The organism is Stenotrophomonas sp. YIM B13575 (assembly GCF_042787595.1).
GTDB lineage: Bacteria > Pseudomonadota > Gammaproteobacteria > Xanthomonadales > Xanthomonadaceae > Stenotrophomonas > Stenotrophomonas lactitubi_B.
Genome location: NZ_JBHZOP010000018.1, coordinates 1 through 51,233 on the forward strand (window position 1 = coordinate 1; position 51,233 = coordinate 51,233).

A 51,233-nucleotide genomic window follows, 5' to 3' on the forward strand; every position below is an offset into this window, starting at 1 on the left:
CTGCACCGACAGCTCGCGGACGCGCTGCAGGTTGTTGCCGATTTCGGTCAGCGAACCTTCGGCGACCTGGGCCAGCGAGATGCCGTCGTTGGCATTGCGGATGGCCACGTCGGTACCGCGGATCTGCGTGCCGAAGCGCTCGGAGATGGCCAGACCGGCCGCATCGTCCTTGGCACTGTTGATGCGCGAACCGGAGGACAGGCGCTGGATGGTGGTGGCCAGCGAGCTGCCGCTGGTGCTCAGGTTACGCTGAGCATTCAACGACATCGTGTTGGTGTTGATTACTTGTGCCATGAGGAGAGGTCCTTGAGCGGTTGCACGTGAGTTGGGTTAGACGCCCCCGACGTGCCCCGGGGGCGGCTCATGTCAGCGCTGCAACAGGCTGAGCACGTTCTGCGGTACCTGGTTGGCCTGGGCCAGCATGGCCGTACCGGCCTGCTGCAGGATCTGGGTGCGGGTCAGCTCGGCGGTTTCCTTGGCGAAGTCGGTATCGCGGATGCGGCTGCGCGATGCGGACAGGTTCTCCGAGGAGGTCTGCAGGTTGGCGACCACCGAGGTGAAGCGGTTCTGGATGGCGCCGAGGTCGGCGCGCACGCTGTTGACCGATTCGAGGGCCTTGTCGACGATCGACATCGCCTTCTGTGCGCCCTCGGCCGTGGTGACGTTCAGGTCCTTGACGAAGCTGGCCGTTGCGCCGGTCAGCGTGCCGCCGTTGGTGCTGGTCTCGGTCAGGCCCAGGCCGGCGATGGTGGCGGCGGTGACGCCGGCCGGCGGGGTGGCCGCGCTGACGCCCAGGGTGAAGGTCTGGCCGTCCTTGACCGACGCCAGGCTGACCACGCCGGCGTTGACGGAGGCAACCACGCCGGTTTCGCCCAGCTTGTTGTTGATCGCAGCAGCGGTGGCCGAGGTGATCGACTCGCCTGCCTTCACGGTGAAGTCGCTGACGGTGACCGTGGTGGCGGTGCCGCCCGGCGGGGTCACCGAGATCTGCAGACCGGAGTAGGTGGTATCGGCGGTGGCCTTGTCGACGGCCAGAGCGGTGCCGGTGTAGCCGTTGGCGAAGTTGGCCGCGCCCAGCGAATCGGCCTTGGCGTTGACCACGCTGTTGATGGCGATGGCCTGGCCGGCATTGGCGCCCACCTGGAACAGCTGGCTGGTGAACGAACCGTCCAGCAGCTTGGTGCCGTTGAAGTCGGCCTGCTTGGCGACGCGGTCGATCTCGCTGACCAGCTGGGTCACTTCAGCCTGCAGCGCCTTGCGGTCGCTGGCCGAGTTGGTGGCGTTGGAGGCCTGCACGCCCAGTTCGCGGATGCGCTGCAGGTTGTTGCCGACTTCGTTCAGCGAACCCTCGGCGACCTGCGCCAGCGAGATGCCGTCGTTGGCGTTGCGGATGGCCACGTCCAGACCACGGATCTGGGTGGTGAAGCGCTCGCTGATGGCCAGGCCGGCGGCGTCGTCCTTCGCGCTGTTGATGCGCAGGCCGGACGAGAGGCGCTGGATGGTGGTAGCGAGCGAGCTGCCGCTGGTGCTCAGGTTGCGCTGAGCGTTGAGCGACATCGTATTGGTGTTGATTACCTGTGCCATGGGGTCGTCTCCTCTTATGTGGAACCCGTTGGTGAATGAAACGAAGCGCCGCCTGATTTTTTTGTTTGGCTGTGTGCTTCGCCGTTGCCAAATGAATAACGGCGCTTTGTCAACAACCTTTAGCGGGGAATTTCGTTGCAGCCGAATTTCGTCGCTGAAAGCTGTTTTCCCGGGGATTTCCGCCGGCCCAGAGGGGCCGGGGTGAACCCTGGGAAGGGCGGCCTGTCATGCCTGCCCCACGCTGATGAAGGTATCGGCGGGGGCCGGCTGGGCTTGATGGGCGATATCGGAACATCCGCCGGGCATGGCCCGGCGCTACCAGGGCCAACCTTTGGGTAGCGCCGGGCGGTGCCCGGCGAGCGCAGCGGTACATGACCGCGGAAACGAAAAAGGCCGCGATGCAGGGCATCGCGGCCTTGGGCTCCAACGCGGGCGCGTGGAATCAGCGGATCTTGTTGAACAGCGACATCGACTGCATCTGCGAGAACAGTGTCTGTGCCGCCTGCAATGCGGTGCTTTCCAGCTGGTACTGGCTCAACGCGTCGGCGTAGTCCAGGTCGCGCATCTGCGACAGCGTGGTCTTCAGCGTCACGCCATTGGCCTCACGCATTTCCGCCGCATTGTCCAGCGCCTTCAGCTGCGCACCGCCGGCAGCACGCGAATCGATCATCCGTTCCGCAGCGCGGCCGACATCACGCAATGCGCTCTGCAGTTCGTTCTGCTGCGCGGCCATCTTCGCCGGCGTACCGGTATCGGCATCCAGCGCGGCGATCAGCTTGTCCATGGTGCCGAAGATGTCGCGGCTGCTGGTCGCCTGCACGTTGAAGCTGTCACCTGTCGCTGGCGCGCCCGCGATCTGCAGGCGAACGCCGTTGATCTCCAGTTCGCTGCCGGCCTTGTAGGTGCCGGTGCTGGTCACGTTGCCGGCACCGTCGAGCACTTCGTACTGGTCGGCGGCAGTGAAGCGCACACTGAACGACTGCCCGTTCCAGCTGTCGCTGCCATCGCGGGTGATGTTGGTCAGCACGCCGTTGCCGGTGTTGCCTGCCGCTGCACTGCCATCAACGAAGCCATCGCCGGTGGGAATGCGCAGGAAGATCTCACTGCCGGGCAGGGCATCGCGCACGTAGGTGTCCGGGCCGACTTCCACCTGGCGCTGGGTCTGGTCGCCGCGATAGACAACTTTGCCGTCAATCTTGGCGAACGGCGGATCGCTGTCGTTGGTACCACCGAACACGTAGCGGCCGGTGCCATCGCTGCTGTTGGCCAGCGATAGCAAGCCCTCGCGGATCTGGTTCAACTCGGTGATCAGGGTCTTCTTGTCAGGCGCACTCAAGGCGGGATTGCTGGCCTGGATGGTCAGATCGTTGACGCGTGCCATCAGGTCGTTGACCTGGGCGAGGGTGTTTTCCTGCACGCCCAGGCGGTTCTGCACGTTGTTGCCGTTGAGCTTCATGCGCTCCAGTGCGGCCAGGCTGCGGTCAAGGCCAACCGCAGCACCTGCGGCGACCGGATCGTCCTTGGCGCTGACGATCTTGCTGCCGGTGGCGATCTGCTGTTCCAGATGGCTGAGCTTGGCCTGCTTGGCCATCATCAGCGCGACCGACTGGCTGTACATCATCCCGGTGGAGATACGGTTGCTCATCGGCGCACGGCTCCCAGGATGGTCTGGAACATGGAGTCGGCAGTGGAAATCAGCTGCGAGGCGGCCTGGTAGGCCTGCTGCAGGCGCAGCATGTCGGCCGCTTCCTCATCGAGGTTGACGCCCGAGACTTCGTCACGCGCCGCCTGCGCCTGGTCGGCGATCACCTGCTGCGCCCCCAGCGAGTATTCCGCCGAACGCGCCGCCGCGCCGACCTGGGTGGTCAGCCCGCCCAATGCGCCGCCCAGTGTCACCGTGCCGGCGTTGAACGCCTTGGCCGATTCCACCTTGGACAGCTTGGTCGCGTTGCTGTTGTCCGACGAGCCGGCCGGGGTCGGGGTGATGTTGAAGGTGTCGCCATTCTTCGGCACGCCATCGAGCACGAAGCTCCAGCCGTTGGCGCTGATGGTCTGGCCGGGCGTGTAGGTCTGCGGCGGGCCACCATCGATGGTGTAGGTTGTGGCCGAGGTGAACACGATTGCAGCCGGGTTGCGCAGGTTGGCGTTGGCTGAGTCGGTCACGGTCACGCCGCTCAGCTTGCCGGTACCGGTGTTGGCCAGTGCTGCCGCACCCTTGATCGCGGCCGCCGCGGCAATGCGCGAGGGATCGGTGATCGCCATCTCCAGGCTGCCGGCCACGCCGGCTGTCGGTTGCAGCAGGAAGCGGTCGTTGGCTGCCGGGGTACCGCCGACCACCAGCTTCACGCCGTTGATGAGCAGCGGGTCAGCGGCAGTACCGGTGCCGGTCAGCGGCACGCTGGCGCCGGTGTCGGCGCGGCTGGCAGCCCAGTTGCTGCCATCGAACTTCAGCACGATGTTCTGCGCTTCCAGTTTGCCGAGATCGCCGTAGCTGGCGGTGATCGAGCCGGTGCCGGTGTTGCCGGCATTACCGGTGACACGCGGCGTGCCGATGTTGAAGAAGTCGCCGCCCATCTGGCCGTACAGGTCGACGCCTTGGCGGTGGGTGCTGTTGAACGTCTCGGCCAGGCCGACGGCCAGCTTGCCCAGTTCGGCCTGGGCCGGGGTCAGCACGGTGTCGCGGAACTCGAGCAGGCCACCGATCTGGCCGCCGACCGCCTTCGGGTCCAGGGTAATGGTGCCGCCCTGGGTCTGCAGCGCCAGCTGCAGGCGCTCGGGCTGGTACGGGTCGGCCACCGTAGTGACCTTCGATGCGGTGGTGCCCACCACCAGCGCCTGGCCGCCGGCGGTGTAGACGTTCATGATGCCGCCGTCCTGGACCACCGCGGTGCCGCCGGTGTAGCCCACCAGCTGCGAGATCAGTTGATCGCGGCGGTCCAGCAGGTCGGGCGCGGCGTTGGCGATGTTGGTGCCGATGGCACCGTTGATCTGCGCGATCTCCGACGCCAGCCGGTTGACCTCGGTGGCACCGGCCATCAACCCGTTGTTGACCTCGCCATTGAGGTTGTTCAGATGGGTGTTGAGCTGGCTGAAGCGGTTGGCCAGCGCCTTGCCACCATCCAGCATGTTCTGCCGGTCGGCGGTACCGGCCGCGTTGGAGGACAGACCGCTGACGGTGTCGAAGAAGTTCGACCAGACTCCGGCCACGTTGGTGGCCGCGTCGGAGAACAGCGCATTGACCCGGTCGGCCATGCCCGAAAGCTGCTTCAGGCGCGCCAGCTCACCGCTGCTGTCGAGCAGGCGCGAGATCGCCAGCTGGTCGGCCGCGCGGCGGATGTCGACGATGCGGGTGCCGTTGCCAACGTCGCCATAGCCGTAGTTCTGCGGGGTGGCGGTGGCGAAGTCGACCTTCTGCCGGCTGTAGCCGGGCGTGTTGAGGTTGGCCACGTTGTGGCTGGTGGTGGCCAACGCACGCTGGAAGGCGAGCAGGGCACTGGTACCGGTGGAAAGTACGCTGGACATGGGGTTCCTCAACGACGAGTGATACCCAGCGCCGCGGTTGCGGTGCTGGCGAAGGTCTGACCGATGCGTGAGCCGGCGTCGGCCACGGCGGCCACGGCGCGCTCGATGGTCGGGCCGCCGGCGATCGCGGCGATCTTGGCCGCGTAACGCGGGTCGGTGGCGTAGCCGGCACGTTGCAGGCCGCGCGCGAAGCCCTGCACATCGGTGCCGGCCTGCAGTGCCTGCTGGTAGCGCGGGCTGGTCTTCAGCAGGCGCACGTAGTCGGCAAAGCTCTCCGCGGGCGAGGTGTAGGCGCGGAAGCTGGCGGTCTCGTTGCGGCGCACGCCATCGACATACTCATGGGTACCGGCGGTGGCGCTCTGGCCCTTCCAGCCGGTGGCCTTGATGCCGAACAGGTTGTGCGAGGTGCTGCCGTCGGCATGCTTGATCTGGCGCTTGCCCCAGCCCGTTTCCAGCGCTGCCTGCGCCACCAGGGCGCGGGCGTCCACGCCCAGTTCCTTGGCCGCGCTCTGCGCGTGCTGCCAGATGCTGGCGACGAAGCCTTCCGGGGTGTGCGCGCCCAGCTGGGCGACGGCGGTGCGGGTGGCCAGCGCATCGGCCGGGGTGCCGCTGCTGCCGCGGTTGCTGGCGGTCGGCGCCCACTGGTCGCTGGCAGCGGCCCAATCGGCACCACCGATGGCGCCGGCATAGGGATCGTCGGTGCCCAGCGAACGGTGCATGCTGCTGCTTTCCCGGCCCGCGATCAGGTCCAGCGCCTGCTCCGTCGGTGCGACCGAAGACTGCGCGCCCTCCTGCACACCGGCCGCCATCTGCTGCAGCATGCGCACGGCCTGGCCGGCATCCTGCAGCGGCAGCGACGGCGCCGCCGGCGCATTGAGCTGGTAGGCGCGGCTGGCCTTGGCCGGATCCACGCGGGTATCCAGCGCCGGGCCATCAGCCTGCGCACCGGACAACTGGCGGGTGATCATGCTCGACAGGCCCAGCCCCTTGCCGCGGGTCATCGCCTCGGCGATCTTCTGGTCGTACATCTCCCGGAACATCTTGTTTTCACCCGGGAACAGCGAATCGCCAAAGCTGGCATCACGCATGCTCTTGACCAGCATCTGCGCGAACTGGCCTTCAAGCTGGCGCGCGACCTTGTCGATCTTGGCCGGGTCGTTCTGCTGTGCGGGGCTCAGTTCGAATGCGGGAGTGATGCGCATGTCAGATCACCTCGAGCTCGGCGCTCAGTGCGCCGGCCTGCTTCAGTGCTTCCAGGATCGCGATCAGGTCGCCTGGTGCCGCGCCAACGGCATTCACCGCATGCACGATCTCGTCCAGGGTGGTGCCGCCATTGAACTTGAACATGCGGCTGCCATCGTTGGTGGCAGTGATGGTCGACTGCGGCGTGGCCACGGTCTGGCCACCAGCGAAGGCGTTGGGCTGGCTGACGTTGGTGTTTTCCTGGATGGTCACCGTCAGCGAACCGTGCGAGATCGCGGCCGGGCCGACCCGGACCTGCTGGCCGATGACCACGGTGCCGGTACGCGAGTTGACCACCACCTTGGCCGGCGCAGCGCCCGGGGTCAGTTCCAGGTTTTCGATGCGTGCCAGCAGGCCGATGCGCGCACCGGCGTCGGTCGGCGCACGCACGGCAACCGTGCCACCGTCCACGGCGCGGGCCGAGCCCTCGCCAAAGGCATTGTTCAGTGCACCCACCATCCGCGAGATGGTGGTGAAGTCGCTGTTGTGCAGGTTCAGGGTGATCTCGCCGCTGGCACCGAACACATCGGGCAGGGCGCGCTCAACGGTCGCACCGTTGGGAATGCGGCCGACGCTGGGCACGTTCACCGAGACGCGCGAACCGTCCTTGCCCTGCGCGCCGAAGCCGCCGACGATCAGGTTGCCCTGGGCAATCGCATAGACCTGGCCATCGGCACCGCGCAACGGCGCCATCAGCAGCGAGCCACCGCGCAGCGACACGGCGTTGCCGATGGAGGACACGGTGATGTCGATCGGCTGGCCGGGCTTGGCGAACGGCGGCAGCTCGGCATGGATCGCCACGGCTGCAACGTTCTTCAGCTGCGGGTTGACGTTGGCCGGCACGTTGACGCCGAGCTCGCCCAGCAGGTTCTTCAGGCTCTGCACGGTAAAGGGCGCCTGGCTGGTGCGGTCACCGCTGCCATCCAGGCCGACCACCAGGCCGTAGCCCACCAGCGCATTGCCACGCACGCCGCCCACCTGGGCCAGGTCCTTGATGCGCTCGGCGCTGGCCGGGGCCATCACCATCAGCAGCAGGACCAAGCAGTAGAGCGACGCCATGCGTCGCTGCAGGAAATATCGGAATGAAATCTTCATGGCCATACTCAGAACGGCGTCAGGCCGGAGTTGAAGAAGCGGCTCAGCCAACCCATCGCGTTGGACTGCGCGACAGGGCCGCGGCCGCCATAGACGATGCGCGCTTCAGCCACGCGGCTGGAGGGCACGGTGTTGTCCGCGCTGATGTCGCCGGGGCGCACGATGCCCTGTACCTGCACCAGTTCGTCGCCCTGGTTCAGCCGCAGGTTCTTCTGCCCCTGCACCACCAGATTGCCGTTGGGCAGGCGCTGCACCACGGTCACGGTCACGTTGCCCTGCAGGCGGTTGCTCTGCGCGCTGTTGCCCTTGCCGGTGAAGTCGCGCGCGCCCTTGGCCGTCGCACTCAGGATGTCCTTGCCGCCCAGGGTGACCGGTGCACCGAGAATCGACGGCGTGCCGAGGCTCAGGTTCGATTCCTTGTTGGTGGCGGTGTTGGCACTGGTCTGCGCGGTGGTGTTTTCCAGCAGGGTGATGGTCAGCAGGTCGCCGACATCGCGCGCACGGCGGTCCGAATACAGCTGCAGGGTCGGGCCGGCGGCGTAGATCGCGCCCGCGGTCGGTTCGGCCTGCGGCGGCATGATCGGCTGCAGCGGCGCCATCGTCGGATAGGGGCGCACGTCGCCAGCGATCACGCAGCCCCCGAGCAGGGCAGCCACGGCGCAGGCGAGGGCAGTACGGGCGAAGGAAGAAAGGGGCGACATGGCAGTTTCCCGGTGAGGGCGGTCAGAGCTTGTTGCTGAGGTAGCCGAGCATCGAGTCGGTGGTCGAGATCGCCTTGGCGTTCATTTCGTAGGCGCGCTGGGTTTCGATCATCGACACCAGCTCTTCCACCACGTTGACGTTGCTGCCTTCCAGCGCACCCTGCACCACGGTGCCGAGGCCGTTCAGGCCGGGGTTGCCGTTCTGTGCCGGGCCGGAGGCCGTGGTTTCCAGGAACAGGTTTTCACCGCGTGCCTGCAGGCCCGCCGGATTGACGAAGTCGGTGAGGGTCAGCGCACCGACTTCCACCGATGCCGCACCATCAGCCATCTTCACGCTGATGGTGCCGTCGGTACCGATGGTCACCGACTGCGCGCCTTCGGGAATCTGGATGCCCGGCTGCACCGGGTAGCCGCTGTTGGTAACCAGCTCGCTGTCCTGGTTGATCTTGAACGAGCCGTCGCGGGTGTAGGCCGAGCTGCCGTCGGGCATCTGCACTTCGAAGAAGCCGCGGCCGTTGACCATCACGTCAAGCGCGCGACCGGTCTGCTGCTGGCTGCCCTGCTCGAAGTTCTTGGCGGTGGCCACCACGCGCACGCCGGTGCCGATCTGCAGGCCGGTGGGCAGCTGGGTCTGTGCCGAAGAGGAACCGCCGGGCTGGCGCACCTGCTGGTACAACAGGTCCTCGAAGCTGGCGCGGTCCTGCTTGAAGCCGGTGGTGTTGGTGTTGGCGAGGTTGTTGGAAACCACCGACATGCGCATCTGCTGCGCATCCAGTCCGGTTTTCGCGATCCACAATGCCTGGTTCATCTTCGGAGTCCTGTCTGGGTGAAGCCGGCCGCGCGATGCGGCCCATGGGGTAGGGAGTGCAAGCGGCGTGCCAGCACCGGCGCAGGCCGGTGCCGGAATTCCGTCAGCTGCCCAGGCGCAACAGGCTGTTGGCGCTGCGCGCGTTGTCATCGCCGTGCTTGATCACCTGCACCTGCATTTCGTACTGGCGCTGCAGCTGGATCATCTGTACCAGCGCGCCGGCGGCATCGACGTTGCTGCCTTCCAGCTGGCCGCTGTGCACCGCCGTGCCCTGCGCCTGGGCGAACGGCTGCAGCGGATCGGTATTGCGGAACAGGCCATCCAGGCCGCGTTCGAGGCGCTCATCCGGCGCCTGCACGACCTTGATCCGGCCGATCATCGCCATCGTCTGCGGGCCTTCGCCCTGCGGGATGATCGAGATCGTGCCGTCGTTGCCGATCTCCATCGCCTGGTAGGGCGGAATCGCGATCGGGTTGTTGTTGTCATCCAGTACCGGACGGCCGCTGGAGGTCACCAGCTGGCCGTTCGGGGTCACCGACAGCGCGGCGCCACGGGTGTAGGCCTCGCTGCCATCGGTGGACTGCACGGCCAGCCAGGTGCCGGTCTGCAATGACAGGTCCAGCGGCTTGCCGGTGATGTGCTGCGCGCCGGCGGTGCGGTTGAAGCCCGCATCGACGTGCAGCGCATCCACCCGCGAGGCAAAGCCCGGGCCACGGATCGGGAAGGCTTCGGTGTTGGCCAGCGCTTCCTTGAAGCCGGGGGTGTCCGAGTTCGCGAGGTTGTGGCTGAGCGTTCCCTGCGCCTGCAGGGAGGCGCGGGCACCGGTCATCGCCACGTAAAGGGCTTTATCCATGCGGGGAGTTCCGTGACAGGGTCAGCAGGTCATCAACGGATGTTGATGACGGTCTGGGTGATCTGGTCCTGGGTCGTGATCATCTGCGCGTTGGCCTGGAAATTACGCTGCGCGGTGATCATGTTGACCAGCTGTTCGGTCAGGTCGACGGTGGAGGATTCCAGCGAACCGGCCTGGATCTTGCCGAGGTTGGAGGTGTCGGCTGCGCCGGTGCGCGGCGTGCCCGAATCGAAGGTCTCCACCCACAGGTTGTTGCCCTTCTGCTCCAGGCCCTGCGGATTGTTGAAGCTGGTCAGCGCCACCTGGCCCAGCGGCTTGTCGTCGCCGTTGGAATAGCGGGCGAACACCACGCCGGTTTCCGACACGGTGATCTCGTTGAGCTTGCCGGCCGCGTAGCCATCCTGCTGGGTGTTGCGCAGGGCGAACTTCTCGCCGTACTGGGTCGAGCCGCTCACATCCAGCGTCATGTTCAGCACGCCGGCGCCGGTGGTCGGGGTGAAGGTGCCCAGGCTGATCTTGCCGTTGGCCGGTGCGGTCAGCTTGCCGGCGTTGTCGAAGGTCAGCGGAGTCGGCGTGCCGGCCGGCTGGCCATCGACGTAGTTGTGCACCGTCCAGGCGTTGGTGGCCGCTTCCTTCACGAAGTAGGACACCTGGGTATGGCTGACGCCCAGCGAGTCATACACGGTGATGCCGCCGCTGGAGTGGCTGTAGCTGTTGGAATTGGTCGGGTCGAAGGTGGTCACCGTCGGCTGCTTGGCATTGCCCGGCAGGGTGAAACCAACCTTGACTTCGCTGGTCTGCTTGGGCGGGCTGTCGGTGGTCAGCAGCTGCAGGTCGACCAGGCGGCCGGCGTCGAAGTTGGTGCCGTCGGCGTTCGGTGCGAACACCTGCAGGCGTGCGCCCTGCGGGTTGACCACGTAGCCGGCGGCGTCGGTCTGGAAGTTGCCGGCGCGCGAGTAGACGCGTGCACCGTTCATGTTCATGGTGAAGAAGCCCTCACCGGAAATGGCCATGTCCAGACTGCGGCCGGTCTGCTCGTTGTTGCCCTGGATGAACTGCTGGGCCACGTTGGAGACGCGCACGCCCGAACCGATCGCGTTCTTGGACAGGCCGTAGCTGGTGGCGGCGAACAGGTCGGCGAATTCCGCACGCGACTGCTTGAAGCCGGTGGTGTTGACGTTGGCCACGTTGTTGGCGGTGACGCTCAGGTCCGAGTTGGCAGCGTTGATGCCGGACAGGGAAATGTTGAAGCCCATGGGATGCTCCTGTTGGATGCGGTGGGTGCGGCTCAGCTGACGCGGAGCACGTAGTCGAGAGGGGCCGTGCCCAGGCCCTTGAGATTCAGGTAGAGGCCGTCGGAACCGACGGTCACGCTTTCCACCGGCGCCTGCACGAAGGTGGACAGCTTGGTGCTCTTGCCGGTGGTGTCGACGTGGTTGGCGACGATGTTGTACTTGCCCGGCTCCATGCGCTTGCCGTTGGCATCCTTGCCATCCCAGGTGAACGCGGTCTCGCCGGCAGCCTTGGCTTCCACGCTGATCGAGGTGACCTTGGCGCCGTTGGCGTCGGTGACGTCCACGGTGACGATGCCGGCGGCCGGTGCGGCAACCGTGCCTTCCACCGAACCTTCCTTTTCCAGCACCAGCTTTTCCGACGGCACCAGCACCTGGTGGCCGACCAGCGCGGCGCCACGCAGCACCTGGTCGCTGGCCATCGACTCCTGGAAGCCCTTCACCGACTTGTTCAGATCGGTGATGCCCTGCACGGTCGACATCTGCGCCATCTGCGAGACCATCTGCGTGTTGTCCATCGGCTTCAGCGGATCCTGGTGCTGCAGTTGCTCGGTCATCAGGCGCAGGAAATCGGCCTGGTCCAGCGTGTTCTTCTTCTTGGTGGCGTTGCTGTTGGGGGCGTTCAGGCCGAGGGCGGCGTAGACGTCCTGGTTGCTCTGGTTGTTGACGGCAGTGGTCATGGCGGTGTCCGGTGCAGCGGGCCTCAGCGGCCCATGGTCAGGGTGGCCAGGGCCAGTTCCTTGGCGGTGGTCAACATCTCCACGCCGGCCTGGTAATTGCGCGAGGTGGAGATCAGGTTGACCATCTGCGCCACCGGATCGACGTCGGGCTGGTAGATGTAGCCATCGCCGTCGGCCAGCGGATGGCCCGGCTCGTAGCGCTTGATCGGCGCCGCGTTGCTCTGGGTGATTTCCTTGACCTGCACCGAGGTGATGTTCGGATCGGTCTTGCTGGTGACGGCCTGGAAGATCGGTTCCAGCGGCTTGTACACCGCGTCGGCGGAGCCGGCGATGCTGTCAGCGTTGGACAGGTTGGAGGCGATGGTGCTCATGCGCACCGACTGCGCCTGCAGTGCGGAGCCGGCGATATCGAAGATCGGCAGGTTGCTCATGGCTTATTGCCCCGTGATCGCGGTGAGCATGGAACGCACCTTGCTTTCGACGAAGCTCAGCGAAGCGCGGTATTCCAGTGCAGCGCGGCCATAGGCGGCGCGTTCGGCATCGGGGTCGACGGTGTTGCCGTCGATGCTGGGCTGCACGCCCTCGCGGGCCACCTGGAACGGATTGAGGCCACTACCGATTTCGTAGTGCTGCTCATTGGTGGTGGTCATCAGGCCGTTGGCATCCAGCCCCTGGGCATGGCGCAGGGCCGAATCAAAGTCCAGGTCCTGGGCCTTGTAGCCGGGGGTGTCGGCATTGCCGAGATTGCTGGCGATCAGCTTCATGCGCTGTTCGCGCAACGGCATTGCCTGGGCATGGACGCCCAGGTAGTCGGTAATCAGGTTGCGCACGGTGCACTCCCACGGGAACGTTGCCCGGGAAGCTGCAAGTGGTGTGCCAAAGGCGCGGGGTCAGATCCCCGCAGGGGCTCTGACCCCGCGGGTCACGCATTGCGATGTATGGGGTCGGAGCCCATTCGGGGTCCGACCCCACGGGCGGCCTTACGCCGCCATCGCCACCTTGCGCAGGCGGTCCAGCACGAAGTCGGCCAGCTCGTGCGGCGAATACTTGGCGACGAAGGCATTGGCACCCACGCGCTCGACCATCGCATTGTTGAATACGCCCGACAGCGAGGTATGCAGCAGCACGTACAGCCCGGACAGGCCGGCGTGCCGCCGGATTTCCGTCGTCAGCGTATAGCCGTCCATCGCCGGCATCTCGATGTCCGAGATCACCATGGCGTAGCGTTCGGCCGGGTTTTCACCCGAGGCATGGATCTGCAGCAGGTGGTCCAGTGCCTGCTTGCCGTCCGAGAGCAGGGTCGCACCCACCCCCAGCTGGTCCAGCACGCTGCGGATCTGCTGCCGCGCCACGCGTGAATCATCCACCACCAGCACCTGCAGCTGCGGGGCATCGGCGGGCATCGCCATGGCCGGGTCGAGCACCGCTTCACCGCGCACCTGGGCGATGTCGGCCAGCACGCTTTCCACGTCGATCACCTGGATCAGCTCGCCCTGGAAGCGGGTCACTGCGGTCAGGTAGCTGGATTCGGCGCCCAGTTCCGGCGGCGGGTGGATGTCTTCCACCGCGATGTTGACGATGCGCTCCACGCCGCTGACCAGGAAGCCCTGGATCGAGCGATTGAACTCGGTCACCACCAGATAGCCCGGTGCAGTGTCCGCATCCGGCTCGCGCTCGGGGTGGCCGATGGCCAGGCCCAGGTCCAGTACCGGCACCGAGCGGCCGCGTACATCGGCCACGCCGGCAAACTGGCCGGGCAGGCCGGGCACCTGGAACAGCTCCGGGCGGCGCAGCACTTCCTGCACCTTGAAGACGTTGACGCCAAAAAGCTGACGTCCGCCGAGGCGGAACAGCAGCAGCGCCAGGCGATTGTGGCCGGCCAGTCGGGTTCGCTGGTCGATCCGGTTGAGCAGGTCATGGGACATGGCTGCTGTATCGGCGCGGGCAGGGTGGAACTTGAGGGCGAGTGCAGAGGCGGGCCGGCAAGGTGTCCACCCTTTGCCAGTGGCACGCAGCTTGCACGCGTCTGGGCCAGGTCTTACCGACAGGAGGCGCCATGCGCCGCATTGCTTCTTTCCTTGCCATTGCACTGGCCGTGGCCGCGCCGTGGGCAACCGCAGCGGACTGGCAGCCGGTGGCCAGCATCCGCGCCGCGGCACTGTCGACCCTGGCCGCAGGTACCGAAGGTGAGGCGGTCGTCGCCGATGCGCTGCGTCTTCCCAAATGTGGCGGCGCATTGCAGGTGCAGCCCACGGCCAACACCACGGTGGAGGTGAGTTGCCCCGATGCCGGCGGCTGGCGCCTGTTCGTGCCGGTGAAGGTGCGCCGCAACCAGACCGTACTGGTGCTGACCCGTGGCATTGGCACTGGAGAATCCATCGCCGCCGCCGATATCAGTACTGCCCAGCGTGACGCGGCACGGATTGCCGGCGCAGTGCTGGCCGATCCTGCCGCAGCGATCGGCCGCATCGCCCGTCGGCCGTTGCCGGCGGGAACCCTGTTGTCCAGCAACGATCTGGTGGCACAGCGTCTCATCAAGCGAGGAGACAGTGTGGCACTGGTATCGCGGCGTGGCTCGGTCGAGGTCCGTATCGCCGGGCGCGCACTGGGCGATGCCGGGCAGAACGAGCGCGTCTCGGTGGAAAACCTGTCCTCGCGCCGTATCGTGCAGGGCACGGTGGACGCGGCCGGTGACGTAATCGTGGCGCGTTGAAATAATGCAGAATTCCCCTAAAGATCACGGCCCTGCGGCCGTTATCCCTTGTGTACGGCAACTCCAGGACACCCCATGAGCCAGAAAATCGACGGCAACCTGCAGGTCCCCCAGGCACTGCGCAGCGTGACCACCCCGGCCGCCAAGCCCGGCGTGAGCACCGATTCGGCGGCACGTCCGGTCGAGGCGGCTGACAGCCTGCGCCTGACCGGCGAAGCCACCAACCTGCAGGCCATCGAGCGTGAGCTGAGCACCGCCCCGGCGATCGACGCCCAGCGTGTTGCAGCGGTGCGCGAATCACTGCAGAACGGCACCTACAAGATCAATCCGGACGCGATCGCTTCGCGCATGCTTGAACTGGACCAGCAGCTGCAAGGATGACCGCGGCGATGAGCGAGCCGCTGCAGCGCCTTGCCCAGGCCCTGGACGTTGAACGCCAGGCCCTGGTCGAGCACGACGTGCACGCCCTGATCCGTGCCACCGGTGCGAAGCTGGAAGCACTGCGTGCGCTGGAAGGCGCGCCACCGGTGGGCGAGGGCGAGCAGCTGCAGGAACTGGCCGAGCGCAACCGTGCCAACGGCGTGCTGCTGTCGCGGCGTCGGCGCGAGGTCAACTGGGCACTGCGCCAGATGGGCCGCACCGAAGAGTCCTCGGCATACGATGCCAAGGGCCAGTCGCATACCGTCACTGCGCGCCGGCCGCTCGCCGTCGCCTGACCTGCCGGCGGTCGGCTGACTGCCCGATGGCGGCTGTCGGCCGCCGCACGAGCGCGTATATTGGGCGCCTGTTTGATCGCCTCGAGTCGCCGTGTCCGCCGCCAACGTTCTGGTTACCGCCCCCCTTCCGCCGCAACCGGTGCTGCAGGCCCTGCTTGAGCGCCTGCGCGAAGGTTTGTTGCTGTTCACCGAAGATGGACAGGTGGCCTTGGCCAACCCGGCCGCACAGAGCCTGCTGGGCAGCGACGAAGGCGCCTTGCCGCCGCCGCAGCGCCTGCGTGAACTGCTGCCGCCGGATGCCCTCGAACATGCGCGCCAGCACGGTCACTGGAACGGCAGCCTGCCGCTGGGCGAGGGCGTGGTCATCGCTCATCTGTACTTCCATGGCGAGCCCGGTTCGGGGCACTACCTGGCCTTGTTCCGCCATATCGAAGGCCAGGAAGACTACGAACGCGAACTGCAGCAGCGCCATGCCGAACTGCGCCAGGCCTACCTGCGCTTGAACGGCACCCAGGAAAAGCTGCTGCAGTCGGAGAAGATGGCCTCCATCGGCCAGCTGGCTGCCGGCGTGGCGCATGAGATCAACAACCCGATCGGCTACGTGCATTCCAACCTGGGCAGCCTGCAGGAATACCTGCGCAGCCTGTTCACGGTGATCGAAGCCTACGAGCGTGCCCTGCGGGCGCCGGACCCGAAGGCGTTGATTCCGGAAATCGACGATATCCGTGACCGCCTGGACATCGATTTCATCAGCCGCGACCTGCCGCAGCTGATGGCCGAATCACGCGAAGGCATCGAGCGGGTCACCCGTATAGTGCGCGACCTGAAGGACTTCTCCTATTCCGGCCGCGATGAGTCGTGGAAGCTGGTCGACCTGCATTCCGGCCTTGAATCGACCATCAACATCATCTGGAACGAGCTCAAGTACAAGGTGCACCTGGTACGCGAGTTCGGCCAGCTGCCGCTGGTGGAATGCCTGCCGTCGGAGTTGAACCAGGTCTACATGAACCTGCTGCTCAACGCCGGCCACGCCATCGCCGAGCGCGGCACGATCACCGTGCGTACCGGCGTGGACGGCGACACGGTGTGGGTGGAATTTGAAGACACCGGCGGTGGCATCTCGCCGGAACTGCGCCAGCGCATCTTCGATCCGTTCTTCACCACCAAGCCGGTGGGCAGCGGTACCGGCCTGGGCCTGTCGATCTCCTACAGCATCATCAACAAGCACCACGGCCGCATCGACCTGGACAGCACCCCGGGCGTCGGCTCGCGCTTCCGCCTGGTATTGCCGATCAAGCAGCCGCGGTAACGGTAGTGCCGGCCAGCGGCCGGCAATATCCGTGTGCAGGATCAGCGCAGCGGTGAACGATCCTCGCCGCCGTCGGCCGGCTCGGCGGCGACCGGCCCACCGTTGCTGCGCCGCTGTTCCTCGTAGGTGCGGAACGCCTGGTGGATGTGCTTGCGCAGCTCGTCGTCGTTCCACGGCTTGGTCAGGAACCGGTAGATCGCACCACGGTTGATCGCATCGGTCACCGTGTTCAGATCGGTATAGCCAGACAACACCAGACGGATCGTGTCCGGGTACAGCATCTTCACCCGGCCCAAAAACTCGGTGCCGCTCATGTCGCTCATGCGCTGGTCGGACAGGATCACCTGCACGTCGTTGATCGCCAGCAGATCGAACGCATCGCGCACGTTGCCTGCGGCCAGGATGCGGTAGCCATCGCGGCGGAACAGGCGCACCAGCGAGCGCAGCACGTTTTCCTCGTCGTCCAGCAGCAGCAGGGTGCGGTCAGGGCGGGTTTCGGCGAATGCTTCCGGGCGCAGGTAGCGGCGACGCAGGGTCATGCCCGCGGCATCGGCCGACATCGGCTCGCCGAACAGATAACCCTGGAACACATCGCAGTCATTGCGACGCAGGAAGCCGAGCTGCGCCTGCGATTCCACGCCGTTGGCGATCACCGTCATGCCCAGCTGGTGGCCCATCGCAATGATCGCGCGGGCGATCGCCGCTTCACGATTGCCGGCAGGCGCGCTCTTGATGAAGCTGCGGTCGATCTTCAGCTTGTCCACCGGGTAGCGCACCAGCGCACTCAGGCTGGAATCACCGGTACCGAAGTTGTCCAGGCTCAGGCTGATGCCTTCGTTGCGCAGGTTGGCCAGTGTTTCGTGGACGAAGTTGACGTTGTTGGTCAGGGCGCTTTCGTTGATCTCCAGCGTCAGCATCTGCGCCGGCACGCCAGAGGCCTGGATCACGCCCATGACCTCGGCAAAGAAGTTCGGCCGCAGCAGCTGCAGGGTGGAAACATTCACCGCGATGGTGAAGTCATCGAAGCCCTGGTCGCGCCACAGCCGGGCCTGCTTCAACGCGCCTTCCAGCACCCAGGTGCCGATCTGCACGATGATGCCCAGACGCTCGGCGGTACGCATGAAGCGCTCCGGCACCAGCATGCCCAAGGTCGGTGACTGCCAGCGCAGCAGCGCCTCCATGCCCACCACGTGGCCATCGCGGGCGCTGACCAGCGGCTGGTAGCGCAGCTTCAGTTCGCCATTGGGAATGGCATCGACGATCTGCCGCGCGATGATGCTCTCGCTGTGCGCGCTCGGCGGCGTGTCCACCGCATGGATGCGCACCGCATTGCCACCTTCGCGGGCGGCCTGGTACAGCGCGTCCTCGGCATGGTCGAGCAGGCGCGAGGCATTGCTGGCGTGCTCCGGGCACAGGCTCACGCCCAGCTTGCCGGTCATGAACAGCGTGTAGGGCAGTACCGAGAGGGGCAGCTCCATCTGCTGGCGGATCTCTTCGGCGAAATCCTCGGCCAGCGGCAGATCGGCGGTGCGCGGTACGGCAATCAGGAACTCATCGCTGCCATGCCGCCACAGCATGCCGCGTCCGCGCAGATAGGACTGCAGACGCTGGGCGACCAGCACCAGGGCCTGATCACCGACCTCCGCGCTCATGTTCTCGTTGACCGAGGCGAAGTGGTCGATGTCCACATGCATCAGCATCAGCGGGGTGCCTCCGGAAGCGGCTTCGGCGACCATCGCCTGCAGCTCGGGGTTGCCGGCGCCGAGGCGATCAGGCGCATCATCGATGCTGACCGGGGGCAGGTTGGGGTTCCACATGGGCTCAGTATTCCGCTGACTCGACGGCCGCCGTAACAGCGGCCTGGTAAGGAAGGTGGACATCGACGAGGGTACCGGCGCCATGCGCCGACTCGATCCGCACATGGCCGCCCACGCTCTGCGCGCGCTCGCGCATCACGATCAGGCCCAGGCCGCGCGGGCCATCCGGGTCGAACCCTTCGCCATCGTCACGGATCATCAGGTGCAGCCCGCGCTGGTCGACATCGCGCAGCTGCAGCACCACCTGGCTGGCGCGCGCGTGGCGCAGCACGTTGGTCAGGCTTTCCTGAGCGATGCGGAAACAGGCCTGTTCGATGCTGTTGTCCGGGCGCGTGGGCAGCGATTCGATCTCGGCCTGCAGCTCGACGCTGGACGAGCGGAACAGCACCCGCGCCTGCCAGCTCAATGCTGCCTCCAGGCCCAGTGCATCCAGCTGCGGCGGCCGCAGCAGGGTGGAGATGTCGCGCAGCTTGGCGACGGTGGTATCGGCCAGGCTGACGATCTGCGCCAGGTCCTCGCCGCGCCGTTGCGCATCGTCCTCGTCCTGCGCCGCATAGGCCGAAAGCTTGATCGCGGTGATCGCCTGGCCGATGTCATCGTGCAGGTCGCGCGAGATTGCCCGCCGCTCGTCCTCCTGCAGCGAGAACAAGCGGCCGGCCATCGCCTGCAGCTCGCGGTTGCTGGTCTCCAGCGCACTGCGGGTCTGTTCCGATTCGCTCAGGTCGCGCACGATCAGCAGCTTGCAGTCGCGCCCGCCATAGCGCACGTCGCCCACTGCAAGGCCCGCCTGGAAGCTGCGGCCATCGGCACGCTGCATCGCCACCACACTGCTGTGGCCCGGGCTGTGATGGGGCTGTCCGGCGCGCATCTGCGCGCGCGTGCGGGCCAGATCGGCGCCTGCCACCAGGGCCGACAGCGGTTCGCCCAGCAGCGTGTGGCTGCCGTAGCCGAACAGGCTGGCCGCCCATGCATTGGCATACAGCACATGTTCGTCGGACAGGATCACCACGCCATCGGGCAGTACCCGCACCAGCTCGCGGAACTGCTCCTCGCGTTCGCGCAGCAGGCGCCGCGACTGTTCGCGCTCGGTTACGTCCTGCAGGGTGCCCAGGATCCGGTCACGGCCAGCCTCATCCACACCGCTGGCGGCACGCAGGTGCACCATCAGCGCGCGGCCATCCATTGCCAGGACTGGCAGCAGCACATCCACCTGCACCTGCTCACCCGAGCACAGCTCGGCCAGCACCTGCTCGGTCTGTGCCGCGGTGGCCGGGTCGGCTGCCACCAGCAGTTCGTCGAAACGGTGCCAGCGTCGCGCTTCGGGCGGGCGACGGCCGAGCAGGCGATAGACCTGGTTGGAGTAGCGGCCCTGGCCGGTGGACGGGTCCAGCTCCCACGCGCCGATCCGGGCCAGTTCGTGGGCTTCTTCCACCCGCGCCAGTGCCTGGTCGCGCCGCAGCTGGGCCAGGTCTTCGGCGGTGCGGTCGATGGCGATCAGCAGGCGCGCAGTGTGCCCGTCGTAGTCGATCGCGTTCGAGCGCAGTTCCATCTGCCGCAGGCTGCCGTCGCGCAGCTGCAACTGCGCGCGCAGGATGCACAGCTGCTCGGGTGCCTCGCGGATCTCCTCCAGCTTGGTCTGCAACGCCTGGTCCTGGCCTGGTGGCCAGAGCACATCGATGGTCTGCGTCAGAAGCGAATCGCGGTCCCAGCCGAAGGTGCTGCAGGCGGCAGGATTGGCATCGAGGATGGCCAGCGTGTCCAGGTCATAGACCAGGATCGGGCCCGGGTTGCCTTCGAACATCTGCCGCAGGCGCAGCTCGGAGGCCTGCAGGCGGGCATGGGTGTGCAGCACATGCTCGGCCAGCGGCCGCAGCAGCAGGTACAGCAGGCCCGCGCTGGCCAGGGCGAAGAATGCGCCCTTCACGCTCTGCCACAGTGCTGCCTGTTGCGGGTCCGGCACGAGGGCCGTCACCGCACCGTCGCTGGCGATCATCCACGCCAGCGCCATTGCCAGGTAGCTCAGCACCACGCGCCGACGGTCGCGACCCAGCGCCTGCGCCATCCGCGGGTCGGGAACAGGGGCAGTGCCGGTCGGTTCTACGGGCATGGACAGGGCAGGCAGGAGGGCAGGGATGAGGGGGTGCCGGTCATCTTACCGCGCAGGTGTGCCCTGGCCACTCAATTATCCGCCGCAGGCGCCGTTAACCACTGCGTGCCCCGCTGTCGGGCGTTTCATCCGGAGCAAGATCGCGTGGACCAAGGGATCATCGCCAGCCTGCTGCAGCATCCGCTCGCCTCGGCGCTGGTCATCGTCGACCGTAGCGGTCGCCCGCTCGCGGCCAATCCGGCCGCGCGCGAGCACGGCCTGCCGGCCACGGTGGCCGCCTACGCGCCGATGCTGGAGGACCTGCGCCTGCTGGCCGCCGACGGTGGCATCGTCGCCTGCACGCTGCCGGGCGGCCCACGCGGCCATTACGATGGCCACCTGCGCGCCGTGCATGACGGCAGCGGCAATCTGCTCGCCTTCACCCTCAGCGTGCCCGAGCCGGTACCGATCGACGGCGGTGGTCGCTGGGAGCTGGCGCTGGACAGCGCTGGCCACAGCCTGTGGGACTGGGACATCCCCAGCGATCGGGTGTCCCGCACGCCTGCGCTGGGCGAGGAAACCGCCACCCAGATACTGGCGCGCGTGCACGCCGACGACATCACCCAGGTGCGTGCCGCGCTGGATGAACATCTGCAGGGCGTCAGTGAGCAGTACAGCGCCCAGTTCCGTTTCCGCCAGGCCGATGGCCAGTGGCGATGGGTGCTGGACCGTGGCCGGGTGGTCGCGCGTACCGCCGATGGCCAGCCGCTGCGCATGGTCGGCACCCATACCGACATCGAACAGCAGAAGCAGCTGGAAGCCATGCTGCAGGAGCAGCAGCTGCATCTGCGCGAAGCCCAGCGCATCGCCAGCATGGGCAGCTGGTCGTTCGATCCGCACAGCCGCCATTTCTGGTGGTCGCCGGAGCTGCGCTCGCTGCTGGCGCTGCAGCACGGCAGCATTCCGGGGCAGCGACGCTGGCTGAAGCAGCTGCACCCGCGCTCACGCGGTGCTCTGCGTGCCGCCTGGCGCCGCCTGTGGCGTGATGGCCGGGCTGCCAACATCGAACTGGAACTGACCCGCGGCAACGAACCCTCGCAGCATCTGCGGCTGTGGATGCAACCGCTGCTGGACATGGACGGCCAGCCCAAGCGCTTGCTGGGGCAGGTGCAGAACATCACCGAGCAGCACCAGACCGACGCGCTCATCCGCTGGCGCACCGAGCTGCTCAACCGCGTATCCGCCCTGGGCCGCATCGGCGGCTGCGAGATCGAAGTTGCCACGCGCAACATGCAATGGACCGAGGAGTGCTATCGCATCCACGGCCTGCGCAAGGAGCCGATCACCCTCGACCAGGCGCTCGCGCTGTATGCCGAGGACTCGCGTGCAGCCTTTGAGGCTGCGCTGGGGCGGATCGCTGGGGGCGGCCTGCCCGAGCAGCTGGATCTGTGCTTCTACCGCCAATCCGGCCTGCGCGTATGGGTACAGGTGCTGATCGAACTGGACCGTCGCGATGGACTGCCGCCGCGCTTCGTGGTCCTGTTCCGTGACATCACCCGCGAGCGCGAAGCCAACGAACGCATCGAGCTTCTTGCCCATTACGATCTGCTGACCGGGCTGCCCAACCGCGTCCTGTTGGGTGAGCAGACGTCGGAGGCCATCGAGGAAGCGCGCGATCGCGGTACCTCGCTGGCCATGCTGTTCATCGACCTGGATGGCTTCAAGAACATCAACGACAGCTTCGGCCATGCCACCGGCGATGCGCTGCTGAAGGCCGCCGCGACCCGGCTGCACCAGAACCTGCGCAACAACGACCTGTTCGGCCGTTTCAGCGGCGACGAGTTCATCGTGGTGCTGCGCGACCTGGCGGAGCCGGAAGATGCCGGGCACGTAGCCCGCAAGCTGATCAACTCGCTGGCCGAACCGCTGCGCCGTGGCGACACCACCTTGAAGGTGGGCGCCAGCGTGGGCATCGCCATGCTCGGCGAGAGCCAGACCGACTTCGATTCGCTGCTGCGCGCAGCCGACGCGGCGATGTACGCGGCCAAGGAAGCCGGTCGCAATACCTATCAGTACTACAGCCAGGACGCCTTGGCGCGGATCCAGCGGCGGCTGGAGATCGAGCACGGCCTGCATGGCGCCATCGAACGCGATGAGTTCAGCCTGGCCTACCAGCCGCTGCTGCACGCCCATCACGGCGAGCCGCCGGCGATCGAGGCACTGCTGCGCTGGCATCGTCCGGGCATCGGCTACTGCAGCCCTGCGGAGTTCATTCCGATTGCCGAAAAATGCGGCGAGATCGTCCGCATCGGTGACTGGGTGTTGTCCGAAGCCTGTCGCCAAGCGGCAGCATGGGACCGTGCCGGCCTGCATTTCGAGCGCATTGCCGTGAACGTGTCGGCGGTGCAGCTGCGTGATCGCGGTTTCGCCGAGCGCGTGATCGAAATCTGCCACGCGCACGGCTGGCCGCCGCAGCGGCTGGAACTGGAACTGACCGAGTCTGCCCTGATCCGTGACACCGACATCCTGCGCCACTGCTTCGATGTGCTTGAACGGCATGGCGTGCCGCTGGCGGTCGATGACTTCGGTACCGGCTTCTCCAACCTCAACTACCTCAACCGCTTCCCGGTCGGCCGGCTGAAGATCGATCGCAGCTTCGTGCAGGGCATGCTGCATGATTCCGGTACCGCCGAAGTCACCCAGGCGATCGTGCACCTGGGCCATGCGCTGGGCATGAAGGTGGTGGCCGAGGGCGTGGAAACGCACCAGGAGGAAGACATGCTGCGCCGGCAGGGCTGCGATGAGATCCAGGGCTACCTGTACTCACGCCCGCTCAGCCCGCGCGACCTGGCGCAGTGGCTGCGTCAGCAGCACCTCGCACCAGGCCGCACCGACGCCGCCAGCGAAGTGGTGCTGGCGCGTTGAGGCGCCGCGGCCTTCCTTTGGTGGGTGCCCGCACGGTGCAACAGGTCTTGGTGGGTGCCGACCGTTGGTCGGCACGGTTGCCTGCACGCGCGTCAAGGTGCCTGCTCTCAGCGACGCTCTGCGAGCTCTGCGAGCACATCCAGCGCCTTGCGTTTTACCAGGCTGCTTAGCCGCCAGCCGTACTCTGCTACGGGCTCCGTCGAGGTATAAACCTCTCCGTCGCCCAGTGGCCCCAACATCTCACGGGCTCGCCAGAGCATTGGTTCTCCGTCCTCGGCAAGGACATCCATTTCGGAATCATCCAATGTCAGCAGGAAGTCGTGCAGGCGACTGTTCCGGTCGATGCTGCTTGTTCGGACGGTCATCGCCGCAGGCGCGCACAGGCAGCCTTCGTGCGGCTCAAGCATCAACTCGACGCCGGTACGCTCACCACAAAAGAACATCTGGCCAAACGGCGAAATCGCGTAGGTATGGAAACTGTCCTTGCCCGACAGCGGGCTGTCCGCCAGGAAAACATCGAGCAGGGCTGCATAGTGCTCAGGGTTGACCATCGTCAGTCGATCATCGTGATAGCGCGCAAGTCCGTCGCGCTGCCACAGTGCCAGCAATGCATCCGGAAGCCTGCCCCTCCATAGGGCCAGCGTGGCTTCGGTGACAGGCGATCCTGGAGAGTGGGTGCTGAGTTGATCCAGAACGCTCTTCATGAACGGATCTGGGGCATCGAAATCCGTGGCTGGCGAGCAAGCCTCGGGGCGGCCCCTGGCTTCCGGGTCGTTCGGCAGCAGGTCGAGAAAGGTCAACATCATCTCGGCCCGTGCAAGCTCCGGGTTCCACTCCAGACCTGAAATGACGGTCGCTTTGTCTCCAGAGACAAGCAACAACGTTCCCGCCGGAAGGCTTTGCCATGGCTCGTTCAGCACCAGATAGCGCCGCGGTTCCTGTTCGGCATCATCGTCAAGAATGATGACTGGCGGACCGTCCTGCACACATCCCGCGGCCACCTCGACTGCTGCGTCGATCACACCCGCGTCAGGATCGTACGGGTCGATCGGAGCGGAGTAGGGCTGCTGGAACGCTCCAAATGTCTGCAGTGCCTGCTGAAGCGCCGCGAGGGAGTTGGGATCAATGGTCAATGGGTAGGGTGTTGCCGGAAGCTGCAATGCAACTGAAAGGCAGAGGGCCATGCTGGTCATCGAGCTGCAGTCTTATCTGAACTGGAATCGGCCCATCACGATGAGCGGCGGATTGGCCGAGGTCCATGCAAACAATCCGAAACTGTATAGCTCTCTCGGATCCATCCACGCATGGGGTGGATCTACACTGCTCTGGTAGATGCCGGCCTTGGTGGGCACTGATGCCTGCGCGAGCGTTCATCCACGCATGGCGTGGATCTACTTTGGCGCGGCAACCAGCCGCTGCGGGAGTTCGGACCGCAGCCGTGCGCGCACCGCTTCGACCACGTCTGCATAGCGTCGCCGCTGGATGTAAAAGCCCATATAGAACAGCAGCAGGGCCACCAGCATCGGCCACGCCGCTGGCCGGGCCAGAATGATCGGCACCAGCATCAGCGTCAGGCCCAGCGCGAACCAGCTGCACAGCCCGACCACCCGCACCTCCCGGCGCCGCGCGTCGATCATCACCCGGCCGCGCATCAGCGGAAAATAGCGACCTCCGAAGCTGGGTGCGAAGCTCTCGCGAAAGGCGACACTGCCGTCCGGCAGCGCGCGGAACGCCAGACGCAACCAGGCGTCGGTCGGCAGGTCATGCTCCAGGCCGGCCAGCGAAAGCTGGGCCAGCTCTGCAGGCGTAGCGGCAATGCGTTGGTTGAACAGGACGATGCCGGTACGGAAGAAGAATGGCGCCCACATCACCAGCAGCAGAATTTCGACCAGCAGCAGGGTAATCAGGGCGATGGCCATCGGTCTTCCATGAACGGGACCGGCGCATCATGCCACGGGGAAGTCGCATCCACGCATGGCGTGGATCTACTTCAGCGCATCCCCATCCAGCCCCAGGTCCCAGGCCAACCCCAGCAGGTCGTCGCCGGCCACAACCGGGGCAGGGCGCGCGTCGGCCAGCTTCTGCAGCTCCTGCATTTCTTCCCGGGCCACATCTTCCAGCTGTCGCAGCTGCTCACGGACGCCCGCATTGCGCGGACGCTCGTTCTCGTTGATCGGGGGCAGGGCACGGATCAGGGTCATGGTGCGCTTGCAGGATGCATCCAAAGGCGGGTCACACGCAAAGGCCCCGGCAGAACCGGGGCCTTGCACTCTGCCGGGAGAGGCAGCGGACATCAGGATCAGAACAGCTCGACCGCGCCGGCGGCCATGCTCTGCTGGGCAACCGGCTTGTGCGGCGGGCGTTCCCATTCGCTGCGCAGTTCGCGCAGGCGGTTGCCGGTGCGCTGCAGGGCAGAGGCGATTTCTTCGTCGAACACGCCGCCATTGCGATGCAGCAGTTCCTGCAGGGCCACCGCTTCGCGATTGATCGCGGTCAGGCGGTCCAGGTGGGTATGCACGCCGCCCAGCGCCTGGGTGGCGATGTCCTCAAACTGCAGGGCGCGCACGGCTTCGGCCACACTGCCATCGATCGAGCGGGCGCAGTCGGACACTTCGCGCATGCCGTCGCCCAGCGACGCATTGATCTGCGCCACGTTGTCGAGCATCGCCGCCGCTTCCTGGCGCGCTTCACGGGAGCGGTCCATATCGCGCGAGGCCATGTGCGAAACCGTTTCGCGGACCTTGGCGATGGCGTCCTTGGAGCTGTGTGCCAGCTTGCGGATCTGCTCGTTGAAGGTGGTCGAACGCTCTGACAGGTTGCGGACCTCGTCGGCGACCACGGCGAAACCACGACCGGCTTCACCGGCGCGCGCAGCTTCGATGGCGGCGTTCAGGGCCAGCAGGTTGGTCTGGTCGGCGATCGACTTGACGTCTTCCAGCAGCGCGAAGATGCCATCCAGGTGCTGCGCCATCTGGTCGATGTGCTGCACGGTGGTGCTGCTCTGGCCGCTGACCTGTTCCAGCGCTTCCACCAGCTGTTCCATGCGGTGGCTGGCGTGCTGGGCGAAGCGGGCAACGTCGAGGCCGGCGCCGCCTTCGTCACCGGCGCGGTCGACGATGCGCGACAGCGCCTGGCTCTGCTGGCGCGACTTGCGGTTCATGGCATCGAAGCTGCCACCGAGGCTGGAGACGGCCTGGCGGATCAGGTCGCGGGCGCGTTCCACTTCGCCACGCGAACCGTCGATCTCGTTGCCGACGAAGTTGCGCAGCTCGGTCAGCAGCTGGTCCTGCTCACGCAGGACACGGGCATGTTCCGGCGAGCGGTGCGCCTGGGCGCGGGCGGTCCACCACGCAAAGCCGAGCCAGCTCAGCGTCATCGTGGTCAGGATCGCCCAACGCAGGGCGACCGGCCATTCGAAACCGATGGCGAAGGGGAGCAGCAGGGTCAGAGCCAGGGGGGCGGCCAGACGGATGAAAATGCGTGAGTACATGGACGTTCTCGGGAGGTGCACGGAGGATGTATCGGCCGTACCCCCTTTCTCTTTAACGTCGATGTGCTTTGAAATGCATTCTGAATGCGCCGGTTTTCCGGCGCGGTCGGGCGGTCTGGGGGAGCAGAGCCCTTTCCCTGCGGGAAAGGGGTCCGACCCCGGGCGGTCGGTTGGCGGGGTCGGATCCCTTTTCCACGGAAAAGGGCTCTGACCCACAGCGTCAGGCCAGCTGGCGATCCACCGCCTCGACCATGGCCTTGCGGCTGAGCAGGAAGTCCCAGTAGCTGCCACCCAGCTGCCGCCACAGCACCGCGGCGCGCACGGCGGCCAGCAGCAGCGCGCGGATCTCGGCCACAACGCCAGCCTGGCCGAGGTAGTGCGGGTTGCCCTGCACCATCACCCGCGGCTTGAGGTGACTGATGGTGTCTGCATACAGCCCGCCCAGCGCGGCCAGTACTTCCGGGTGGCCACTGTCACCCAGCTCGGTGGCCTGGCGCTGGGCGCGCTCGATACCCGAGGCGACCTTGTTCACGGTGGCGCCGTCCTGCACGAAGCGTCGCTCCAGCTGCAGTACCGACAGGGCCAGCTTGGGCAGGATCGGATCCTGGCCCTGGCTGCGGAAATAATTGTGCAGCAGGCGCAGGCCGGATTTCAGCGCATGCCGATCCCCAAACACTGCCTGCGGCGAGGATGCATCGATGCGGAACACGCTGTCCACGGCGGTGCGCACGGCGGCGGCGTCGGAATGGCCGGTATCGGCGATACGGCGTACCTGCTGCAGGGCCTGGGCAATGCCGGCCAAAGCCAGAACGCGGTCGTCGACAGTGAAACTCATGCAGCGAGTACCTCAAAAGGAGAAGGGGTGGTGCGCAGGCGCTGTTCCAGCGGCGCGTCGGTGGCGGCGATCACCGCGCCACCCAGGCAGACCTCACCGTCATACAGCACCAGGGATTGCCCGGGGGTGACTGCACGCTGCGGCCGGGCGAAGGAAACCTGCACGCTGCCGTCGTCCAGCACGTCCACCGTGCACGGCTCGTCCGGCTGGCGGTAGCGGGTCTGCGCGGTGCATTCAAAACGCCGTGCCGGTGGCGCGCCGGCAATCCAGTGCGCGGTCTCCGAGCGCAGCCGGTTGGACAGCATCCATGGGCTGTCACGGTCCTGGTCCACGTACAGCGCGTTGCTGGCCACGTCCTTGCCGACCACATACCAGGGAGCGGCAGGGCGGCCGCGCACGCCGCCGATGTTCAGGCCTTCGCGCTGGCCCAGGGTGAAATAGAACACGCCTGGATGCTCGGCGATCACGCTGCCATCGCTGGGGTCGAGGATCTGCCCGGTCTTGGCCGGCAGGTAACGACCGAGGAACTCGCGGAAATCGCGCTCGCCGATGAAGCAGATGCCGGTGGAATCCTTCTTGGCGTGGGTCGGCAGGCTCACGTCGCGGGCAATCCGGCGCAGGTCGCTCTTTTCCAGATCACCAATCGGGAACAGCGTGGCCGCCAGTTGTTCCTGCCCCAGCTGGTGCAGGAAGTAGCTCTGGTCCTTGGAGCGATCGGCACCGCGCAGCAGCAGCCATTGATGCCCGCGCTGGGCAATGCGCGCGTAGTGGCCGGTGGCGATGCGCTCGGCGCCCAGCTCGCGGGCAGCATCGAGGAAGTGCTTGAACTTCACTTCGCGGTTGCACAGCACGTCCGGGTTGGGCGTGCGGCCGGCGGCGTACTCTGCCAGGAAGTGTTCGAACACCCCCTGCCAGTATTCGTTGGAGAAATCGCGGAAATGGAACGGGATGCCCAGCAGCCCGCACACCGCCACCGCATCGCGGCGGTCGTCCTCGGCGCGGCAGTCGCCACTGCCGTCGTCGGCCCAGTTCTGCATGAACAGACCGGCCACGGCCTCGCCCTGCTGTACCAGGCGCCAGGCGGCCACGGACGAATCCACGCCGCCAGACACGCCAACCATCACCCGTGGGCTGCTCATGCGACCTCCCGGACCAGTGCAAGCGGGTAGCGCTGGCCCGCCAGGTAGTCGGCCAGCACCTGCCAGACCAGCGGGCTGCGCTGGCGTCCAGCGGCGGCCTGCAGTTCGGCCGGGGTCATCCACAGCGCCCGATCGATGCCGGCATCCAGCGGCCGCGCCCGGTCATGCGAGAGCGGGCGCGCGGCATAGCAGAAGCGCAGGAACGGGGTGCCGTCCCCGGCGGTCCACTGGTAGCAGCCGATGAAGGCGGTCAGCTCCACCGTCCAGCCGGTTTCCTCGACGGTCTCGCGCAGGGCGGCCGCAGCCAGGCTTTCGCCCGGCTCCAGGTGCCCGGCCGGCTGGTTAAGCACCTGCCGGCCTTCGATGGTCTCTTCAACCAGCAGCACCCGGCCGCCGTCGACCACCACGGTGGCGACGGTTGCGTGCGGTGCCCAGCGCGGGTCCGGCGAGGTGTTCAACTCAGAGGTCGTCCTTCTTGGTCAGCTCCAGCTCCATCGCATCGGCGGTGCGGATGGCCGCATCGATGGCGTCGCTGAGCTGGTCGGCGGTGGCGTCGGCATCGATCTTGACCACGAACATCGCGGTCGACTCCTGCTTCACCCAGCCGCCCATCTTGGCATCCTGCGAGTCTTCCAGCAGGCGGTTGGCCACGGCCACCGGGAACTGCTTGGTCTGCGAGGTGTAACCCGGCGACCAGATCTCACGGATGTTGTGGGTGCCGAAGTCTTCCACCGACGAGCGCACGTAGACGATCTGGGTGCGATCGCCCTCGACGTCGAACACCATCTGGTAATCGCCGTCTTCATCCACCTCGTAGGTGTAGCCCAGCTTTTCCAGATGACGTGCAACGGCCTTGTCGGCCTTCGCGCTGTCAGTGGTGGTCGCAGCGCCAGCGGTGCCAGCGGCAGCCAGGGCGATCAGCAGGGCGGAGAGAAGGGTCCTTTTCATGAAGATCCTGTGAAACCAAGAGTGTGGGAAGGTGCAATTGTGACGGCGGGCGTCCGTGCCGTCCATTCCGCGCAGGGCCTGCGCAAGGCCGACTCACCCCTTATAATCGGCAGATGCCTCGCGAGTCCGCCCCCGATTCCCACCACGAGCACGGCGTTGCCGTGGAGCCCGCGCGCCCGGAAGTGGCGCCGCCGCCGTTCTATCAGGTCATGCTGCTCAATGACGACTACTCCCCGATGGATTTCGTCGTGGACGTCCTGCAGCAGTTCTTCAACATGGACCTGGACAAGGCCACCCAGGTGATGCTGCACGTCCACACCCGTGGCCGTGGCGTCTGCGGTGTGTTCACCCGTGAAGTGGCCGAGACCAAGGTGGCCCAGGTCAACGAGTACGCGCGGATGAACCAGCATCCGCTGCTGTGCACGATGGAAAAGGCCTGACCGCCCACGATCTGTAGAGCCGAGCCGATGCTCGGCTGCTTTCTGCCCGGGCGTATCGACCCCGGATGGAGCGTGCCTACCAAGGTGGGCACCTACCAGGGCAGGCAGAGTGTCACGCCCCCGCCAGCGCCTGCAGGGCCATCCCGGCTACCGCCTCATCGATGTCGGCCGGGTCGCCGTCATCCCGGAACCACACCGCTGACAGCCCGGCACTGGCCGCGATCCAGCGCAGCAGTCGCGTGCGCTCGATATCGGCCAGCCGGCAGACCTGTTCCAGCCGGGCGTGGAAGCGCTCGGGCCGCGTTGCCACGTGGATGCCTGGCCCGCACAGGTCCGGGTTGCTGAACATCGTGGTGTAGTCGAACGCGCGGTCACCCAGCAGCCGCTTCGGGTCGATCGCCAGCCAGCCCCGCGTGCCGAAATCGAGCACGTTGTCGTGATGCAGGTCGCCGTGCAGTGGCCGTATCTCCTGCTCCTCCTCCAGCAGTGCCATCGCCAGCGATCTGCACTGTTCCAGCAATGGCGGCAGCGGCGCCCTTGCCTGCAGCAGATCAGCGAACCATCTACGCAGGCAGACCAGATCTTCTGGCGGCGCGCTCCGTGGCCGGTGCAGCTGCTGCAGGACCTGGCACAGGATCATGGTGCAGGCGTCGTCCTCGCCCTTGATCGAACGTTGCCGCAGGGAGTCGCCGTGCGCCCGTTCGATCAGGATCGCCGGTCCCTCGTGGGCCAGCAGGCGTGCGGCGCCGTCGCCATTCCACCAGCGCAGCAGGCGATGGCCGTTCTGTTCCTCTGTCTCCGTGCTCACCTTCAACATGGCCGCCTCGCCAGAGGCGGTCAGCACCGGGCAGAGCCGGGCATGGGGGGTACGGATCGAAGGACCATCACGTCGCAATCGCCAGCGGCTCAGGTAGGGTTCGCTCATGGTGAGGGTGCTGTCCTGGAGTGAACGATGATCAAGCGGTTCGCACTGCTAACGCCATCTGAACGTCGCAATCCGCTAGGGTGATGGAAATCGCGTAGTCAGGCCGCATATTGTCCCCAACTGCCGCCGGAGTAATCCATGTTCAGCAAAGACCTCGAACACACCATCGGCCAGTGCTACAAGCGCGCCCGTGAGGCCCGACATGAGTTCATGACGGTCGAACACCTGCTGCTGGCACTGCTCGACAACCCGTCCGCTCAGGCCGTACTGAAGGCCTGTGGTGCCGACGCCGACCGCCTGCGCCAGGAGCTGGAGCAGGCCATCGAGGCTTCCGTGTCCCGCCTGGCCGAAGATGATGGCCGCGATACCCAGCCGACCCTGGGCTTCCAGCGCGTTCTGCAGCGGGCCGTGTACCACGTGCAGTCCTCCGGCAAGAAGGAGGTCACCGGCGCCAACGTGCTGGTCGCCATCTTCGGCGAAAAGGACTCCCACGCCGTCTATTACCTCAACCAGCAGGACGTCACCCGGCTGGATGTGGTCAATTATCTGTCCCACGGCATCGCCAAGCTGGGTGAGGAAGGCGAGCAGCCGTCCTCGTCCGAGGGCGAGGGCCGCATGGAAGGGGGCGAGGGCGAGCCGAAGGGCGATGCCCTGACCGAGTTCGCCAGTAACCTCAACGAACAGGCCCGCGCCGGTCGCATCGACCCGCTGGTCGGCCGTGCCGACGAGATCGAACGCACCATCCAGGTCCTGTGCCGCCGCCGCAAGAACAACCCGCTGTACGTGGGCGAGGCTGGCGTCGGCAAGACGGCCATTGCCGAGGGCCTGGCCCGGCGCATCGTCGAAGGCTCGGTGCCGGACGTGCTGGCCGATGCGGTCATCTACTCGCTCGACCTGGGCGCGCTGGTGGCCGGCACCAAATACCGTGGCGACTTCGAGAAGCGCCTGAAGGGTGTGCTGACCGCGTTGAAGAAGGTGCCCAATGCGGTGCTGTTCATCGACGAGATCCACACCATCATCGGCGCCGGTTCGGCGTCGGGCGGCACCATGGATGCCTCCAACCTGATCAAGCCGGCACTGGCGTCGGGCGAGCTGCGCTGCATCGGCTCGACCACGTTCCAGGAATACCGCGGCATCTTCGAGAAGGACCGGGCGCTGGCCCGTCGCTTCCAGAAGATCGACATCGTCGAGCCGACCGTGGGCGAGACCTACGAGATCCTGCAGGGCCTGAAGTCCAAGTACGAAGCCCACCACGGCGTGACCTACGCCGATGAAGCGCTGCAGGCTGCGGTCGACCTGTCGGTCAAGCACATCGCCGACCGCCTGCTGCCGGACAAGGCCATTGACGTGATCGATGAGGCCGGTGCCCGCCAGCGCCTGTTGCCGGAAGGGCAGCGCAAGGAGCTGATCGACGTCGAAGAAGTCGAGGCCATTGTCGCCAAGATGGCGCGCATCCCGGCCAAGCAGGTCAGTGCCACTGACAAGGATGTGCTGCAGCATCTGGAGCGCAACCTGAAGATGGTGATCTTCGGCCAGGATCCGGCCATCGGCACCCTGGCCTCGGCCATCAAGCTGGCGCGCTCGGGCCTGGGCAATCCGGAAAAGCCGATCGGCAACTTCCTGTTCGCCGGTCCCACCGGTGTCGGCAAGACCGAGGTGACCAAGCAGCTGGCGCTGCAGCTGGGCATCGAGCTGGTCCGTTTCGACATGTCCGAGTACATGGAGCCGCATTCGATCAGCCGCCTGATCGGTGCGCCTCCGGGCTACGTCGGCTTCGACCAGGGCGGCCTGCTGACCGAGAAGATCGTCAAGACGCCGCACTGCGTGCTGCTGCTGGATGAAATCGAGAAGGCGCACCCGGACATCTTCAACATCCTGTTGCAGGTGATGGACCGCGGCGTGCTGACCGACACCAACGGTCGCGAAGCCAACTTCAAGAACGTGGTGCTGGTGATGACCACCAATGCCGGCGCGGCGCAGGCCTCGCGGCGTTCGATCGGCTTCACCAAGCAGGACCACGCCACCGATGCGATGGAGACCATCCGTCGCGCGTTCACGCCGGAATTCCGCAACCGCCTCGATGCGGTGGTGCAGTTCCAGCCGTTGGGCTTCGAGCACATCCTGCGCGTGGTGGACAAGTTCCTGATCGAGCTGGAGATGCTGCTGCAGGAGAAGCACGTCAGCCTGTCGGCCACCCCGACCGCGCGCGACTGGCTGGCCCACCACGGCTTCGACCCGCTGATGGGCGCCCGCCCGATGGCGCGGGTGCTGCAGGACAAGGTCAAGCGCCCGCTGGCCGACGAACTGCTGTTTGGCAAGCTGGTCAATGGCGGCAAGGTCAGCATCGACGTGCGCAACGACGAGCTGGTGGTCGAGGCGCAGGCCGAGCCGGAACGACTGTTGCCGGCCACGGTGGAGTAAGGCTGTGCCGGGCATTGCCTGGCGGCGGAAGCAACGACAGGGCGGCGCAGGCCGCCCTTGTCGTGTCAGTCCTTCAGCGGCCGCGCTGGCGGGCCATGCGCTTGAAGGTAGCGGCTTCCAAAGGTTCGATCCGATCGACCGTGCAGCTGGCGCGGTCGGTCTTCAGCTCGCTGCGTGAATCGCCGCACAGCTGGTTGCTCTCGCCCTGGGTTTCAAACGCCAGCCGGCGCGAGGTCACGGCGCTGCTGCAGGTGCGAGTGAACACGACGCGGTAGTGCTGGTCACCATTGCGCAGCAGCACATCGCGATCGGCGCCGGCGCGGACGATCTGCTGGTCCTCGCTCAAGGCAATGCAGCTGTCGCCAGTGGCGGCTGGCGGCGTGTCGGCCGCCTGGGCGACGGGTGCGATCAGGGCAGCAGTGATGAGTGCGAGCGCGGCGAAGCCGGCGGGCAGGGAAGACGTGTTCATGGCGGGGGCAGGGGGTGGCGATCCGGACTGGATCGGGTGCCACGATGACGCCGCCGGTGCGAATGCGAATCTGCCGCAAGCATGGCTGACCGATGTCACGGTGCATTCGGTCAGGGTGCCGTCCGGCAGGGCCGGATTTCAGGCATGACAAAAGGCCAGCGTCCAGGGCTGGCCTTGTCGGGGTGGCGCAACGCGCCAGCCGCTTACTTCATTCGGTAGGTGATACGACCCTTGGTCAGGTCGTACGGGGTCATTTCAACCTTGACCCGGTCACCGGTGAGGATGCGGATGTAGTTCTTGCGCATGCGGCCGGAGATGTGGGCGATGATTTCGTGCCCATTTTCCAGACGAACGCGGAAAGTGGTGTTCGGCAGCGTCTCGCTGACGGTGCCCTCGAACTCGATGGAATCGTCTTTCGACATGTAGTCCTGTGCGGTTCAGAAAACGGCCACGTTGGGCCTAAGGCGCAGCATTTTACGCGTCAAACGCCCAGCTTGCAAAGATTGTGTTATTCCCCGGCAAAATCCGCTGCCGGCACGCGCCCGACCAGCTGGGTCCAGGCACCTTCCCGGCCCGGCGCCTGCACCGCGCTGCGGACCTGCTCCAGAAACGGCGCGCGCGGCAGGTGCTCGGCACCCATGCGCAGCAGGTGCGGGTTCTCCACCTGCGCATCGATCAGTGGCCAACCCCAGCCGTGCAGCGTGCGTGCCAGTGCCGCCAGCGCCACCTTGGAGCCGCCGCTGGCGCCACTGAACATGCTTTCGCCGAAGAACATCGCGCCGATGGCCACGCCGTAGATGCCGCCGACCAGCGTCTGCCGGTCCCACACTTCGAAGGAATGCGCGAAACCCAGGTCGTGCAGCTGGCTGTAGGCATCCACCATCGCCGGGCTGATCCAGGTGCCGTCCTGGCCGGGACGGGGCGCGCTGGCGCAGGCACGCATCACCTGGCTGAAGGCGGTATCGGCGGTCACTTCCCAGTTGCTGCCGCGCAGTTGCCGGCGGAACCTGCTGCTCAGGTGCACACCGTCGGTACGGAACACCATGCGCGGGTCCGGCGACCACCACAGGATCGGCTCGCCCTCGCTGAACCACGGAAAGATGCCGCCGGCATAGGCGTTGAGCAGGCGCAGCGGGTGCAGGTCACCGCCCACGGCCAGCAGGCCATCGGGTTGGCGCAGCGCGGTCTCGGCTGGCGGGAAGGGGGCATCCGGCGCATCGGCCAGGCGCCAGGGCAACTGACGGGTCATGCCGGCATTGTATTCGTCGTGGCGATACGCGATGTCTGGCACCATCACGCTTCACCGGCAAGGAGCCCCGCATGAGCGACCCCATCACCGCCATCCTCGATGCGCACGATGCGCCGCGCACACGCAATGACAGCCTGGGCATGCTGTTGACCCTGGCCAGCGAAGACCGCCCCCAACTTGGCGCGCTGCTGCTGCAGGCGCTGGAGCGCCGCTCGCCCAGCTCCACCTTTCTCGATACGGCGCTGGATCTGCTGCCGGATGAAGCTGTCGCGCCGGTCTGTATCGATGCCTGGCGGCGCTATCGTGACGGCGAGCGCAGTGAGCTGCTGACCAGCGTGCTGGAGTTCGCCAGCTACCAGGCGCCGCACACGCTGCAGGACGACTGGGACGCGCTGCTGGCGGTCGCCATCGAAGATGACATCCAACTGGCCCCGCAGATCTGGCAGGCGCTGCCGCCGCCGCTCGCGGCGGACTGGGCGCATCGGTTGACCGACGCCGATGACGATCGCGAACTGGAACGCGCCAAGGCGCTGCTGTTGGCGACCCAGCCGGAAACTCACGCCGCCGCCCGTGGCTACCTGGCCGACTGGAGCGACCTGGATGCGCAGGTCTGGGCGCACTGGGCAGGCCTGGCTGATGGCCCTCGGCTGCGCCGCCTGCATGGTCAGCAACCGCTGCACCTGCGCTTTGGAAGCAGGCAGCACCGCGCACAGGTGGCCGAAGAGCCGGGCTGGCGCAAGCGGATCTGGCGGCTGCACCCCACCTGGAATGGCGGTCAGGTGCAGCATGCGGGCAACATGGGCGGCCCGCTCGACGCCTCGTGTGGCAGCTGCCATGCACCGCTGCAGCGTCTGTTGCAGACCGACGCTGCGGCGCTGGAGGAAGGCGCGGCCGGCTCGATCACCCTGGGCCTGTGCCTGGACTGCTGCGGCTGGGAAGATCCGCCCGTGCGCTTCTATCGCCACGATGCGGAAGGCGTGCCGAGCTGCCACCCCAGCCAGCACCGCGAAGTGCCGGTCAATCCCACCGACAGCGGCGACCTGATGCCGGCCGACGTCGGTCTTGCTGCGATGGACAGCCCTCGCTGGCAGCAGCAGGACTGGGGCCAGTCCAATCATCGGCAGAACCTGTCGCGCGTGGGCGGCGCGCCGAGCTGGGTGCAGAGCGCGCACTACCCGGCGTGCATCGACTGCGGCGAGCAGATGCCTTTCGTGATGCAGCTCGACTCAACGTTGCCGACCACCAATGAAGGCATGTTGCTGTGGGGGAGTGGCGGCATGCTCTACAGCTTCTGGTGCGGCAAGTGCCGGGTGAGCGGGCACTTCTGGCAGTGCACCTGAGCGCAGTGCCCTGAACTGCTCTGGTAGGTGCCAACCTTGGTTGGCACGCTTCTCCGGCGCTACGGTTCCGCACGAAACGGGCTATGCCCCTGCAGTTCCTGCTGGTAGCGCCGCACATCCCGCCGCTCCTGCCGGCACCAGTCGCGCAGCGCCTCGGCAAACTCCGCATCGGCCACCCAGTGCCGGCTTCGCACGATGGTCGGCAGGAAGCCACGCGCCAGTTTGTGCTCGCCCTGCGCGCCAGGCTCGAAGCGGGCTATCCCCTCGCGCAGGCAGTATTCGATGCCCTGGTAGTAGCAGGCCTCGAAGTGCAGACCGGGCAGGGTGGCGCCGCCCCAGTAACGGCCGTAGAGCGTGTCGCCACCACGCAGGCACAGCGCACCGGCAATGGGTTCGCCGTCCTGTCCGGCCAGGAACAGCACCAGCCCACGGCCCAGTGAAATTGCCAGATGGCGCAGGAATGCCTCGGTCAGCGCTGGCGCGTTGCCGTATTCCAGGAAGGTCTGCAGGTAGAAGCGGTACATGGCTTGCAGATCGGCGCGGCTCGCTTCGTCGCCATGCACCACCCGGAAGCTGATGCCCTGTCGGGTGACCTTGGCCCGCTCCTGGCGGATGTTCTTGCGGTGCTTGTGGTTCATGGCACCGAGGAACTGCTCGAACGTGCTCCAGTCGCCCGGGTTCTGCCACTGGAACTGGATGTCCTCGCGCAGCAGCCAGTCGTCGCCGAAAGCGGTCTCGTCAGCTGCCGTGTGGAAATTGATGTGTGCTGACGACACGCCGAGTGCGGGCATCTGTTCGCGCACTGCCGTCAGCAGCGCAACACGCTGCGAATCGTCACGGGCCAGCAGGCGCGGGCCGGTCACCGGCGAGTACGGCACAGCGCCGAGCCATTTCGGGTAGTAGTCGCGTCCGTGGCGCGCATAGGCATTGGCCCAGGCATGGTCGAAAACGAACTCGCCGTGCGAGTTGGTCTTCAGGTAGCCGGGAAGGGCGCCGACCAGGGTGTCCCCGTCCCAAAGGGTGAAATGCTGCGGCTGCCAGCCCCAGTCCTCGCGCAGGCAGCCATAGGTTTCCAGGCCGGCAAGGAATGCGTGGCTGACGAACGGGTTGCGGCCGTCGTGCAGGGCATCCCAGTCGGTGGCGGGAATGGACTGCAGGGAGTCGAGGAAGCGGGCGGAGTGCATGGGGAGAAAGGATAGGGCAGGACGATCACGAACGGTGTTGGCGGGGCCGGGTTGGTTTGTTCTGGTTGGGGATGAGGGAAGTTTGAAATCTCCATCGGTGTGCGCCTGGTGCGGAATCGCTGGCGCATGGCTGGGCAGGGTGGCGGGGCGCTGCATGAGCGGCGTGCATCCCGCCACATGGAGAAATCAATAATGAAGGGATTGAAGCTTGCAACTGCCGTGGTCGCGTGCGGCCTGTTCTTTGTGTCACCAGTGTTGGCTTCTGGAGTCGAGCACTCGTCCTCAGTCGAAGATCCGGGCATGTATGCCGAGCTGCTGGCGCTGCTTGAACGCGAGATTGGCGCCCAGTTGACGCGTCATCTGCAAGAGGAGGGCAGGTTGCGCCAAGTGACTGTGAGTGTGGCAGTCGATCCGCAAAAGCGCAGGATGGTGGTCGACTTCGGCCCCGGATACCTTCCGGGCGATGAGCAGAACTATGGAGAGCTCTTCCTCATCCCATTGGCCGCTGATCTTCGGCATTACTCGGATCAGGCAGGCTTGGAAATCCTGGATGTGGAGTTCCTTTTTCAGGGCAAGCCAATAGAGGCGCATTTTCCAGAAGATCACCCTTTGCCGAGGACGGCGAAATCCCGATCCGCGCACACGCGGGCTCTGGTTTCATCGAGTCATGGATATATTGCCTTGCATCCCAGCAGGGCGTGGGAATTCCAGCGCCCCGCTCCGCTCGGCCTGCAGGAGGACGTATTGAGCCCTACATACGGGGACGAACTGCAGGATTTGCTGGAGCAGCGAAGTGGATTGGTGGTGCATCGCGCTCGCAGTCGTTCTAAAGACCCGCATCCGGAGTCTGGCTACCCTTGGGAACAGATGTCTTCCAGGTATCACCTGAAAGCGCTCTTCCCCGAACGTGCCGACATATGGAATGAACTTCCAAATAGTCCCAGCAGTGATCGAGAGGTGAAGGAGGATATCCGTGCTCGTCCCAACTACGCCAATCACCTTGGCGTCGACGTAATGCTGAGCCTGCACACGAATGGAAACCCCTCCCCCGGCGTTCGCGGCGCCGAGGTCTATCATCATCGGACCAAGCCAGAGGACAAGGCGCTGGGTGACAGCATCCTGTGCGGCATGAGAGAGGTGATCCATGCGCAGCCCGGGTACGAGAGTTTTCCTATTCGAGCCGAATCGGTTGCTGAAGGCCACGGCGAGAACCGCATTGGCACGATGCCGTCGGTAATCGTCGAGACTGCCTATCACTCCAATCCGGAGGATGTTGCGGCACTGCAGGATCCTGTATTCCGCTCCGCCGCCATGAAAGGCGTTGAGAAGGGCTATCGCTTGTGGGCTACCGGAAAGTCCTGCGGGCAGTTCGCACTGCAGCCAATTTCCGACATCGAAGTTCCGCTCCAGACTTCGCGCGATGTGAACGTGAGCTTCCTGGGGAACCCCCAATACCCGTTGGGAATTGAAGTTGCGGTGGCAGATTGCCGCCCGCCTGGAGTCTGCACGCCATGGAAGGGCCGCTTCGAAGATCCCGATGCGCCAGTGAAGTTTGAAGTGAGCTGCTCGTCCACGCGACCGGGAACAGTGCGCTGGAAGGTCCTGATGCGCGATGCAGACGGTGTCGCTGCGGCACCGGTGGAGTTCAATCAGTCCTGTGTGCGCGCCTAATCGCCCGTCTTCCAGGGAGAAAGTGTCAATCCCATTCAGAACGTGGCACTGAAAACGCCAAGGCCGGCGCATTGGCGTCGGCCTTGGCTCACCCGACAACGCTGACAGCATGGGGAGGGCACGGCCGATGCCGTTCAGTGTTCGCCAATGGACTGCTTGCCTTTCTCAAAATTCTCGGGGAACTGTTCGAGGCTGGCGAGGATTGGCTTGTTGCGGCATTGGTCGGCGCGATGGGCCTGAGGGAAGTTGTGAATTCGCGGATCTGAAACGCCTGGCATTACATCCCTTTTGAGGGCTTGGCAGTGTTGGCCCGTGCGACACGCGTGGCGCACTCCCAAACCTCTTAAAGGAACTGATATGACTTTCGTGCGCGCGTTCCGCCGCATTGGATTGGCGTCGATCATTGCCTGCACATTACCCTGTCCGCAGGCGCTTACTCAGCCTTTACCGCCCGCCGCTGAGACAGATGTGGCGTTGGATCTTCTATTGACGCGGCAGGCACAGAAGATCCTGGATGACCACCAGATGCGCAGGTCCAGATCCACGGGCATATCAGTGGGCGCCTCGGTTGATATCCAGCAACGGAAGCTCGTCATCAGCTTCGGGGCTGGAATCCTGCCGTCGGAGGACGATCATTCGCTCGAGGAACTGGAGCAGTACATCAGGAACACCCTGGAGGCCTACACGATGCAGGCCGGCGTAGGCGAAGTTGAAACGGTCATTCTTTACGAGGGAAAGCCCTACTGGGAACACTTTCCTCGCGACATCAGTGCGCAACAGCAAGGCTCTGCCAGGCAGGCAGGGGGCCAGGTTCTTGTCTCAGCCAGTCACGGGTTGCTGAGAGTGCACCCTGGCATGGGGTGGGAATTCCAGCGGCCTGTACGCAATGGTGTGCAGGAGGATCTGATTACGCCCGGATATGCGGACGAGTTGCAACGGCTGCTGGAAGATCGCGGGAGTGTGGCCGTGCATCGTGCGCGTCGCGGCGGGGGCGGTGCGCACCCGGATTCAATGCGTCCGTGGTACGAGATGTCAGCTCGTTACCATCTCAAGGATCTTCTTCCGGATCGGACAGATATCTGGAACCACTTTGCGAACAGTACTGCGAGCGACAGGGAGGTGTCAGATGACATCCGTGCTCGACCGTACTACGCCAACCATCTCGGCGTTGCAGGGATGCTCAGTATTCACACCAATGCGGATGTCCCAGGCGTTGCCCGTGGGTCAAGGGTTTTCTACCATTCAAGCAAGCCAGCGGATCGACAGCTCGCCGATCTGACGTTGTGCTACATGCGGGAGCTCATCACCGCACAGGAGGGTTACGCTGACTTTCCTGTTCCCCGAGGTGGCGCCGCCGCAGGGCATGGTGAAAACAACTTCGCAACCATGCCGTCCATAGTGGTCGAGGTGGCTTTTCACACAAATGCTGAAGACGCAGCCGCCTTGCTGGATCCAGTGTTCCGCACTGCCTCCATGAAGGGAGTCGAGAAGGGCTACCGGCTCTTCCGCGAAGGCAAGGGCTGCGTTCCGTTGAAAGCCGAGCCCATCCAGGGAATCCAGTTGCCCCAGGGAAGCTCACAGCAGGTTGATGTCGCCTTCGAGGGCTATCCGCAGTACCCCATCGAACTGGTCACCACGAACGTGGGCTGCCCGCCCGGATGGACCTGTAGCGACGGAAAGGTTCACATCACTACCCCCGAGGACAAACCCAGCCAGATCACCCTGCGGTGCGAGAACGCCGGGAGTGCGCCAATTCTGTGGGATACGCGGGTCGTGGACGCCGATGGCGTGAAATCGCCGCCTGTGCGCCACGTCGTGCAGTGCATCCGAACGTCGCGCGGATCGAATGGGGCTCCGATCAGCCCTGCCGGTGTGGAGCCCGCGACGGCGGGTTGAGTGCTTTGAAGCGGGCGCTTTCGCGCCCACTTCGAGTCAACCACTCCTCGACGCTACAGAAGCCAGCCTCAGCTGGCCTTGCCCTGTGCATCCAGGTAACGTTCTGCATCCAGTGCGGCCATGCAGCCGAAGCCGGCCGAGGTGATCGCCTGGCGGTAGTGCTGGTCGGCCACGTCACCGGCGGCGAACACGCCTTCCACCGAGGTCTGGGTAGCGTTGCCGCCCAGGCCCGAGCGGATTTCCAGGTAACCGTTGTTCATGGTCAGCTGGCCGTCGAACAGCTGGGTGTTCGGGTGGTGGCCGATGGCCACGAAGAAGCCGTGCGCATCGATGTCGCGGGTGCTGCCGTCCAGGGTCGACTTCACGCGCACGCCGGTCACGCCGGCCTCGTTGCCCAGCACTTCTTCCACCTGGTGGTGCCAGACGGTCTCGATCTTGCCGGCTTCGACTTTGGCGAACAGCTTGTCCTGCATGATCTTCTCCGCCTTCAGGGTGTCGCGGCGGTGGACCAGGTAGACCTTGCGGGCGATGTTGGACAGGTACAGCGCTTCTTCCACGGCGGTGTTGCCGCCGCCGACCACGACCACGTCCTGGTCACGGTAGAAGAAGCCGTCGCAGGTGGCGCAGGCGGAGACGCCGCGGCCCTTGAACTCGTCTTCGGTCGGGATGCCCAGGTACTTGGCGGTCGCGCCGGTGGAGATGATCAGGGCGTCACAGGTGTACTCGTGGCTGTCGCCGATCAGCTTGAACGGGCGCTGCGACAGGTCCGCGGTGTGGATGTGGTCGAAGATGACCTCGGTCTCGAAGCGCTCGGCGTGGGCCTGCATGCGCGCCATCAGGTCCGGGCCCATCAGGCCATGGGCGTCACCCGGCCAGTTGTCCACTTCGGTGGTGGTCATCAGCTGGCCACCCTGCTGCAGGCCGGTGATGACGACCGGCTTCAGGTTGGCGCGGGCAGCGTAGACGGCAGCGGTCCAACCGGCCGGGCCGGAACCGAGGATGACAAGACGCTGGTGGCGGGAGGGCAGGCTGGTGCTCATGTAGACTCGCGAAAAGGTAGATGGGACAAGGCGCGGCGATGTTTGCACAGCATCCTTGGCTGGTCATAGAGTGGCGGCTGGGGCAGGGCGATTCAAGCCGATGAACAGAACAGCGCCATCCACGGGCGGTTTCCGGCCCTGTCCCCGCTTGCGCGGCAACGGATAACTGAAAACTGACGCCGTCTCGTTTATTATCAAACACTAACAGCGCATTCCAAAGGTATGGTCTAAGGTGGCGAAGCAGGTCCCCGAACGCTCCAAGTCCGACGACAAAAAGCCATCGCGTCGCACGGCGGCAGCGCCCACGACCGACAATCCACGCCGTCAGCGCCTGTGGCGCGACCTGGGTCTGATCGCCATCGCGCCGGCGCTGCTGTATCTGGCTGCCAGCCTTTTCACCTATTCAGCGACGGACCCGGGCTGGTCGCACACCGGCAGCGTGGTCGCGCCGGTACACAACATGGGCGGCCGCGCGGGTGCGTGGATCGCCGACGTGCTGCTGCAGCTGTTCGGCTACATCGCCTTCCTGCTGCCGGTGGTGCTGGGCGCGCTGGCCTGGATTGCGATGTTCGGCCTGAAGCGCGAGAGCAAGGGCGAGAACGATCTGGACCCCGCATTGCGGCTGGTCGGGCTGGTCGGCTTCCTGATTGCCGGCACTGGCTTCCTGCACGTGCGCCTGTTCAGTGGTGATGTCTCCAGTGCCGGCGGCATCCTCGGCAAGCTGGTCGGCAATTCGCTCAGCGTGGGCTTTGGCGCGCTGGGCGCCAACCTGTTCGTGCTGGTGCTGCTGCTGGCCTCGATCACCTTGGCCACAGGCCTGTCCTGGTTCGTGGTGATGGAGAAGATCGGTCGCGGCGTGATGTCGCTGGCGCCGTTGCTGGAGCGCAAGAAGGAGCAGGCCACCGAATGGCAGCAAACCCGCGTGATGCGCGAGGAGCGCCAGGAAGTGCGCAAGGCCGATGCCGAAGTGCGCGCCAAGCGCGAGCCGGTGAAGATCGAGCCGCGCCCCGAGCCGGTGATCGAAAAGAGCGACCGGGCCAAGCGCGACAACCAGATCCCGATGTTCCGCGGCGTCAATGGCGACGGCTCGGACCTGCCGCCGCTGGCCCTGCTGGATGATCCCAAGCCGCAGCCGGTGGGCTATGACAAGGACACCCTCGACGCGCTGTCGCGGCAGATCGAGTTCAAGCTCAAGGACTTCCGCATCGATGCCCAGGTGGTCGGCGCCAACCCAGGCCCGGTCATCACCCGCTTCGAGATCGAGCCGGCGCCGGGCATCAAGGTCAGCCAGATCAGTTCGCTGGACAAGGACATCGCCCGCGGCCTGTCGGTCAAGTCGGTGCGTGTGGTCGATGTGATCCCGGGCAAGTCGGTGATCGGCCTGGAAATCCCCAACGTCACCCGCGAGATGATCTACCTGTCCGAGCTGCTGCGCTCGAAGGAATACGACAAGTCGGCCAGTTCGCTGACCCTGGCGCTGGGCAAGGACATCGCCGGCCGCTCGACCGTGGCCGACCTGGCGCGCATGCCGCACCTGCTGGTGGCCGGCACCACCGGTTCGGGCAAGTCGGTGGCGGTCAACGCGATGGTGCTGAGCCTGCTGTTCAAGGCGTCGCCGAAAGACCTGCGGATGCTGATGATCGACCCGAAGATGCTCGAACTGAGCGTCTACCAGGGCATCCCGCACCTGCTGGCGCCGGTGGTCACCGACATGAAGGAGGCCGCCAACGGCCTGCGCTGGTGCGTGGCCGAGATGGAGCGCCGCTACAAGCTGATGAGCGCGGTGGGCGTGCGCAACCTGGCCGGCTTCAACAAGAAGGTGAAGGACGCGCAGGACGCCGGACAGCCGATGATGGACCCGCTGTTCAAGCCGAACCCGGAGCTGGGCGAGGCGCCGCGGCCGTTGGAGACGCTGCCGTTCATCGTCATCTTCATCGACGAATTCGCCGACATGATGATGATCGTCGGCAAGAAGGTCGAAGAGCTGATCGCGCGCCTGGCGCAGAAGGCACGTGCGGCCGGCATCCACCTGATCCTGGCCACCCAGCGCCCGTCGGTGGACGTCATCACTGGCCTGATCAAGGCCAACATTCCTACCCGCATCGCCTTCCAGGTCAGCTCGAAGATCGATTCGCGCACCATCCTCGACCAGTCCGGCGCCGAGACGCTGCTCGGTCACGGCGACATGCTGTACCTGCCGCCCGGCACGGCGATGCCCGAGCGTGTGCACGGCGCCTTCGTGTCCGATGAAGAAGTGCATCGCGTGGTCGAGCACCTCAAGGCGATGGGCCCGGCCGACTATGTCGACGGCGTGCTGGATGAAGTGCAGACGATGGGCGATGGCGTGGTGGTCGGTGCGACTGGCCTGCCGGAGACCAGTTCCGGCGGCGGCGATGAGTCCGACCCGCTGTACGACGAAGCGCTGCGTGTGGTCACCGAGACCCGTCGTGCCTCGATTTCCGGGGTGCAGCGTCGCCTGAAGATCGGCTACAACCGCGCAGCGCGACTGATCGAGGCCATGGAAGCGGCCGGTGTGGTCAGTTCGCCCGAGCACAACGGCGACCGCACGGTGCTGGCACCGCCGCCGCCGAAGTAAGCCCTGCCGCATTCCCGACGTCCAAGGAACCGACGCATGCTTCAACCCGTTTCCTGCGCGCTGGCGCTGGCCTGCCTGCTGGCAGCCGGCCCGGCGCTGGCCGATGCCGCAGCGACAGCCGTACCCGCGGTCGCGCCGCCATCCACCGGCAGCGATGCCGAGGCCAGCAACAACTTCAGCTTCGTCCGCTACCGCGCCGACTACCAGGTGCGTGCCGACGCCGGCAACGTACAGACCGAAACCTACGAGATCCTGCTCAAGACCAAGGCAGCGGTGGAGCAGTTCAGCCAGGTGCGGTTGAGCTACAGCGAGAAGATGGAAACGCTGGACGTGGTCAACGCCTATACGCTGACCGCCGACGGCCAGCGCCGCGAGGTCCCGGCCGATCGCATCTACACCCAGGAAAGCTATTCCAGTGCCTCGGCGGCGATGTATGCCGACCGCAAGGTGCGGGTGATCGTGTTCCCCAACCTGGCGCCGGGTACGCGGCTGTTCTACCAGGTGCGGCGGACCCAGCTGACGCCGTACTTCCCGGGCTACTTCGGCCTGTGGGAAACCTTCAATGTGTTCACCCAGTACGACGACGCCGAGGTGACCCTGAGCGCGCCGGCCAATCTGCCCATGTTCGTGGACAGCCGTGGCGTGCAGGGCAGCGATCGCCCGGTGCTGAAGAACGGCCAGGCGCAGTGGCGCTGGCGCTACCAGCGCCGCGAGCCGATGCAGGCGCAGAACTGGTCGGCGGCGGTGTGGGAGTTCGGGCCGAACATCATGGCCAGCACCTACCGCGACTGGGCGCAGATGGGCCGCGCCTATCAACTGAAGGCAGGGCCGGCCGCGCAGGTCACCCCGGAGATCCAGGCGCTGGCAGACGAAGTCACCGCCGGCGTCAGTGACCGTCGCGCGCAGGCCGATGCGCTGTACCGCTGGGTCGCGCAGAACATCCGCTACGTGGCGGTGTATCTGGGCAATGGCGGCCTGGAGCCGAACAGTGCGCAGAGCATCCTCGACAACCACTACGGCGACTGCAAGGACCACGTAACGATCCTGGAAGCGCTGCTGGCGGCCAAGGGCATCACCAGTTCGCCGGTGCTGATCGGTGCCGGTGGCGGACCAACGCTGCCGAAGATTCCGCTGCTGGGCCGCTTCAACCACGCCATCACCTATGTGCCCGAGTTCGATCTGTACCTGGATTCGACCAGTGCCTGGGCGCGCTTCGGCCAGCTGCCCGATGGCGACCTCGGCGCGCCGGTGCTGCACACCCGCGATGCCACTCTGGCGCGCACACCTGCCAACGACCCGCAGCGCAACGCGACGGTGATGGACGTGCGCTTCAGCTTTGACGCGCAGGGCAATCTGCGTGGCGAGACGGTGCCGCAGCTGAGCGACAACGCCGAGATCGGCATGCGCGCGCAGTTCGCCCAGCTCAATGCGCAGAACCGCGCGCGCGCTGAAGAATCGATCATGGCCGCGTCCGGTTTCGATGGCCGCGGCCAGCTGCAGCTGCAGGGGGTGCCGGTCGACCTGACCCGGCCGTTCGGTTATCGCATGGCGTTTCAGGCCGAGGACTACGTGGACTTCGACGTGGCCGGCGGTATGGCCGTACCCGATCCGCCGGGTGGCGAATCGGTGCGTGGGCTGTATGCCAGTGCCTCGGCACCGGACAACGAGACGCCGTTCTACTGCAATGCCAGCCTGCGCGAGGAAACCTATCGCCTGCAGTTCCCGACCAATGCCCCGATCATCGCGATTCCCGGCAGCCAGCGGTTTGCCAATGCGGCCGGCGAGTATCGGGTCGACTGGAGCCGGCAGGGGCAGGAAGTGACCGTGCATCACCGCCTGCAGCAGAACGCGGTGCGCGGCGCCGAGGCGCTGTGCCAACCTCAGGACTACGCCGCATTCCGCGCGCTGTTCCGCGAGGTGCGCCGGGGCTTCCGTGGCCAGGTGCTGTACGGCAAGCTGCCCGGCGCTGGCGGCTGAATCGCCGATCAGCGATCAGGGCGTCATAATGGCGTCCTGATCGCCCATTCATCTTTTGCCGGGCACACTGGCACCCAACTTTCCTGGCCGCGCGCCCACAGGATTCCTGCATGAACCTTCGCCTCCGTCGTTTCCTTGCCACCACCACCCTGGCCGTGGCCTGCGCCGCCGCCGGCAGTGCCTGGGCCGGCGCCCGTGATGACCTGAAGACCTTCACCACCGGCCTGAAGGGCCTGGATGGGCAGTTCAGCCAGCAGGTGTTCGACAGCCGCGGCAAGGTCAAGGAATCCACCAGCGGCCGCGTCGCCTTGTCGGCGCCGCGCCTGTTCCGCTGGGAATACGTGCGCCCGCATGAGCAGCTGATCGTGGCTGACGGCAAGAAGGTCTGGATGTTCGAGCCGGACCTGGAGCAGGCGACCGTGCGCGAGCAGGGCAAGGAAGAGCAGAACAGTCCGCTGACCGCGCTGATCAACCCGGCGCTGCTGGAACAGCAGTACGACGTCAGCGAAGAGGCTGCACAGCGTGACGGCCTGCAGTGGCTGTCGCTGTCGCCGAAGCGCGATACCGAAGCCAGCTTCCAGTACGCCGCGCTGGGCTTCAACGCGCAGGGCCTGGCGAAGATGGAGATCACCGACGCCGTGGGTCAGCGCACCGTGATCAGCTTCAGTGGCTGGAAGCGCAACCCCACCTTCGCCGCCAACACCTTCCGCTTCACCCCGCCGGCCGGCACCGACGTCATCGGCAACTGATCGTGGCCGCCGGGCATGGCCCGGCGCTACCTGCTCTGGTGGGTGTCAACCTTGGTTGACACGCTTTCGGCCGGCTCATCCGTTGTCTGGGTGAACAATGACCTGCCACGCAGCGCCATCAAATCGCATCAGGTCCCAGGGCGTCAGCACCCACAGCGTGCTGCCGGCGGAACTAATGTCAACGATCGTCGCATTTCTCAGTTCTTCGGGGATGCCTTCCAGCAAGGGTTCAACCAAGCCAGTGACGAGGCTGTAGACGTACAACCCTTCATTTTCCGTGCCTATATAGATCTTCTGCTCGTGCTGGCAGGCGGAATTGAAATTGACCTCTTCGCCTACGTCGTGGCGCAGGCACTCAAATCCAGTGGAAATGTCGCCCGTAATGATGGTGCCTTCCGTGCCGACAAAGACGAGGCGACCCTGGTCAGTTCTGCAGGCATGAAACAGCTCCGCAGTGGTGACTTGCTCGGGCAGTGTCCAGTTCAAGCCATCCCAATGCGCAATCAGGCCATCAGAGCCGATTGCGTATAGGTCTGCTAAGCCGGTTCCGCAGAGGTCGTTCACGCTGGCCACGTCAAAACTGGCGAGCAACTCCCTGTACGCAGGGTCCTTGCGGCCCTCAGCAATCTGGTTGCGCGTTTCGTCGAACTTCCGGCGCAGCTCGGCCTCACGCTTCGCCGGATCAGTGGGTAGTGGGGCAGCGCCGTCAAGTTCAAATATGTGGCCGCAATACAAAAGCCACGTTTCGAAATCCATCGAATCAAGATCGTCCTCGAGGCTCCTGCGCTCGGGTGCGGGGAAGTGAGTGGGAAGTTGCTTCCACCCAGCCTCGTTGCGGTGATAGATCATTCCGTGCACACCGCAGCAGAACAGATCTTCACCCAGCTGCCGAATGCGGGTCAGGCCGCCTGTATCCGCCTTAATTCGCTCAATCGTGGCGCCAGCGCGGGTGTAGTCTTCCAGCTGTCCCCAGTAGTCCAGCGCAAGCACCCGCCGCGGGCCACTGTTGTCTGCTGCTGGGATGAATAGCGTGGACATGACCTGGAAGTCCGGCAGGTCGTGATGGAACCATCCTTCCTGAGGTACCCGACCAAAGACGAACATTCGGGTGGGCGGGCCGGGATCTGGATCGTAGTACTCATGGCCTGGGCCGAGGGCGGCAGCCAGGTAGTAGATGTCCGCGTCGACAGCGCAGCCGGCAACGAACTCAAGGACATTGGATTCGGGATCGCGCACGCGTAGGTCCTGGATGGTTGAGTTCCGAATTCTCGGTTGTTGGAGACGGCGCGTGGTGCTGAGGAGAGGTAAGCCTCGTTGAATCAGTGGCTTATCATTGGATTTGCTTCGGCGGTTACGGCCCATTTCCGACAGTTTCCGAGGTTGCCGGCCAGCGGCCGGCACTACCGTTCATGGTCCGCCGGGCACGGCCCGGCGCTACCGCCCCTGGTAGGTGCCAACCTTGGTTGGCACGCTCTCGCGGTACAATGACCACGTGCCAAGACATCGCTCCACTTCATTCCCCGGTCCCGATCTGCTGAGTGTCGATCGGGAACACATGCGCCCGCTGGCCGAGCGCATGCGCCCCCGCACCCTGGACGAAATGGTCGGGCAGAAGCGTCTGCTCGCGCCGGAAAGCGCGCTGCGCCGCGCCGTTGAATCCGGGCGCGTGCATTCGATGATCCTGTGGGGGCCGCCCGGCTGCGGCAAGACTACGCTGGCGTTGCTGCTGGCTGAATACTCCGACGCCGAATTCCGCGCCATTTCCGCGGTGCTGTCCGGCCTGCCGGAGGTGCGCCAGGTGCTGGCCGAGGCGGCGCAGCGCTTCGCCGAAGGCCGTCGCACGGTGCTGTTCGTCGACGAAGTGCATCGCTTCAACAAGGCGCAGCAGGATGCGTTCCTGCCGCATATCGAGCGCGGCACCATCCTGTTCGTCGGCGCCACCACCGAGAACCCGTCGTTCGAGTTGAACTCCGCGCTGCTGTCGCGTTGCCGCGTGCACGTGCTGGAAGGCGTCTCGCCGACCGACATCGTTGAAGCGCTGGAACGTGCATTGGGCGATCGCGAACGCGGCCTCGGCGAAGAACACATTGAGGTTGCGCCGGAGCTGCTGCTGGAAATCGCCACCGCTGCCGATGGCGACGTGCGTCGTGCGTTGACCCTGCTGGAAATCGCCGCCGAACTGGCGGGCGGGGAGGGTGGGCGTATCACGCCGCAGACCCTGACCCAGGTGCTGGCCGACCGTACTCGCCGTTTCGACAAGGGCGGTGAGCAGTTCTACGACCAGATCTCGGCGTTGCACAAATCCGTGCGCAGTTCCAATCCCGATGCCGCGCTGTACTGGCTCACGCGCATGCTCGACGGCGGCTGTGATCCGTCGTATCTGGCACGTCGACTGACCCGCATGGCCATCGAAGACATCGGTCTGGCCGACCCGCGCGCGCAGAGTATGGCGCTGGAGGCATGGGACATCTACGAGCGGCTGGGCAGCCCGGAAGGCGAGCTCGCCTTCGCCCAGCTGGTGCTGTACCTGGCCAGCACCGCCAAGTCGAATGCCGGCTATGCGGCCTTCAACCAGGCCAAGGCCGATGTGCGCGACAGCGGCACCGAAGAAGTGCCGCTGCACCTGCGCAATGCACCGACCAAGTTGATGAAGGAACTGGGCTACGGCGCCGAGTACCAGTACGACCACGACGCCGAGGGCGGCATCGCGCTGGATCAGACCGGTTTCCCCGATGCGATGGGCGAGCGGGTGTACTACAACCCGGTGCCGCGCGGACTGGAGATCAAGCTGAAGGAAAAACTCGACCGGCTGCGTGCCGAGCGCGAGGCGGCGAGGGCGGCCAAGAGCCGCTGAGCTTCGCTTCTGTAGAGTCGAGCCATGCTCGACTGCTTTTGACGACCGAGACCGCCGTTTACGCACACCCCCATAGTGGCGGATACGTCAGCCTGCGCCGATCAGTATCAGGTTGGTGCCTGTGGGATGAAGCCAGAGAAAGACTTCCTGCTTGCCCTTCCGATAGCCGGACGAGCAGACCGCCTGCCAACCCTTGCCACAATTGACCTCGGGGAATCCGTAGACGGTTGGGTGAGAGTACTCGCGTGGCGTTGCGACCCATCCAGCCTTTAACAGGGCACGACGCAGCGTTTTGTAGTCCATTTCCCATTGCGCACCCATTGCTTTTAGCGCGCCAGGCATTGGAGGCGGGTTTGCCTTGAGGCTGCCCATCATGTAGCCGGGCTCTATGTAGCCGGGTTCTGTTGAGGGCGGTGCGGACGTCAGGAGTAAGGCAATCAGGATGCTCTTCATCTGCCCGAGCGTAGTGGTGTTGCCACGCTAGTCAAATGGCGCTGACGCAAATGCCACTGTGAAGAGCAAAAGGGCCGTATGGAGGCCCCCTCCCCAGTGAGGCAGCCGAGCATGGCTTGTATGTTCCTCCCGGCTCCTACGAGGTATGTAGGAGCCAGGGTGGAGGGACCGTCAACATGATATCTGCGGGTAGCAGCCGACAGACGAGCCGAGC

At 65.6% G+C, this 51,233-nt stretch carries 45 protein-coding genes and 1 pseudogene; 14 read left to right on the forward strand and 32 right to left on the reverse strand.

From position 1 onward, the window contains the following. The 14 genes and pseudogenes from ACFX4F_RS04185 to ACFX4F_RS04250 all read right to left on the reverse strand — a co-directional run. Positions 1 to 294, reverse strand: a pseudogene (locus ACFX4F_RS04185) (flagellin); the annotation flags it as partial. 72 nt (positions 295 to 366) lie between these two features. Further along, positions 367 to 1,584 carry a flagellin gene (locus ACFX4F_RS04190; RefSeq protein ID WP_100552482.1) on the reverse strand — a complete coding sequence of 406 codons (1,218 nt, stop codon included), beginning with the start codon at positions 1,582 to 1,584 and terminating at the stop codon, positions 367 to 369. Between the two features lie 442 nt (positions 1,585 to 2,026). Next, positions 2,027 to 3,229 carry a flagellar hook-associated protein FlgL gene (gene flgL, locus ACFX4F_RS04195; RefSeq protein ID WP_380652577.1) on the reverse strand — a complete coding sequence of 401 codons (1,203 nt, stop codon included), beginning with the start codon at positions 3,227 to 3,229 and terminating at the stop codon, positions 2,027 to 2,029. Next, entirely contained in the window at positions 3,226 to 5,106 is a 1,881-nt protein-coding gene (flgK, locus tag ACFX4F_RS04200) for a flagellar hook-associated protein FlgK (RefSeq protein WP_380652580.1), read from the reverse strand. Before flgK ends, flgL begins: the two co-directional genes overlap by 4 nt. A gap of 8 nt (positions 5,107 to 5,114) precedes the next feature. Next, positions 5,115 to 6,308: a flagellar assembly peptidoglycan hydrolase FlgJ gene (flgJ, locus tag ACFX4F_RS04205; RefSeq protein WP_380652583.1), complete on the reverse strand. Its 1,194-nt coding sequence runs from the start codon at positions 6,306 to 6,308 to the stop codon at positions 5,115 to 5,117. 1 nt (position 6,309) lies between these two features. Continuing rightward, positions 6,310 to 7,449 carry a flagellar basal body P-ring protein FlgI gene (locus ACFX4F_RS04210; RefSeq protein WP_380652586.1) on the reverse strand — a complete coding sequence of 380 codons (1,140 nt, stop codon included), beginning with the start codon at positions 7,447 to 7,449 and terminating at the stop codon, positions 6,310 to 6,312. Positions 7,450 to 7,451: 2 nt separating this feature from the next. Further along, complete coding sequence (gene flgH, locus ACFX4F_RS04215) at positions 7,452 to 8,144, reverse strand: flagellar basal body L-ring protein FlgH (protein WP_025879104.1); 693 nt, start codon at positions 8,142 to 8,144, stop codon at positions 7,452 to 7,454. A gap of 22 nt (positions 8,145 to 8,166) precedes the next feature. Further along, on the reverse strand, positions 8,167 to 8,952 hold the full coding sequence (gene flgG / locus ACFX4F_RS04220; RefSeq protein WP_025879105.1) for a flagellar basal-body rod protein FlgG: 786 nt from the start codon (positions 8,950 to 8,952) through the stop codon (positions 8,167 to 8,169). A gap of 103 nt (positions 8,953 to 9,055) precedes the next feature. Further along, the gene (locus tag ACFX4F_RS04225) at positions 9,056 to 9,805 is read right to left on the reverse strand and encodes a flagellar basal body rod protein FlgF (RefSeq protein WP_099818408.1); all 750 of its coding nucleotides are present in this window, start codon (positions 9,803 to 9,805) and stop codon (positions 9,056 to 9,058) included. Positions 9,806 to 9,837: 32 nt separating this feature from the next. Further along, a complete protein-coding gene (gene flgE / locus ACFX4F_RS04230; protein WP_032974827.1) occupies positions 9,838 to 11,061 on the reverse strand; it encodes a flagellar hook protein FlgE in 1,224 nt (407 codons plus the stop codon). Positions 11,062 to 11,093: 32 nt separating this feature from the next. Beyond that, on the reverse strand, positions 11,094 to 11,777 hold the full coding sequence (locus ACFX4F_RS04235) for a flagellar hook capping FlgD N-terminal domain-containing protein (RefSeq protein ID WP_025879108.1): 684 nt from the start codon (positions 11,775 to 11,777) through the stop codon (positions 11,094 to 11,096). A 23-nt stretch (positions 11,778 to 11,800) separates the two neighbouring features. Continuing rightward, complete coding sequence (flgC, locus tag ACFX4F_RS04240) at positions 11,801 to 12,208, reverse strand: flagellar basal body rod protein FlgC (protein ID WP_025879109.1); 408 nt, start codon at positions 12,206 to 12,208, stop codon at positions 11,801 to 11,803. 3 nt (positions 12,209 to 12,211) lie between these two features. Continuing rightward, the gene (gene flgB, locus ACFX4F_RS04245) at positions 12,212 to 12,607 is read right to left on the reverse strand and encodes a flagellar basal body rod protein FlgB (RefSeq protein ID WP_025879110.1); all 396 of its coding nucleotides are present in this window, start codon (positions 12,605 to 12,607) and stop codon (positions 12,212 to 12,214) included. A 150-nt stretch (positions 12,608 to 12,757) separates the two neighbouring features. Beyond that, a complete protein-coding gene (locus ACFX4F_RS04250) occupies positions 12,758 to 13,702 on the reverse strand; it encodes a chemotaxis protein (protein ID WP_025879111.1) in 945 nt (314 codons plus the stop codon). Between the two features lie 131 nt (positions 13,703 to 13,833). On the opposite strand from ACFX4F_RS04250, the gene flgA reads away from it, so the two are divergent. From flgA to ACFX4F_RS04270, 4 genes are all read left to right on the forward strand, one after another. Next, positions 13,834 to 14,490, forward strand: a complete 657-nt coding sequence (gene flgA, locus ACFX4F_RS04255) for a flagellar basal body P-ring formation chaperone FlgA (RefSeq protein WP_099818409.1) — start codon at positions 13,834 to 13,836, stop codon at positions 14,488 to 14,490. 75 nt (positions 14,491 to 14,565) lie between these two features. Further along, a complete protein-coding gene (gene flgM, locus ACFX4F_RS04260) occupies positions 14,566 to 14,871 on the forward strand; it encodes a flagellar biosynthesis anti-sigma factor FlgM (RefSeq protein ID WP_025879113.1) in 306 nt (101 codons plus the stop codon). After that, positions 14,868 to 15,206 (forward strand): flagella protein, encoded by a 339-nt coding sequence (locus tag ACFX4F_RS04265; RefSeq protein WP_025879114.1) that lies wholly within the window; start codon positions 14,868 to 14,870, stop codon positions 15,204 to 15,206. Before flgM ends, ACFX4F_RS04265 begins: the two co-directional genes overlap by 4 nt. A 91-nt stretch (positions 15,207 to 15,297) precedes the next feature. Next, entirely contained in the window at positions 15,298 to 16,515 is a 1,218-nt protein-coding gene (locus ACFX4F_RS04270) for an ATP-binding protein (protein ID WP_099818410.1), read from the forward strand. Positions 16,516 to 16,556: 41 nt separating this feature from the next. On the opposite strand, the gene ACFX4F_RS04275 is transcribed toward ACFX4F_RS04270, so the two are convergent. Next, a complete protein-coding gene (locus ACFX4F_RS04275) occupies positions 16,557 to 18,332 on the reverse strand; it encodes an EAL domain-containing protein (RefSeq protein ID WP_099818411.1) in 1,776 nt (591 codons plus the stop codon). Between the two features lie 4 nt (positions 18,333 to 18,336). After that, positions 18,337 to 20,439 carry a PAS domain-containing sensor histidine kinase gene (locus ACFX4F_RS04280; protein ID WP_099818412.1) on the reverse strand — a complete coding sequence of 701 codons (2,103 nt, stop codon included), beginning with the start codon at positions 20,437 to 20,439 and terminating at the stop codon, positions 18,337 to 18,339. Between the two features lie 144 nt (positions 20,440 to 20,583). Here ACFX4F_RS04280 and ACFX4F_RS04285 point away from each other — a divergent pair, with 144 nt between their 5' ends. Then, the gene (locus ACFX4F_RS04285) at positions 20,584 to 23,343 is read left to right on the forward strand and encodes an EAL domain-containing protein (RefSeq protein WP_380652600.1); all 2,760 of its coding nucleotides are present in this window, start codon (positions 20,584 to 20,586) and stop codon (positions 23,341 to 23,343) included. 107 nt (positions 23,344 to 23,450) lie between these two features. Here ACFX4F_RS04285 and ACFX4F_RS04290 read toward each other — a convergent pair whose 3' ends face one another. The 8 genes from ACFX4F_RS04290 to ACFX4F_RS04325 all read right to left on the reverse strand — a co-directional run bounded on the left by ACFX4F_RS04290 (position 23,451) and on the right by ACFX4F_RS04325 (position 29,755). Continuing rightward, complete coding sequence (locus tag ACFX4F_RS04290; protein ID WP_380652603.1) at positions 23,451 to 24,536, reverse strand: GAD-like domain-containing protein; 1,086 nt, start codon at positions 24,534 to 24,536, stop codon at positions 23,451 to 23,453. Positions 24,537 to 24,734: 198 nt separating this feature from the next. Then, positions 24,735 to 25,262, reverse strand: coding sequence for a hypothetical protein (locus ACFX4F_RS04295; protein ID WP_380652606.1), 528 nt, complete (start codon positions 25,260 to 25,262; stop codon positions 24,735 to 24,737). Positions 25,263 to 25,328: 66 nt separating this feature from the next. After that, the gene (locus ACFX4F_RS04300; protein WP_099818416.1) at positions 25,329 to 25,544 is read right to left on the reverse strand and encodes a hypothetical protein; all 216 of its coding nucleotides are present in this window, start codon (positions 25,542 to 25,544) and stop codon (positions 25,329 to 25,331) included. A gap of 98 nt (positions 25,545 to 25,642) precedes the next feature. After that, positions 25,643 to 26,833, reverse strand: coding sequence for a methyl-accepting chemotaxis protein (locus ACFX4F_RS04305; RefSeq protein WP_100465318.1), 1,191 nt, complete (start codon positions 26,831 to 26,833; stop codon positions 25,643 to 25,645). A 220-nt stretch (positions 26,834 to 27,053) separates the two neighbouring features. Next, a complete protein-coding gene (hflD, locus tag ACFX4F_RS04310; protein ID WP_099818418.1) occupies positions 27,054 to 27,668 on the reverse strand; it encodes a high frequency lysogenization protein HflD in 615 nt (204 codons plus the stop codon). After that, entirely contained in the window at positions 27,665 to 28,807 is a 1,143-nt protein-coding gene (mnmA, locus tag ACFX4F_RS04315; RefSeq protein WP_380652611.1) for a tRNA 2-thiouridine(34) synthase MnmA, read from the reverse strand. Before mnmA ends, hflD begins: the two co-directional genes overlap by 4 nt. Next, positions 28,804 to 29,265, reverse strand: a complete 462-nt coding sequence (locus tag ACFX4F_RS04320; protein WP_099818419.1) for an NUDIX hydrolase — start codon at positions 29,263 to 29,265, stop codon at positions 28,804 to 28,806. Before ACFX4F_RS04320 ends, mnmA begins: the two co-directional genes overlap by 4 nt. Position 29,266: 1 nt before the next feature. After that, positions 29,267 to 29,755, reverse strand: coding sequence for a hypothetical protein (locus ACFX4F_RS04325; protein ID WP_099818420.1), 489 nt, complete (start codon positions 29,753 to 29,755; stop codon positions 29,267 to 29,269). Between the two features lie 113 nt (positions 29,756 to 29,868). On the opposite strand from ACFX4F_RS04325, the gene clpS reads away from it, so the two are divergent. Beyond that, positions 29,869 to 30,195 (forward strand): ATP-dependent Clp protease adapter ClpS, encoded by a 327-nt coding sequence (clpS, locus tag ACFX4F_RS04330; RefSeq protein WP_025879127.1) that lies wholly within the window; start codon positions 29,869 to 29,871, stop codon positions 30,193 to 30,195. A 112-nt stretch (positions 30,196 to 30,307) separates the two neighbouring features. Here clpS and ACFX4F_RS04335 read toward each other — a convergent pair whose 3' ends face one another. Next, on the reverse strand, positions 30,308 to 31,120 hold the full coding sequence (locus ACFX4F_RS04335) for an APH(6) family putative aminoglycoside O-phosphotransferase (RefSeq protein WP_380652616.1): 813 nt from the start codon (positions 31,118 to 31,120) through the stop codon (positions 30,308 to 30,310). A gap of 138 nt (positions 31,121 to 31,258) precedes the next feature. Between ACFX4F_RS04335 and clpA the strand changes: the two genes are divergently transcribed. Beyond that, positions 31,259 to 33,541, forward strand: coding sequence for an ATP-dependent Clp protease ATP-binding subunit ClpA (gene clpA, locus ACFX4F_RS04340; protein WP_049467362.1), 2,283 nt, complete (start codon positions 31,259 to 31,261; stop codon positions 33,539 to 33,541). Positions 33,542 to 33,614: 73 nt separating this feature from the next. Here the strand turns inward: clpA and ACFX4F_RS04345 are convergent, their stop codons facing one another. The 3 genes from ACFX4F_RS04345 to aat all read right to left on the reverse strand — a co-directional run bounded on the left by ACFX4F_RS04345 (position 33,615) and on the right by aat (position 35,259). Next, positions 33,615 to 34,010: a hypothetical protein gene (locus tag ACFX4F_RS04345; protein ID WP_380652620.1), complete on the reverse strand. Its 396-nt coding sequence runs from the start codon at positions 34,008 to 34,010 to the stop codon at positions 33,615 to 33,617. Between the two features lie 203 nt (positions 34,011 to 34,213). After that, complete coding sequence (gene infA / locus ACFX4F_RS04350; RefSeq protein ID WP_005409596.1) at positions 34,214 to 34,432, reverse strand: translation initiation factor IF-1; 219 nt, start codon at positions 34,430 to 34,432, stop codon at positions 34,214 to 34,216. A gap of 86 nt (positions 34,433 to 34,518) precedes the next feature. Next, complete coding sequence (aat, locus tag ACFX4F_RS04355) at positions 34,519 to 35,259, reverse strand: leucyl/phenylalanyl-tRNA--protein transferase (protein ID WP_380652646.1); 741 nt, start codon at positions 35,257 to 35,259, stop codon at positions 34,519 to 34,521. Positions 35,260 to 35,330: 71 nt separating this feature from the next. On the opposite strand from aat, the gene ACFX4F_RS04360 reads away from it, so the two are divergent. Then, entirely contained in the window at positions 35,331 to 36,599 is a 1,269-nt protein-coding gene (locus ACFX4F_RS04360; protein WP_380652623.1) for a hypothetical protein, read from the forward strand. Positions 36,600 to 36,658: 59 nt separating this feature from the next. Here the strand turns inward: ACFX4F_RS04360 and ACFX4F_RS04365 are convergent, their stop codons facing one another. Beyond that, entirely contained in the window at positions 36,659 to 37,783 is a 1,125-nt protein-coding gene (locus tag ACFX4F_RS04365; protein WP_099818425.1) for a GNAT family N-acetyltransferase, read from the reverse strand. A gap of 192 nt (positions 37,784 to 37,975) precedes the next feature. Here ACFX4F_RS04365 and ACFX4F_RS04370 point away from each other — a divergent pair, with 192 nt between their 5' ends. Both ACFX4F_RS04370 and ACFX4F_RS04375 read left to right on the forward strand, forming a co-directional pair. Then, positions 37,976 to 39,454: an N-acetylmuramoyl-L-alanine amidase gene (locus ACFX4F_RS04370; protein WP_380652627.1), complete on the forward strand. Its 1,479-nt coding sequence runs from the start codon at positions 37,976 to 37,978 to the stop codon at positions 39,452 to 39,454. Between the two features lie 357 nt (positions 39,455 to 39,811). After that, positions 39,812 to 41,350, forward strand: coding sequence for an N-acetylmuramoyl-L-alanine amidase (locus ACFX4F_RS04375; RefSeq protein WP_380652630.1), 1,539 nt, complete (start codon positions 39,812 to 39,814; stop codon positions 41,348 to 41,350). A 68-nt stretch (positions 41,351 to 41,418) separates the two neighbouring features. Here ACFX4F_RS04375 and trxB read toward each other — a convergent pair whose 3' ends face one another. Then, the gene (gene trxB / locus ACFX4F_RS04380; RefSeq protein ID WP_025877237.1) at positions 41,419 to 42,390 is read right to left on the reverse strand and encodes a thioredoxin-disulfide reductase; all 972 of its coding nucleotides are present in this window, start codon (positions 42,388 to 42,390) and stop codon (positions 41,419 to 41,421) included. Positions 42,391 to 42,622: 232 nt separating this feature from the next. Here trxB and ACFX4F_RS04385 point away from each other — a divergent pair, with 232 nt between their 5' ends. From ACFX4F_RS04385 to lolA, 3 genes are all read left to right on the forward strand, one after another. Beyond that, on the forward strand, positions 42,623 to 44,986 hold the full coding sequence (locus ACFX4F_RS04385) for a DNA translocase FtsK (protein WP_380652634.1): 2,364 nt from the start codon (positions 42,623 to 42,625) through the stop codon (positions 44,984 to 44,986). A gap of 36 nt (positions 44,987 to 45,022) precedes the next feature. Beyond that, positions 45,023 to 46,963 carry a DUF3857 domain-containing protein gene (locus ACFX4F_RS04390; RefSeq protein ID WP_380652637.1) on the forward strand — a complete coding sequence of 647 codons (1,941 nt, stop codon included), beginning with the start codon at positions 45,023 to 45,025 and terminating at the stop codon, positions 46,961 to 46,963. A 110-nt stretch (positions 46,964 to 47,073) separates the two neighbouring features. Beyond that, a complete protein-coding gene (gene lolA / locus ACFX4F_RS04395; protein ID WP_099818430.1) occupies positions 47,074 to 47,712 on the forward strand; it encodes an outer membrane lipoprotein chaperone LolA in 639 nt (212 codons plus the stop codon). A 75-nt stretch (positions 47,713 to 47,787) separates the two neighbouring features. Here the strand turns inward: lolA and ACFX4F_RS04400 are convergent, their stop codons facing one another. Next, positions 47,788 to 48,948, reverse strand: coding sequence for a hypothetical protein (locus tag ACFX4F_RS04400; RefSeq protein WP_380652641.1), 1,161 nt, complete (start codon positions 48,946 to 48,948; stop codon positions 47,788 to 47,790). A gap of 319 nt (positions 48,949 to 49,267) precedes the next feature. Between ACFX4F_RS04400 and ACFX4F_RS04405 the strand changes: the two genes are divergently transcribed. Further along, on the forward strand, positions 49,268 to 50,566 hold the full coding sequence (locus tag ACFX4F_RS04405) for a replication-associated recombination protein A (RefSeq protein WP_243379779.1): 1,299 nt from the start codon (positions 49,268 to 49,270) through the stop codon (positions 50,564 to 50,566). Positions 50,567 to 50,653: 87 nt separating this feature from the next. Here the strand turns inward: ACFX4F_RS04405 and ACFX4F_RS04410 are convergent, their stop codons facing one another. After that, the gene (locus tag ACFX4F_RS04410) at positions 50,654 to 51,019 is read right to left on the reverse strand and encodes a hypothetical protein (protein ID WP_133119574.1); all 366 of its coding nucleotides are present in this window, start codon (positions 51,017 to 51,019) and stop codon (positions 50,654 to 50,656) included. Positions 51,020 to 51,233: the final 214 nt, after the last annotated feature.

Bases quoted from the DNA above. Each gene is read 5' to 3' on its own strand.
- ACFX4F_RS04190 (WP_100552482.1), bottom strand. From the start codon at position 1,584: ATGGCACAGGTAATCAACACCAATACGATGTCGCTCAACGCTCAGCGC.
- flgL (WP_380652577.1), bottom strand. From the start codon at position 3,229: ATGAGCAACCGTATCTCCACCGGGATGATGTACAGCCAGTCGGTCGCG.
- flgK (WP_380652580.1), bottom strand. From the start codon at position 5,106: ATGTCCAGCGTACTTTCCACCGGTACCAGTGCCCTGCTCGCCTTCCAG.
- flgJ (WP_380652583.1), bottom strand. From the start codon at position 6,308: ATGCGCATCACTCCCGCATTCGAACTGAGCCCCGCACAGCAGAACGAC.
- ACFX4F_RS04210 (WP_380652586.1), bottom strand. From the start codon at position 7,449: ATGGCCATGAAGATTTCATTCCGATATTTCCTGCAGCGACGCATGGCG.
- flgH (WP_025879104.1), bottom strand. From the start codon at position 8,144: ATGTCGCCCCTTTCTTCCTTCGCCCGTACTGCCCTCGCCTGCGCCGTG.
- flgG (WP_025879105.1), bottom strand. From the start codon at position 8,952: ATGAACCAGGCATTGTGGATCGCGAAAACCGGACTGGATGCGCAGCAG.
- ACFX4F_RS04225 (WP_099818408.1), bottom strand. From the start codon at position 9,805: ATGGATAAAGCCCTTTACGTGGCGATGACCGGTGCCCGCGCCTCCCTG.
- flgE (WP_032974827.1), bottom strand. From the start codon at position 11,061: ATGGGCTTCAACATTTCCCTGTCCGGCATCAACGCTGCCAACTCGGAC.
- ACFX4F_RS04235 (WP_025879108.1), bottom strand. From the start codon at position 11,777: ATGACCACTGCCGTCAACAACCAGAGCAACCAGGACGTCTACGCCGCC.
- flgC (WP_025879109.1), bottom strand. From the start codon at position 12,208: ATGAGCAACCTGCCGATCTTCGATATCGCCGGCTCCGCACTGCAGGCG.
- ACFX4F_RS04250 (WP_025879111.1), bottom strand. From the start codon at position 13,702: ATGTCCCATGACCTGCTCAACCGGATCGACCAGCGAACCCGACTGGCC.
- flgA (WP_099818409.1), top strand. From the start codon at position 13,834: ATGCGCCGCATTGCTTCTTTCCTTGCCATTGCACTGGCCGTGGCCGCG.
- flgM (WP_025879113.1), top strand. From the start codon at position 14,566: ATGAGCCAGAAAATCGACGGCAACCTGCAGGTCCCCCAGGCACTGCGC.
- ACFX4F_RS04265 (WP_025879114.1), top strand. From the start codon at position 14,868: ATGACCGCGGCGATGAGCGAGCCGCTGCAGCGCCTTGCCCAGGCCCTG.
- ACFX4F_RS04275 (WP_099818411.1), bottom strand. From the start codon at position 18,332: ATGTGGAACCCCAACCTGCCCCCGGTCAGCATCGATGATGCGCCTGAT.
- ACFX4F_RS04280 (WP_099818412.1), bottom strand. From the start codon at position 20,439: ATGCCCGTAGAACCGACCGGCACTGCCCCTGTTCCCGACCCGCGGATG.
- ACFX4F_RS04290 (WP_380652603.1), bottom strand. From the start codon at position 24,536: ATGACCAGCATGGCCCTCTGCCTTTCAGTTGCATTGCAGCTTCCGGCA.
- ACFX4F_RS04295 (WP_380652606.1), bottom strand. From the start codon at position 25,262: ATGGCCATCGCCCTGATTACCCTGCTGCTGGTCGAAATTCTGCTGCTG.
- ACFX4F_RS04300 (WP_099818416.1), bottom strand. From the start codon at position 25,544: ATGACCCTGATCCGTGCCCTGCCCCCGATCAACGAGAACGAGCGTCCG.
- ACFX4F_RS04305 (WP_100465318.1), bottom strand. From the start codon at position 26,833: ATGTACTCACGCATTTTCATCCGTCTGGCCGCCCCCCTGGCTCTGACC.
- hflD (WP_099818418.1), bottom strand. From the start codon at position 27,668: ATGAGTTTCACTGTCGACGACCGCGTTCTGGCTTTGGCCGGCATTGCC.
- mnmA (WP_380652611.1), bottom strand. From the start codon at position 28,807: ATGAGCAGCCCACGGGTGATGGTTGGCGTGTCTGGCGGCGTGGATTCG.
- ACFX4F_RS04325 (WP_099818420.1), bottom strand. From the start codon at position 29,755: ATGAAAAGGACCCTTCTCTCCGCCCTGCTGATCGCCCTGGCTGCCGCT.
- clpS (WP_025879127.1), top strand. From the start codon at position 29,869: ATGCCTCGCGAGTCCGCCCCCGATTCCCACCACGAGCACGGCGTTGCC.
- ACFX4F_RS04335 (WP_380652616.1), bottom strand. From the start codon at position 31,120: ATGAGCGAACCCTACCTGAGCCGCTGGCGATTGCGACGTGATGGTCCT.
- clpA (WP_049467362.1), top strand. From the start codon at position 31,259: ATGTTCAGCAAAGACCTCGAACACACCATCGGCCAGTGCTACAAGCGC.
- ACFX4F_RS04345 (WP_380652620.1), bottom strand. From the start codon at position 34,010: ATGAACACGTCTTCCCTGCCCGCCGGCTTCGCCGCGCTCGCACTCATC.
- infA (WP_005409596.1), bottom strand. From the start codon at position 34,432: ATGTCGAAAGACGATTCCATCGAGTTCGAGGGCACCGTCAGCGAGACG.
- aat (WP_380652646.1), bottom strand. From the start codon at position 35,259: ATGACCCGTCAGTTGCCCTGGCGCCTGGCCGATGCGCCGGATGCCCCC.
- ACFX4F_RS04360 (WP_380652623.1), top strand. From the start codon at position 35,331: ATGAGCGACCCCATCACCGCCATCCTCGATGCGCACGATGCGCCGCGC.
- ACFX4F_RS04365 (WP_099818425.1), bottom strand. From the start codon at position 37,783: ATGCACTCCGCCCGCTTCCTCGACTCCCTGCAGTCCATTCCCGCCACC.
- ACFX4F_RS04370 (WP_380652627.1), top strand. From the start codon at position 37,976: ATGAAGGGATTGAAGCTTGCAACTGCCGTGGTCGCGTGCGGCCTGTTC.
- ACFX4F_RS04375 (WP_380652630.1), top strand. From the start codon at position 39,812: ATGACTTTCGTGCGCGCGTTCCGCCGCATTGGATTGGCGTCGATCATT.
- trxB (WP_025877237.1), bottom strand. From the start codon at position 42,390: ATGAGCACCAGCCTGCCCTCCCGCCACCAGCGTCTTGTCATCCTCGGT.
- ACFX4F_RS04390 (WP_380652637.1), top strand. From the start codon at position 45,023: ATGCTTCAACCCGTTTCCTGCGCGCTGGCGCTGGCCTGCCTGCTGGCA.
- lolA (WP_099818430.1), top strand. From the start codon at position 47,074: ATGAACCTTCGCCTCCGTCGTTTCCTTGCCACCACCACCCTGGCCGTG.
- ACFX4F_RS04405 (WP_243379779.1), top strand. From the start codon at position 49,268: ATGCGCCCGCTGGCCGAGCGCATGCGCCCCCGCACCCTGGACGAAATG.
- ACFX4F_RS04410 (WP_133119574.1), bottom strand. From the start codon at position 51,019: ATGAAGAGCATCCTGATTGCCTTACTCCTGACGTCCGCACCGCCCTCA.